Raw genomic sequence first — 57671 nt, forward strand, 5'->3', positions numbered from 1 at the left:
TCGCCACCACATCGTTTGAATCCCGATATGAAACGCCCGGTTTTTCTGCGCTGGCAGAGGCTTGGCGCGGCGCGGCGACAGCTTTTTGCTCCCTGGCGCGCGCCATTTCCGCTTCAGCTTGACGCCTCGCGTCCGCCACCTGCGCATCCAGTTCTAATTGCCGTGTGTTTTCCTGCATTTCGCCGCGCATTTTTTGGCGCAGCTCCTCTGACCTTATTGCAGCCCCCTTTTCCGGCATCGATTCATTCCTGATTGCTTGGACAGGCGCCGCAGCCTCATTTGTTATGCTGCGTTTGACCGCCGAACCGGTGACTTCAACTTTTTGCAGTCTGTCGGTGGCGGGCGGTTGGTCAATTTCGGCTGCAGATGGCTTAGGCGGTTTAGCGCTGTTTTTAGGTATGGCAGGCGCTGCGCTGCCAGCCGCCTGCTGCAGGGGTGCAACTTCTGCCGCCGCATCAGCTGCGGGGCTGGGAGTCGCTTTGGCTGCGGTTTCTGGCGCAGGCCCCATTTTTTCTGCCGCCGCGCGCTCTTGTTCAGCTTCTCTTTCCTGTTTAATGTCAATTTGCCAATATTGCCATGCCAATGGCAAAGCTAAAAACAGGCTGGCTGCAATGCCTAACCAGGCTGGCCAGGCTTTTTTACGACGCAATGGTGAGCTGATGGGCGTTTTTTCGGCCTCATCCCCGCTTTTCTTTGCCATTTGTGCATCATTTGCGGCGCTGGTCTCAGCCAGCGTTTGCTGTGGGCCGGTGACTTGGCTGTTTTCAGCGCTTTTTTGCAAATCCTGCTCCACCAGATTCATGATGGATTGCGAGATCTGCAGCGGCGGTTTTGGCTGTGGCACGGCGCGCAGCAGGCGCGATAAATCGTCCTGGCCTTGCAAGAAAGCTTGCAATTGCGCGTCATCATCCGGTTTCATTTCCAAGCCGCTCATGCTGTACTGCCTTCCTGCAGCGCTTGCCGCAATTTTTGCATTGCATACCTTAATCTGCTTTTCACTGTTTCGACTGGAACTGATGTTAATTCAGCAATTTCCTCCAGTCGCAAGCCATTGAATTGCTGCAAAACCAAGGCTTCTTTCTGCTCATTCGGCAAACGGCGTATCGCCGCATGCAATGCCTGTACTTGCTGCTTTTGCTCTAAACCCTGTTCTGGGCTTTCACATTCCTCATCAGATAAGTTGGCAAGCCAGTCCTCATCTTCGTTGACAACCTCAGTCGCCAGGCTGACAGGTTGCTGGCGCAGCAAATCGAACAGACGATTACGCGCAATCTGATACAAATAAGTGCGAAAACTCGCATCCGGTTGATATCTTTCCCGCGCTTTGTGCAAATTGATCCAGCTGTCTTGCACAATTTCTTCCGCCCAATCCTTGCGTGGCGAACGCCAGGCAATAAAACGGTACAGGCCAGCATGGTGGCGCTGATACAGTTCCTGAAATGCCGACACATCGCCATCGCGATAGCGGCACATCAAATCTTCATCTGTGAGGGAAGCGAGCATGCTGGCAGTCTACTGGAGAAGCAGACGACATGCCAGTTTCACGCTTTTCCACCTCTTATTGAAACGTTGCACAGCCTGATTCAGGGTGAAAAAAGACCGCTGTTTTCTGTGTGAATAAACTAACTTGTTGATTTATAAGTGATTTTTCTATATCCGCTGATTTCGGGGGAATTTTTTTCAGGCTTTGGCAGCGGTCTTTGTGACTTGTATATATATATTTTTTGATGATAGTAGTAAACCGGCTTTTAACTGTGGATAAGTCAATAAACTTTATAAAAATCAATGACTTATTGATTTCATAAGGGCCCGGAAAATACTTGTGTCTGCTGCTGGCAAATCTTGGACAAAAATTTGCCGGCATCAAGCGCTCTGTGTTGTCCACAAATACAGGGGGTTGATATCAAGCAAGTTATCCACAGTTGCATTCATGCAAACATCATATATGTTCAAAATACATTTCCATTCATCACAGAATTTGTCTTGAAAAACACGAATTTTTAATGGATATCTGAAAGTATGAAAAAAGGCGTAAACCTCTTTTTTTGGCGCAGCTCATCGTTTAAGTGTTAACCCTTTTATTTTTTTGATGATAGTAGTAAACCACCGTTTGCTTGTGGATAAATGCATTTTTCCTTTATTTTTCAATGGTTTAGTGGAATGATAAAGCTTGTGTTCAGGCTGTATCCGGTGAGGAGGAATCTTGGACAAATTTTTCAAATCTGTGAAGTCGTTTTTTTTGCACAAATTGTCCCTGTGGATATTAATAAAGTTATCCACAGTTGAAAGAATGACATCTGTTGCATGCACGCCGCATACACAGCCGCTATACCTGAAATATCAATGTCCAGACAAGTTCAGCCGGCTTTTCCACGTATGCTGTCAGACACTCTTCAGCTTTCAAGGCATGCCGCCGGTGTGTTGTGCGCCGGCAGCAGCAGACCTTGCTTTCTTTTCAACAGGGAATGAACATGAGTCAAACCGTAGAAACCATCATGCATTTCATCAATGGCAAACGCAGTGCAGGCAATTCGCAGCGTCAGCAGGATGTGTATAACCCCGCCACCGGCGCAGTCAGTGGCCGCGTGCTGTTGGCCAGTGACGAAGATGTGCAAGCCGCAGTGGCGGCAGCGAAACAAGCTGCTTTGTCATGGATGGAAACCGCGCCATTGAAACGTGCGCGCATCATGTTCAAATTCAAGGAACTGATCGAGAAACACCACGATGAATTAGCCGCCGCTATCACGCGCGAGCACGGCAAGGTGTTTTCTGACGCCAAGGGCGAGGTGGTGCGCGGTTTGGAAATTGTTGAGTTCGCATGTGGCGTGCCGCAATTGCTCAAGACGCAATTCACCGACAATATTGGCGGCGGGATTGATAACTGGCAGTTGCGTCAGCCTTTGGGCGTGGTGGCCGGCATCACGCCTTTCAATTTTCCGTTCATGGTGCCAATGTGGATGGCGCCCTTGGCGATTGCCTGTGGCAATGCCTTCATTCTCAAACCCTCTGAGCGGGATCCGTCTTGTTCGTTGATGATTGCCGATATGTTTCAGCAAGCCGGATTGCCGGATGGGGTTTTCAATGTGGTGCAAGGGGATAAAGTGGCGGTCGATGGTTTGCTGCAGCATCCTGATGTGCGCGCATTGTCTTTTGTCGGTTCAACCCCGATTGCAGAATATATTTACAGCGAAGCTTGTAAGCGTGGCAAACGCGCGCAAGCTCTGGGCGGCGCAAAAAATCATTTGGTGGTGATGCCGGACGCAAATCTGGAACAGGCAGTGGATGCGTTGATCGGCGCCGCTTATGGTTCGGCTGGTGAGCGTTGCATGGCGATTTCCGTGGCGGTGGCGGTCGGCGATAGCGCGGATGCCTTGGTGCAAGCCCTGGTTCCGCGTGTGAAAGCGCTGGTGGTTAAGAATGGCATGGAAGCGGATGCGGAAATGGGGCCGGTGGTGACTGCTGCGCACAAGGCGAAAATCGTGTCTTACATCGAAGATGGTGTGGCGGCCGGCGCTGAATTATTGGTGGATGGCCGTGGTTTGTCTGTGCCTGGCCATGAAAACGGCTATTTCCTTGGCGGCAGTCTGTTTGATCATGTCAAACCTGAGATGCGCATCTATCGTGAAGAAATTTTCGGCCCGGTTTTGTGTGTGGTGCGTGTGCCGGATTTTGAATCCGCTCTGGCTTTGATCAATGCGCATGAGTATGGCAACGGGGTTTCGATTTTTACAGCGGATGGCGGTGCGGCGCGTGAATTTTCGCGCCGCGTGCAAGTCGGCATGGTGGGGGTGAATGTGCCGATTCCGGTGCCAATGGCTTGGCATTCTTTTGGCGGTTGGAAACGCTCTTTGTTTGGCGATCATCATGCTTACGGCGAAGAGGCTGTGCGTTTTTATACGCAGTACAAATCAGTGATGCAACGTTGGCCAGACAGTATCGCGAAAGGCGCGCAGTTCACAATGCCGGTCGCCGGCAAGCATTGAGGCTGCAAAAACAAACCCGGCGCATGCGCCGGGTTTGTTTTGTCACTTGTCGCGTAATTCGCGCCGCAAAATTTTGCCAACCGGTGTTTTTGGCAGTTCGTTGCGGAACTCAATGTGCTTGGGCTTTTTATAGCCGGTCAGATTCTGTTTGCAGTATTCCAAGACATCTTCTTTGCTCAAATTTGGATCTTTGCGCACGATGAAGACTTTCACTGCTTCGCCGGAATCCGCATCCGGCACGCCGATACAGGCGCTTTCCATGATGCCGGGGTGGCCGGCCAGCACTGCTTCGATTTCATTCGGATAGACATTGAAGCCGGAAACCAGAATCATGTCTTTTTTGCGATCGACGATTTTGATATAACCTTCCGCGTCCATGATGCCGATGTCGCCGGTTTTGAAAAAGCCGTCGCGCGTCATGACTTTTGCGGTTTCATCCGGGCGTTGCCAATAGCCGGCCATCACTTGCGGCCCGCGAATCGCAATTTCACCGCGTTCCCCCTGGGGCACAGGTTTTTCGTCATCATCCAGAATCACGACTTCGGTGGATGGCACTGGCAATCCGACTGTATTCGTGAAACCGCTGGCGTCGGCACGGTTGCAAGTCGCCAGCGGTGAGGTTTCTGACAGTCCATAACCTTCGATGATGAAGCAGCCGGTGGCGGCTTTCCAGCGGTCATTCACCGCTTCCTGAACGGCAGTGCCGCCGCCGTTGCAGATGCGCAGATTGGAAAAATCGAGTTTGGCGAAGTCCGGTTGATTCAGCAGGCCGTTATACAGCGTGTTTACGCCGGGCAGCATATTGAATTTGTATTTGGACAGGGTTTTGACGAATTTCGGCATGTCGCGCGGATTTGGAATCAGCAGATTCACAGCGCCAATGCGCGCCGCCAGGAAAAAACAGCCGGTCAGGGCGAAGATGTGATACAGCGGCAAGGCGCAGACAATGGTGAAATTTTCTGTCCCGTTGCCTGCGCTCAGTTTTGGCGCCAGCCAGGCTTCGCCCTGCATCAGATTCGCCACAATATTCCGGTGTAACAGTGTGGCGCCTTTGGATACGCCAGTGGTGCCGCCGGTATATTGCAAAAATGCAACATCATCGCCGTTGCATTCGACCCGCTGGAAATTCATTTTTGCGCCTTGCGCCAAGACCTGGTTAAAACGCAGGGCTTTGGGTAAATCAAATTCCGGCACCTGCTTATGCACATGGCGCACCACAAAATTCACCAGCAAGCCTTTGATGCCCAGCATATCGCCGACACTGGCCAGAATCACATGTTTGACCCCGGTTTTGCCCAGCACTTGTTGCAAGGTGGTGGCGAAGTTTTCCAGAATGATGATGACTTCCGCGCCGGAATCATTCAATTGATGCTCAAGCTCGCGCGGGGTGTACAGGGGGTTGACGTTAACCACGGTCATGCCGGCGCGCAAGACAGCGCAAATTGCGACTGGATATTGCAAGAGATTCGGCATCATCAGCGCAACCCGGGCGCCGCGTTGCAAACCCTGGTTTTGCAGCCAGGCGGCAAGTTGGCGCGAATATTGATCCATCTCGCCATAGCTCATGTGTTGATCAAGGCAGATGGCGGCGTCGCGCTGCTGGTACTTCTGAAAAGATTCTTCCAGCAGATTGATGATGGAGCGGTATTGATTATGTTTGATTTCTGCCGGGACGCCGGGCGGGTAGGATTTCAGCCAGATTTTTTCCATTGCTCTCTCACTTTCTAGATGCTGCGGCGGCTTTAAAGGAATAACTGCGGATGCCTCATCTTAACGAAAAATCTTCGGTTTGCCTGATGTTTGACTGAATTTTGTAGTACGCCATACCACAGTTTTCAATACATACTTGCAGTATGAACGGTTACTCCATTTGCCTGTCAGAAAATCCCGGTTTATGCTGCTGGTTCCCGCTCTTCTTGCTGCCGGGCTGAAGGCGGATTGCATGGGACAGTGACTGGCGGCGGGGGCAGACCTGCTGTTATGCAGCAAGCCGCTTTTCCTTATGCAGAGCGTGTTTCTGTTTTTCGGGATGGGGACAGAAAACGCTTCAACAGGCGGCGCCATATTGGCGGGTTGTGCACCTGCTTGAGAAAGCGCTCGCCGTCCGTATGGTTTTTCGCTACGATGCTTTTGTGCCTTGGCGCATTTGAAATGGATGCGTGCGTGGCCGGGCAGGCGAAGCAGGGGGATGCATGTTGCAAACCGCATGTTTGGGCCGTACAGCTGCGAGTTGCGTCAAGCCTTGGCTGGCTTGGCTGCTGCTGTTTGCCTGCTGCATTTGCACCTTCTCCGCACACGCCACACGCTGGGGCGATTCGAGCGCCACAGTATTTCATCATATTGGCAGCGAACGCGGCTTACCGCACCCGATTGTGACTGCCTTGCAAGAATCAGAAGAGGGTTTTCTCTGGGTCGGCACGCAAGGCGGTTTGGCGCGTTGGGATGGCATGCGTTTCCGTACTTATCAACATTACCCGAAAGATCCCTATTCCTTGCCCGATGTCTGGGTGCAGGCTTTGCACCGTGATCGCAAAGGCCGTTTGTGGGTCGCCACTTACGAGGGCGGCGTGGCGCAGTATGACGCGATGCAAGACCGGTTTGAAAGAGTGGCGGTGGGGCCGGGCGGTTTGTCGCATCACACGGTGTGGGCGATTGCCGATGATGGCGACGGCGGCCTGTTTTTCGGTACGGACAGCGGGCTGGATCAATATATGCCGGATACCGGCGGCATGCGCCATTGGCAACATAATCCGAATGAAAGCGGGAGCTTGCCGGACAATCATGTGTATGCGATTGTGCGGGAGAAAAGCGGGGTTTTGTGGTTGGGCACCGGGCGCGGTTTGGCGCGGCGCAAGCCGGGCGCCAGCCAGTTTGAGGAAATTTTGATGCCGGGCGGGCCGGCCATGGTGCGCAGCTTGTTGCTGGCCAGCGATGGCAGCTTATGGGTAGGCACCAGACGCAACGGGATTTTTGTGCGGCCACCTGCCAGCGCCGGCAAAGAGCCGGCATTTTTGCCATTTCAGGAATATTTGCGCGGCGGTTCTGAGGCGCTGCTGAAAAAAGAATGGGCGCGTGACATCAAGGAAGTGGCGCCTGGTGAAATCTGGATAGGCAGCGATAGCGGCGGGTTGTTGCAAGTTTCTCTGAGCAGTCGCCATATGCGCCGGATTTCACATGATTTGCGCGTCCAAAGCAGTCTTTCCGATGATTCAGTGAATGCAATATTGCGTGACCGCTCCGGCTTGTTGTGGGTCGGCACGCGCGCCGGTTTGAACCGGCATGATCCGCATTCGCGCGCTTTTATCTCTATTTTTGGCGGCTCCAGTATGCCGGGCAGCATCAGCGATCCGAATTTATGGACTGTGTTTCCGGCCAGCGATGGCCGCATCTGGTTTGGCTTGGGCAGCAAGGGTGTGGATATCTTTGACCCGGAGCGTGGCTTGGTTGGCGGCATCAGACCTGATCCGGCGCGGCCTGAACGCGCATTGCCACAGGAATTGGTGCTATCACTGGCGCAAGCCGGGCCGGATCAATATTTGATTGGCACCGGCCAGGGTTTGTACATGAGCGACGCCAAGGGCGGCAATGTGCAGCGGATGGCCCTGCCCGGCTCCGGTGGGCAGGCCGAAGTGCGCAGCATGTTGCGGGTGGACGATAAAATCTGGATTGGCACCTCCAACGATGGTTTATGGCAATACGATTTGGCGCAAAACGGGAATTATCTGCAACGCATCAGCACGGATTGGCTGGCGGAACAGCGCATTAATGTGATTGAACCGGGGCCGCAGGGGCGATTGTGGCTGGCCGGACGCGACAGCCTGATTTTGTTCGATCCGGTTTCGCGCAAAGTGGAAAAGATCAAACCCAACCCGGGCGATCCGCATGCCCTTGCCTCCACCGCAATCACTTCCATGCAGACTGATCGCCAGGGGCGGCTCTGGGTCGCCACTTTCGGCGCCGGCATCAATGTGCTGGAAAAGCGCGATGCCGATGGCATTCCCTATTTCCGGCGTTTCAGCACCACCGAAGGATTGCCGCATGCAAATGTGAATCGCTTATTGATTGATGGACGGGGACGGATCTGGGCCAGCACTGACGATGGTTTGGCGATGATTGAACCGGGGGATTATTCAGTGCGCCGCTTTCAGTCCAGCGATGGGGTGCCGCTGAGCAGCTATTGGGCGCGTTCCGGCGCTGTCAGCCAGCAGGGCGAATTGCTGTTTGGCGCAAGCGGCGGTTTAACCATTGTGCGCCCCGATTTATTACAAGATTGGACTTACGAGGCCCCATTATTGCTGACTGATTTGCGGGTCGGCGGAAAACCGGTTTTGGCCAACCGTTTTAATCAAAAGCGCGCAACTGAGCCATTGCAGATTTTGCCGGAAGGCAACAGCTTGTCTGTGGAATTCGCTTCGCTGGATTTCAGTGCGCCGGAGCGTAATCGCTATGCCTATCGTTTGCGCGGCTATGAAAACGATTGGATTGAAACCGATTCCAGCCGGCGCCTTGCGGCTTACACCAATCTGCCGCCGGGCGACTATGTGCTGGAGATCCGCGCCAGCAATCGCAATGGCCACTGGCTGAAACAGCCATTTCAGTTGCCGCTTAAAGTGCTGCCGGCATGGCATCAGACCTTGTGGTTTTTGTTGCTGGAAATTTTGCTGGGGCTTGCCGCTGTGTATGCCTTGCTGCAGATCCGCACCCGATATATGCGCCAATATCAGCACCAGCTCGAATCACAGGTGAGTTTGCGCACTGCTGAAATGCAAAATTACAATCAGCACTTGCAGCAAGCGAATGCGGAATTGGCCCAATCAGCAGAAATTTTGCGTCTGCTGGGAGAAGTCGGGCGCGATATCACCGCCAATCTGGAGGCGGATGCGGTGTTTGCCGCGCTGCACCGTCATGTCGGCGGCTTGCTGGATACCTCGGTGATGGTGATTTACCGCACCAGCAGCGACGGCAGCGCGCTGGAAAGCGGATTTGGGCGTGAAGACAATCAGATCTTGCCGACTTTCCGCGTGTTGCTCGATTCTCCCAGCAGCAATGCGGCGCGCGCCGGGCGCGAACGGCGCGAGATTTTACTGGAGCGCAAAGCCGGCGAAACACAGGCTTTGCCGATTTCCGGCAGCCGTATGCTGACGTCATTGTATGCGCCCTTGATCGTTGGTCAGCGTTTGCTGGGCGTGATGTCGATTCAATCGCGCCATGAACATGCGTATGGTGAAAAAGAAAGAATGATCTTCCGCACCCTGTGTTCATATGGCGCGATTGCGCTGGCGAATGCTGAATCGTTGCAGGCTTTGCATCAAGCCCAGGCGCAATTGGTGCAACAGGAAAAACTGGCGGCCCTGGGGGGCTTGGTGGCCGGGGTGGCGCACGAAGTCAATACGCCAATAGGCAATGCGATGCTGGCTTTGTCAGGCAACAACAATGCCTGGCAAAAATTGGATGCTTCCTTGAATCATGGCAGTTTAAGCAAAACGGATTTGCTCAACGCCATCGGTGAAGGATTGGAATATACCGGCCTGGCTTTGCAAAATATCAAACGGGCGGCGGCCCTGATTACGAGTTTTCAGGGAATTGCGGTCAGTTTTGAAAGCGATCAGGCGGATGAGCTGGATTTGGCGCGCTATCTGCCCGATGTGGCCGGCTTGGTGCATGCTGATTTTGAACAGTTTGGCCATACCCTGGAAGTGGATGTTGAAGAGGGCTTGCGCATCCGTTTGGTCAGCGCTGCGCTGACTGAAGTATTGAGCCGGATTCTGGCGAATGTATTGGACCATGCCTTTGCTTCCGGGCGTCCGGGCAAGGTGGTGTTATCGGCGCAACGCAATCAGCAAAGCGGCATGATTGATATCAAGGTGGCCGATAATGGCCAGGGCATACCGGCGGAAGCCTTGCCGAAGATTTTTGATCCTTTCTATACCAGTATGAGCGGCAGCGGCGGTCATGTCGGTTTGGGTTTGCATGTGGTGTATAACCATGTCACCCACCGTCTGCATGGCCGCATCAAGGCTGAAAGCAGCCTGGGCCATGGCAGCGTGTTCACCATCAGCCTGCCGCCCCACCCTCCCGGCAGTGATTAAGTGTGGCATGGCGCGTGCTGCATATCACACTTGCCGGGGCGCAAGCTGTTAACTTTGCCTGTCGCAAACACCCCATGTTTTTATTGCCATACATAAGCAGAAGCGGGGGCGAATATGTTACGCTGCAAATACATGTCGGCGGACAAGCATTTCCCGCTTTCCTTGCAGCAGTAACCGGGCTTTCGCGTACAATAAACCGTGCTGAGCCTGTCTGAATTACCCCATGTAGTAATTTGCGTGCCGGGATTGTTATGACAAACGAGACTGATAAAGGCATGGATTTTCTGATCAATGATCAGCCGCCTTCGCGCGCCCCTGCGAGCGAGTTGCCGCCGTGGAAAATCCTGGTGGTGGATGATGATGACCAGGTGCACGCGGTGACACGACTGGTTTTGCGCAGCTACCGTTTCCGTGGCCGTGGCCTGCAATTGATGAGCGTCAGTTCAGCGCGTGAAGCGCGCGAGGTGTTGCAGCGTGAAAGCGAAGTGGCGCTGGCCCTGGTTGACGTGGTGATGGAAACCAAGACCGCCGGTCTGGATCTGGTGCGCACCATCCGCGATGAATATCGCAACCGCTCCATACGTCTGATTTTGCGCACCGGGCAGCCGGGCCATGCGCCGGAACAGGATGTGGTGGTCGATTATGAAATCGACGCCTATATGGCGAAAACCGATATTTCCGCGCAAAAACTCAGCACCGCCATCACCGCTTCCTTGCGTGCGTATGAATACATCACTGAAATCCAGGGTCTGAACACAGGTCTGGAAGCCCAGGTAGAGCAACGCACTGCCGAATTGCAGGAATCCAACCGCAGCCTGGAGCAAGCGGTGGACACCCTGCGGCAGTTGGGCGATGTGGGGCGCGATATCACCGCCAATCTGGACGCAAAAGCGATTTTCCAATCGATGCAAAAACATGTGCAGCGTTTGCTTGATGCGCCCTATTTTGTGCTGTTCCGCGCCCAGCCCGGGGTGGATTTCCTCGAAATGGTTTTTGGCTGGCGTGACGGCAGCGAGCAGGCTGCGCACAAGATTGCGCTGGATACGCAACATCCGGCCGCGCGCGCTGCGCACGATTGGCGTGAAGTGTATGACGCTGATATCAAGGATCCCGGCGACGCCTGGCCTTACTGTTCTGCGATCTGGTTCCCCCTGGTGATTGATCAGCGCCTGTTAGGCGTGATGGCGATTGCCTGTTTGCGCGCAGACGCCTACGGCGAGCGTGAAAAACTGATTTTCCGCACCTTGTGCGGCTATGCCACGATTGCGCTGGATAACGCGAATGCATATCAACGCCTGCAGCAATTACAAAACAAATTGCTGACTCAGGAAAAGAAGAGCATTGCGCAGGAAAAAATGTCCGCATTGGGCGGTTTGGTGGCTGGCGTGGCGCATGAATTGAATACGCCGCTGGGCAACAGCCTGATGCTGAATGGCGCTTTACAGGATGAGGTGGACAGCCTGTTTGCCAAATTGAATGGCGCCGCTTTGCAAAAAAGCGATCTGGTGCGATTTTTGAACCAGGCCCAGGATGCCACCAATGGCATCAGCCAGAGCTTGAACAGCGCGGTGCGCCTGTTAAACAGCTTCAAGCAAGTCGCCGCAGACCGCAGCAATGAAGAAAGAAAGATGTTTGATCTGCTGCAGTGCTGTAACGATGCGGTGGCGGGCATGATGGATCAAATCAGCTGCGCCGGGCACGAGATTCAGGTCGATGTGCCTAAGAATTTGTCTTTGAACAGTTATCCACAGCCATTGGCCCAGGTGATCAAGCAATTGATCAACAATGCGCTGACGCATGGTTTGCAGGGCCGCACACATGGCAAAATGAACTTGCGCGCCGTGCAGGAAGGCTTGGGGCGCATTATGCTCAGTTTCAGCGACAATGGCGCAGGCTTGAAAGAAACGGATGTGAAACGGATCTTTGATCCATTTTTCAAGGTCAACCCGGAAAGCGCAGGAACCGGTTTGGGCCTGGCGATTTGCAGCAATATCGTGAGCTCAGTGTTGAATGGCCATATCAGCGCCAGCAGCAGCCCGGGCCAGGGATTGACTGTCAACATTGAATTGCCTTCAGCAGCTCCGGAACAGGGGCGTTGAAAGCGGCTTGCCGCTGGCTTTGCAGCCAGGCAGGCCGGGGAAATCGAGGCAGGGAGCCGGCCCTGGAACGATATGTTCCAGGCCAGCTTCATATTTTCGCGCTCGATCTGGAATTAAACTTGCAAGACGGTGGCTGGGGCTGTCGTCAGATCCGCGATGAGTGAGCAGAATCAGTCCACGATGGGGTTTTTGCTGTTTGATGAAAAACCCGCTCAGGCAAGTCCCGCAGCCAGCAATGCGCCATGGAAAATCCTGGTGGTGGATGACGACGACCAGGTGCAGGCGGTTACGCGCATGGTATTGCGTCATGTCCAATTCCGCGACCGTTCTTTCATGCTGATTCCTGCCTTGTCCGGCCAGCAGGCGCGCGCCGTGCTGCAAAGCGAACAGGACATTGCCCTGGCCCTGATTGATGTGGTGATGGAAACCAAGACCGCCGGCCTGGATCTGGTGCGGCATATCCGCGAAGAATTGAAAGACCGCTCGATGCGCCTGATCATGCGCACCGGGCAACCGGGGCATGCGCCGGAACAGAGCGTGGTGATCGATTATGAAATCGACGCCTATATGGCGAAAACCGATCTGTCGGCGCAAAAACTGGTGACCACCATCATCGCATCTCTGCGCGCCTTTGAATACATCAGTGAAATCCGCGCCTTGAACGCCGAGCTTGAAGCCCGGGTTGCGATGCGCACTGAAGAATTGGAAAAACTGGCCATGCTGGACGCCCTGACCGGGGCCGGCAACCGTCGTCATCTTGAACAGCGCGCGCAGGCGGAAATCGCCTTTTGCGAACGTGAAGGCATGCCTTTGTCAGTGGTGATGTTTGATCTGGATCACTTTAAAAAAATCAATGACAGCTGGGGACATGCCGCCGGGGATCTGGTGCTGCAAAAAGTGGTGAATCTGGCGAAAGATCTATTGCGCCCCAGTGATTTTCTGGCCCGTATCGGCGGCGAAGAATTTGTTATTTTGCTGCCCGCCGTCAACAGTGAATCCGCCGCCGTGGTTGCGGAACGCATCCGCCAGGCATTTGAAGCCAGCCAGTTGCCCATGAACGGCAATATTTTGCGTTTTACCTCAAGCTTTGGCCTGACCATGATGACGCCGGGCGAAACCCTGGAAACAGTGCTGGCGCGCGCCGACAGCGCTTTGTATAAAGCCAAGCATGCCGGGCGCAATCAAGTCTGCCAATTGAGCTGATGGCGGCTTCTACCCTGCTGTAAACAGATTACAGCAGGGTATTTCAATCACTGTGTTTACATACATGTGTTTTTCCCCCTATCCTATAGTCAGCGCTTGGCTGGAAGGATAGGGTGATGAAAAAATTACATGAATTAATCTCTGTGCGCTGCGGATTGACCTGTCGCAGCGCATTGGTTCCAGATCCGGATGGCAATCTCTTGCTGTTGCAATTGAAGGATGCTTATCCCGGTCATGATTGGCAGGATGGCCCGCCGATCAGAGTGCGGGCGGCGGATTTGCCGCGCCCCTATCTGCTCAGTGCCGGCGATTTCATTTTCCGCGCCCGTGGCGTGCGGCATTTTCTGCTGCCGGCGCCGGTTTTCACGCTGCCCCTGGCCTGTGTTTCGCCATTGATGTCTGTGCGCATTCTCGATAGCCGCCTGTTACTGCCGGAATATCTGTTGTGGTATGTCAATACCGATTATGCCCAGAGTCAATTGATGGCTTCGCCGCATCGCACTGGCCGCCTGCAGTTGCGCACCCGCGCCTTGCTTGAGCTGGAATTACCGCTGCCCTCCCTGCCCAGGCAGGCGGAAATTGTTGAATTATTTGAACAGGCCCGCGCCTGGAGTGAGCGTGAAGTCACGCTGGCGCAGCACAGATTGCAGCAGACCACCGCATCATTGCTGCATTATGCGGGTGAAACATAATGTGGCTCACATACCAAACCCACCCGCGCGAAGCGACTGCCGGCTTGCATTCCCTGCTGTTGCAACAAGGCGTCAGCCGTATCGGCGGGCGCAGGAGCAGCAGCGTGCAGCGCGGTTTGCAAGGCGCCTGGCAATTGTTGCGTGATCAACTCGATCCACGGCTTGCATTGGATTGGTTGCAGCCGCTATTGACCTTGAAATTGATCAGCGACCAATGGCGTGCGCGCCGCATTCAGCTCATTACAGAATTTCCCCTGCAGCCGGAAAAAATCAGCGCCGGCCTCAATGCATACAGCTGGCAGATGCCGCTTGTGCGTCTGCCGGCGGGTCTGCGGCAAACCGGCAGGCCTGGCGGCGGCAGTGAATGCCTGGCCAGTTTTGACAGCCTGCTGCAAAGGCGCGATCAAGCCAGTCCGGGGCGCTTAATCAATTTGATTTTGGAGCAACTGGCGCACGCCAATCCGGCTCAGCTGCAGGGCGTTTTTGCCGGATATGACTATGACGATGCGGCATTATTCGGCGCTGATTTGCAGCGCAAATTGCTGTGGCGCGCCGTCTTGCTTGAATTGGGCCGCTGTGATTTGAGCGATGTATCCGCCTGTCTTGAAATGCAGCAATGGTGGCGCAGCAAGTTGACGCTGTCGCCACCGGTGCAACTCTGCGCCGCGCTGGCGCATCTGGCATATCGGGAATCCGATCAGCCATGTTTGATGCGTGATCCATTTTGCGGCCACGGTGAAGCCGTATTGGCCTTGTTGGCGAGCGGCAGTCCGGCCGGCAATCTGCAGGCATGCGCCAGCGAGGCCGCGCATTGGCGCCGTGCGCGTCTGAACCTGTTGTTATGGCAGGCGCAGCAAATCGCACTCTTGCGGCAAACAGATTGGAGTGAAGCGCCAGCCTTACCGCCAGCCAAGTTGCAAGTGACGAATTTGTTTGAATATCCGCCGGCCTGGGACGGCAAAAAAATGAAGCATTCCCCGCAGCAATTTCCCTGGGGCGCGCCGCCCAAAGGCAGGCCGGAATTTGCCGCCATCAGCCGGATGTTGCAACAAGCCGCCGCTGATGGGCAGATATTGGTTTTGGTGCGCACCCATTGTCTGCAGCGCAGCGGCAAGGAGCAGGCAATCCGCGCAGCGCTGGCCCCGCACCTGGCAGCGGTCATCTTGTTGCCGGCGCGCAGCGAGCGTCAGCGCTCAGCCTTGTTATGGCTGCACGCCACAGCGCGGCATGCGCCGGTCTGGTTTGCTGATTACAGCAAATGTGAAGCAGAGGTGGCGCAATTGGCGGCGCGGATGTGGGATGAGCGCCAGGCTGGCCGTGATTTACCCTGGGCGCGTCAGGTACATAGTTGGCAACTGGCTGAGAATCAGCATATTTGGCGCCCCGACTTATATTTGCAGGCCCCGGCATTGCAGCCAAAGCGGGCGCAACTGCAGCAGTTGGAACGGGAATGTGCCCTTATGCGGCGCGAAGTGGAGGGCCGTTTGCAGGCCCTCGGTTTGCTCAGTCAATGATGCTGCCTTCGTTTTTCTTGACTGCCGTGCGGTTTTGCGGGCTCATCGCCTCCAAATGTTTGCGCAGCCATTGATGCGCCGGGCTGCGCGCATCCCGCTCATGCCACAACATATCCAAATGCACTTGCGGCAATGCGAACGGAAGTTCTTTCGCAATCAGGGAGTCGCTCATACCGGTGGAGGCGATCAGATGACGCGGCAGAACGGTGATCAAATCGGAAGACGCGACGACTTTGCCGGCAGTAAAAAACTGGTTCACAGTCAAAATAATCCGGCGCTCGCGATGTAATTGCGCCAGCGCTTCATCCACCAGACCATGGGCGCGGCCTGAAAAGCTGACCAGCAGATGATTTGCCGAGCAATATTCGTCCAGCGTTAAATCAGACTTGGCGAGCGGGTGATCTTTGCGCATCACGCAGACATACTGCCCTGAATACAACCGCTCATGCCGGATTGGTGAGCTGGTTTCGCTGGATAATTGCGCCGCCACGCCGGGGAAAAAGCCGACCGCCAGATCGATATCGCCGCGCAACAGCATCGGACGCGGTTCGCGCGTGGTCAGCGGCACCATGCGCACATTCAAGCCTGGCGCTTCTTTTTCGATTGAACGCATCAAAGATGGCAGCCAGAATGCTGCGGTGGCGTCCGCCATTGCCATACGGAAGGTGGCGTGAGCTTTGGAAACATCGAAACTCTCCGGGCTGACCGCCGCTTCCAGTTCCGCCAAAGCGCGCCGCACCGCCGGCCATAAAGCTTCCGCACGCGGGGTGGGTTTGACCCCGTAAGCGGTGCGGATCAGCAATTCGTCACCCATCCTGTCGCGCAAGCGCTTGATGGCGTTGCTGACTGCCGGTTGGGTCATCGCCAGCTGATTGGCGGCGCGGGTCAGATTCTGTTCGGTCATGACGGCGTCAAAGACCCGCAGCAGATTCAAATCCAGTGTCAAAAAACTCATAAATCCATCGCATGAAAAAAGCATTAAGGTCAGGCCAGGCTATTGGCCCGCAGCGCTTTGCGCCGCCAGCGGAATCGCCTGCTGTCAAATGGATGCCGGGGTTTGCATCCTGTGCTGCTTGCGCATCCTCGTCCTGCTGGCATGCGTGGCTGGCGGGCATCGGGGTCGCGGATGCCTGCTTGGCAGCCTGTCGGACTGAGAAAAAATCTACTGCAAAAACAGTGGAGCGGGCTATCTTTGGCGCCTGTTTGCTGAATAGCCCTGCTGCTGAGCTTGCAAAGTCGGCAAATCTATCCCCGTCCGGCAGATTTTCGCTACGATTCTCTAACCTCGACTGGCTGCTGACAGGGGAAAATCCCCCTGCTGTTATAAGAATGAAATATGACAGGCTGAAAAAATCACAACGAAGTTGATATTTTAACGTTCTTAGGGCCAAAGCATAGTGAAAATTTGATAATTTTTTATGCTTCACAAGCATTTTGCCGCTTGCCGCGCTGCTGGCCTGGCTGATGGCTCAAGCGCCGCTGCCCTTGCTTGAACCCAGTAATTGCGGCTTCAAGCTGCTGTCTGCCGGGTTATCGCCCAGCCAGATTTTTAAAACCGCGTTGTAGAAGGCGATATCGGGCAGGACTTCGCCTATTTTTTTACCGTTCAGCGTGCTTTGCGTGCCGCTGCCGGGAACCCAGTCGAGGGTCAGCACATCGCCTTTTTTGATGCTTGGAATCTGTTGGAACATCTCACCAAATTTCATGGTCTGGTTGATGATCTTGGTTTTTTCCGCCTTATCGGCGTTGTTGTTCAGGCCCGTGATAAAGCTTTGTCCGAAATCATCCGAACTGACATCGCGCAACATAACCAGGGTGATGCGGCGCGGCCCATCCATGCTCAAAATGTCGGCGACCGTGGATTTTTTCTCAGGCAGATACAAGCCGGCGACATAAACTTTGAAAATCGCTTTAACCCTGACCCCGGCGCCATTGAGTTTCAAATCTTTGTTCGCCACCTTGGCGCTGTCGTCCAGTTTGACGCCGGCGACTTCGACCGCTGCCGCCTGTCCCAATGCGCAGCAAAGCGTGATTGCGGCAGCGATTGATTTCATGAAGTGCATTTTTTCATCTCCTTGTTAAATAAGGCTGGCGTTCAAAATTCTTCCCAACTGTCTTTGGCGGCAGAGCGCGCCGGTTTAACTGCGGGTAAGGCGGCTTGCGGCGCGGGCGCTTGATATGGCGTGCTCTCGCTGAGCTTGAAGACAGCGACTGATTGCGCCAGTTTTGCCGCCTGTTCCTGCATTGAGGCGGCAGAGGCGGCCGCTTCTTCCACCAGGGCGGCATTGCGCTGTGTGGTTTCATCCATATGCATAATGGCGCGGTTGATCTGCTCAATGCCGGAGCTTTGTTCTTCGCTGGCCGACATGATTTCACCCATGATATCCGTGACGCGCTTGACTGATGCCACTACCTCTTCCATAGTCACGCCGGCCTGTTCCACCAGATTGCTGCCTTCCTTGACCCGCTCCACGGAGTTGCTGATCAGGGTTTTGATTTCTTTGGCGGCTGCCGCGCTGCGTTGCGCCAGGCTGCGCACTTCGCCGGCCACCACGGCGAAGCCGCGTCCCTGCTCACCAGCGCGCGCTGCTTCCACGGCGGCATTTAAGGCCAGGATATTGGTTTGGAAGGCAATGCCGTCAATCACACTGATGATTTCCACAATCTTTTTCGAGGAGTCATTAATCGCTCCCATGGTGTGCACCACATGCTGCACCACTGAGCCGCCGCGCTCCGCCACTTCAGACGCTTTGGTCGCCAATTTATTGGCCTGTACCGCGTTTTCCGCGTTTTGCTTCACAGTGGAAGTCAGCTCACCCATGGAGGCGGCGGTTTCTTCCAGCGAGGCGGCCTGGGATTCGGTGCGGTTGGACAAATCCATATTGCCATGCGCAATTTCGGCGGAAGAGGCGGAAATTGAATCGGTGCCGCTGCGCACTTCGCGCACAATGGTTTGCAGCGATTCGCTCATATGTTGCAAAGCATCCAGCATTTGTGCGGTTTCATCGTTGCCGCGCACCTCAATTTTCGAGGACAGGTCGCCATCCGCAACCCGGCGCGCAATCGCCACGCCGTCGATCAGCGGCTTGGTAATACTGTGCGTGGCCAGCCAAGCCACCAGCAGACTCAAACCAATCGCAGCCCCGGTCAACACCAGAATTATCCATTCCGCCTGTAAAGCCTGATTGCGCGAGTCTTTGCCGGCCTGCTCCATCAGATTGTTTTGATGCTGAATGAATTTATCCAGGGCTTCAAAATATTTGCCCTGCATCGGGCGCAAGGCGAACATCAATTTGATCATTGCCTCGTCTTTTTTGTCTTCATTGACGAGTTGCACAAAGCTTTGTTGCGCCGGCGCAAAACGTTCGCGCACCGCGCCCAGGGTTTTCAGGATTTCCTTGCTTTCCGCATCGTCCACCTGCTTGCCGAGCTGGCTCAGGATTTCATTGTAGGAAGCGCTGCGCTGTTCGATGTTTTGCAGTTCTTTTTTGATCTGGCCGGGGTCGGTCATGATCAGCACAGACAGCATGTTGCGGGTGATTTCATTCAGGTCAGACTTCATGCGGTTGGCCAGCACCGTCTTCGGGTAACGTTCGGCGACCAATAGTGAGACGGCGGAATTCAAACTGTCGATACGGGTCCAGGAAAGCACAGCCAGCACCATCAGTAACGCGATCACAATGCCAAAGCCCAGTGTCAAACGCTGGCCTATGCTCAGTTTAGCGAGGTTCATCTCATTCCACCTGTGAGGAAAGATTACAGCTTGTGGCGACGAAGGCAAAAAAAGCCACGCGGCACGCTGTGCAAGCTTCATTGTGCGCACAAAATCGCTTGCTTGCCAAGGCTTGTGCAGAAAAACAGGCGGGAAAAGTAAGAGGCCGTTTGCGCCACCTGCGATGCTTCAGACAGGTGGCGCAAACGGCCTCATCACGCCGCAACCCAAGGTTGCGGAATTTCAACAGCGATTACTTGGCGCGTGCAACCAACACCGGAATTTCAGCGCTGACGCTCAGGCTTTGTTGTTGACCGGCGAAGCGGCCATAGGCGCTCTTGAGTTCCACTTTCAGGAAGTACTGACCGCCTTGCACCGGCAGGCCGGTTTCCAGATTGATCAGGTCAACCGATGCGCCAAAACGTTTGGTTTCGCCCGGAGCGATGGCAACATCGTGGAAAGCCTGGATGAAACGCTTGTTGGCGCTCCATGCATTCACCACGCGGCGTTGCGCATCCAGCAGGGTGACATCGAATTCCTGGCCGCTGGCGAAAGCCAACACCAGTTCCTGATTGCTGACGTTGCGGATGTTCAGATAGGCTTCGGCTTTCGGGGCTTCAGTGTGGAACACGAAGTTGGTCTTGGGGAAATCAGCGCTGCTGCGGATGGCGCTTTGCAGGGTGGCGAAACCGTAGTTTTTGCCTTCCACTTTGGCGCTGCTGATATTCCAATTTTGCGGGCCGACGATGCTTTGCTGCGCCCATTTCACCACGCCAACTTTCGGCGCGAACCAGGCTTCCAGCGTGCCGCCGTCAGCGCACTTGCTGTCAAAGCTCATTTTCACCACATTGGTGAAGTTGCCGGCCAGGGTATTCAGGGTCAGGCCCTTGGCTTCGATTTTGCCGCCGGTGTTGCATGCGCCCAGCTTGAAGCTGTAGGTTTTGCCAACCGGATCAGCGAAATTCACCAGCTTTTGCGCAATGCGTTGTTCTTCGTTGAAGATGTACAGGGTTTCATCCGCTGCAGTAGCGTACAGCCAGGTTGCGCCGGCGCCGATGAAGCTGTCATATTTTTTCCAATTGCCGCTGGTTTGGCTGATTTTGACTTGTGCAGCCTGACCGTTTTCGCCAACAAAATTGGCTTGATCTTGCACACCGTAATTCAGGTAGGTATTGGCCAGGGCCGAACCGGCGAACAGCAGACCAAACAGGGGAGCGAGAGTGATTTGAGTTTTCATGATGTTTTTCTTTTCGGAGAGTACACCCTTGGATATGCCATCTGTGTGGCTTTGGGTGCTTGTTGAATGAGTGATGCTGTTATGCAGCATCTCCTTTCTTGCAGTATGTCGGGTCTCGACGGAATGAATTATGTTGCGATACGGAATATTTGCCTAATTGAATCTTGGAATGGTGGATATCAAAATGATGAATAAATATTTTTTTGATAGCGGAAAATAGTACTATTTTTGCAATCTAAATGTATTTTTAGCAAACCGGTGGCGCTTGCAAAATAGAAAAAAATTCACAATTAATTGAAATATATTGAAATGAATATGCCGATACATTAGCTGTGCATATCAGAGAATTGAAAAAAGCCTGGATTTGCCTCGCCTGTTCAAGGGCGTTGCGGCGCAGGCAGGCGAAGGTTGACTGAAGCAAAGCGCCGGCCCCGGCGTTTGCGCGTTTGAATTCCCAAAGAAAAAGGAGTTGGCCCGATCCGGCCATGGCAGGCGGGCGCCTTACCCTTGCGCTGTGTTTTTCGCCAGCAGCGCTTTCAAATTCGCCAGCCGGGTTTGCGGCGTCATTTTTTCATCTTCGCCGGCTTGTATTGTGTCGAGTTGCATTTCTTTGATGAAGCGAGAGATTTCGCAGGCAATGTTTTCGCGCGCGCGGCGGCGTTTTTTGCACCAGCTGATATGCAGGGTTTTTTGTGCGCGTGTGATGCCGACATACATCAAGCGCCGTTCTTCCTCAATCCGCGCAGCCAGGGTTTCAATTGGCGCATCGCTGTCCCCTTTGTGCGGCAGCATGCCCTCTTCCACGCCGACCAGATACACATGCGGAAATTCCAGCCCTTTGGAAGCGTGCAGGGTGGACATGCGCACCGCATCCAATTCTTCTTCCTGGCCGTCTAGCATGGTCATCAAGGCCACCATTTGCGTCAATTCCATCAAATTGCGCAATTCGCCCGCGCCATCGCGGCCGCCGCAGGCGCGTTCTTTGAGCCAGTTGACAAAGTCCAGCACGTTTTCCCATTTGCTTTGTGCGGTGCGTTCTTCAAAATTATCGTAGAGATAATTTTCATAGTGCATCGCTTCCATCAGCTCGTCGAGCAATTCGGCGGCGGCTTCGCCCTGCCCTTCTTCACCCGGCAGGCTGGCGCGCTGTTCAATGCGGCAAATGAAGTCGCAGAATTGGCGCAGTGGTTGCAGCTGGCGCTCGCTCAAGACAGATTCCACACCGCCGCGATATACGGCGGCAAACAGCGAACATTGCCACTGGCCGGAAAACGCGCCCAGCGCTTCCAGTGTGGCTTGACCGATGCCGCGTCGCGGCGTGGTGACGGCGCGGATAAACGCCGGGTCGTCGTCTTGATTCGCGATTAAGCGCAGATAGCTGATGACGTCTTTGATTTCGGCGCGGTCAAAATAACTTTGGCCGCCGGAAATCGTGTAAGGAATGCGTTCGCGCCGCAATGCCTGTTCGATCACGCGCGCCTGATAATTGCCGCGATATAAAATCGCATAGTCAGAAAAGCGGTTTTGGTTTTCATAGCGGTGCGCCGAGAGCAGCATGGCGACCTGTTCCGCTTCGTGCTCGTCATTGGCCATGGCAGTGACTTTAATCGCTTCGCCTTCGCCCAATTCCGACCACAATTCTTTTTCAAATAATTTGGGATTATTGCCGATCACCGCATTTGCGGCTTTCAAAATCCGCATGGTGGAGCGGTAGTTCTGTTCCAGCTTGATCAATTCCAGATTCGGGAAATCGACTTGCAGGGTGCGCAGATTTTCCATGGTGGCGCCGCGCCAGGCGTAAATCGCCTGATCATCGTCGCCGACTGCGGTAAACATCGGTTTTTTGCCTAAACCTGTCACCAATAACTTGACCAGCTCATATTGGCAGGTATTGGTGTCTTGATATTCATCCACCAGCAAATAGCGTAATTGGCGCTGCCAGGCGTCGCGCACTTGTTCATTGCTGCGAAACAGTTCGACCGGGAGGCGGATCAAATCATCGAAATCGACTGCCTGATAGGCGCTCAGGGTGGCGCAGTAGCTGCGATAAATGCGCGCGGTTTGCGCTTCGTCTTCATCGCGCGCAGCATACAGCGCCTGCTCCGGCGTCAACAAGGCGTTTTTCCACAGCGAAATCGCATTCTGAATGCGGCGTATCAATTGCTTGTCGGTGGTGATCGCCAGGTCCTGCACGATGGAAAAACAATCGTCTGCATCCAAAATCGAAAAACGTTCTTTCAAACCCAGATTGCGTGCTTCGGCGCGCAAGATTTTCACACCCAGCGAATGGAAAGTGGAGATGGTCAGCTTGCGCGCCTGGCGCGGTTGGCGCAGCAGCTTGGCGATGCGCTCTTGCATTTCCAGCGCGGCTTTGTTGGTGAAGGTCAGGGCGGCGATATTGCGCGGATCATAGTTGCAATATTCGATCAGATGGACGATTTTTTGCGTGATCACGCGCGTTTTGCCGGAGCCGGCCCCGGCCAGCACCAGGCAGGGGCCGCCCATGTACAAAACCGCCGCATTCTGTTGCGGGTTTAAGCCATATTGCGGGGCCTGGGTCAGCATGGTTTATGCCAGCGCGCTTGGCGCCGCATCGCGCTGGCGCAGGAAAATTGCTTGCCCATCCGGGTCACGCAACAGCCAGCCGCTGGCGCCGTTGGCCAGGGTGTGCGCGTGCAAATCGCAAGCGCTGTGCAAGGTGTGCAATTCCTGCGCAGTCAGGCTCAGTTGCAAGATATCCTGCCCTCCGGTGTGCGGACTGCGCAGCAGCTGGAGGTGCAAAGCGTGGCCATGCAACAAGGCGTGTTGCGCGCCGCGCTCCAGCAAAGTAAAGCCGAGCTGGCGATATAGCGCAATACTGTCTTCCAGCGCGCTGCAGGGACGCAGCAGCATGGCCGGCATCAGGCGCTTTCCATGTCGTACACCTTGACCTGCGCGAAATGCGGCAGGTAGCGCGCCACGAATGCGTGGTGCAGCGGGTGTTCCTGATAGGCGTCGTGTGCGGCCAGGTCGGCAAAGTGCAGCATCAGCGCTTGCTCATAGCTGTGATCAATCACTTGATCGCGGGTGCTGGCCGGTGTGCCGACCCAGCCTTGAGCAATGTGGGGAATCGCCAACAGGGCGCGGCAATCGGCGGCGAATTCAGCGCGCAATGCAGCGTCAGATTCTTCTTTGAGCCAGAGATAGACTGCATGAATCAGCATACAACGTCCTTTTGTTTATCCGCGCGGCGCGCTCACGCCTTGCGCTTCCCATTCCTGTTCGAGCAGGGAAAACACATCCAGATCATGCCATTTCCCGCCCCATAAGCCGACTTCGCGGTGCACGCCTTCATAGCGGAAACCGAGTTTTTGCACCAGCTTGATCGAGGCTTGATTATCGTGATGAATTTCCGCCGCAATGCGGTGAAATTGAAATGAGGTGAAGCCGTAATGCAAGATTGCCTGCAAGGCTTCCTGCATCAAACCCTGTCCTTGCCAGGCGGGGCCGATTTCATAGCCGAGCATGGCGTTATGCCAGCCGCGATTGATGCGCGCAAAGCCGCAACTGCCGATCAGCTGACCCTCAAGCTCAATCCCCCAGCGGATCCCGGATTGCGCCTGCTGCCAGCTGCGATAGTCAGCGATCAGGCGCTCCACTTGCGCCACATCGCGCGGCATATCGGCGCCATACCAGCGCATCACCGCAGGATCAGTTTGCAGCGCATACCAGGCCGCCGCATCGCGTTGCTGCAATTCGCGCAGCAACAGACGCGGCGTGCTTAAGACTGGAAACAAATTCCAGGCCATCAGTGCGACAGCGGTTTATAGCGGATGCGTTTCGGCTTGGCGCCTTCATCGCCCAGGCGGCGTTTTTTATCCGCCTCGTATTCCTGATAGTTGCCGTCGAAGAAGGTGACTTGCGAATTGCCTTCAAACGCCAGGATATGAGTGGCGATACGATCCAGGAACCAGCGATCATGCGAAATCACCAGCACGCTGCCGGCGAATTCCAGCAAAGCGTCTTCCAGTGCGCGCAGGGTTTCCACGTCCAGGTCATTGGACGGTTCGTCCAGCAGCAGCACATTGCCGCCCATCAGCAGGGTTTTGGCCAGATGCAGGCGGCCACGCTCACCGCCGGACAGATTGCCGACCACTTTTTGCTGATCCGCGCCCTTGAAGTTGAAGCGGCCCAGATAGGCGCGCGAAGGCATCTCAAAACGGCCCACTTGCAACACATCCGCGCCATTGCTGACATCTTCAAACACAGTCTTATTGCCGTTGAGCTTGTCGCGGCTTTGATCCACCAGCGAAACCCGTGCGGTCTGGCCGATATGCACTTCGCCTGAATCCGGTTTTTCCAGGCCGGCGATCATCTTGAACAAGGTCGATTTACCGGCGCCGTTGGGGCCGATGATGCCGACAATCGCGCCGGGTGGAATTGTGAAGCTGAGATTATCGATCAGCAAACGGTCGCCAAAAGCTTTGCAGACATTTTTGAACTCGATCACATCATTGCCCAGGCGCTCGGCCACCGGAATAAAGATTTCCTGGGTCTCATTGCGCTTTTGGTAATCGTATTCACTCAATTCATTAAAGCGCGCCAGACGCGCTTTGCTCTTGGCCTGGCGGCCTTTCGGATTTTGCCGCACCCATTCCAATTCCTTGGCGATGGTTTTCTGGCGCGCCGATTCCTGCGCTTCTTCCTGCTTTAAGCGGTTGCTCTTTTGATCCAGCCAGGAGCTGTAATTGCCTTTCCAGGGAATGCCGTGGCCACGGTCGAGTTCGAGAATCCATTCGGCGGCGTTGTCGAGGAAGTAGCGGTCATGGGTGATCGCCACCACGGTGCCGGGGAAGCGCAGCAGGAATTGTTCCAGCCAATCGACTGATTCCGCGTCCAGATGGTTGGTCGGTTCGTCCAGCAACAGCATGTCCGGCTTGGACAGCAGCAAGCGGCACAGTGCGACGCGGCGTTTTTCACCGCCGGACAAGACGCCGATTTTTTGTTCCCAGGGCGGCAGGCGCAGCGCATCGGCGGCCATTTCCAATTGCAGATTCAGATTGCCGCCATCCGAACTGGCGATGATGGCTTCCAGGCGCGCCTGTTCCGCCGCCAGCGCATCGAAATCCGCATCCGGTTCAGCATAGGCGGCGTACACCGCATCCAATTTGGCTTGCGCCTCAAACGCTTCGCCCAAACCGGATTCCACTGCCTGACGCACGGTTTGTTCCGGGTCGAGTTGCGGCTCCTGCGGCAGATAACCGATTTTCAAGCCTGGCATGGGCCGGGCTTCGCCCTGAATATCGGTATCAATGCCGGCCATGATTTTCAACAGCGTGGATTTGCCCGAGCCATTCAAGCCGAGCACGCCGATTTTCGCGCCGGGGAAGAAAGACAGGGAGATATCTTTCAGAATCTGGCGTTTCGGCGGCACGATCTTGCCGACGCGGTTCATGGTATAGACGTAATTGGCCATGTTGTCTCTCAGAATGAAAATTGCGCGCGCCTGGGCTCAGACGCTCAAAGGGGGCTAGGATAACCCGGAACAGGGGCTTTGTGGGACGTGATGCAGTGTCTGAATTCAAGGATGCAACGCTGACGCGATGATCTGCGCAGATCGAATAGAGCCCGGGCCGGACTCATTTTTCATAGCGGTAACGGCATTGAATAAGCGTCAGCACATCCGCTTCATACATATACACCAGGCGGTGTTCGCGGGTAATTCTGCGCGACCAGTAGCCGCTTAAATTGCCTTTGAGCGGCTCCGGCTTGCCGCTGCCGGAAAACGGCGTTCTGCGGCACTCTTCAAGCAAGTTGTTGATTGCTTTAAGGATTTTTTGATCAGCATCTTGCCAGTATAAATAATCTTCCCAGGCAAGATCGGTAAAGCTGACTAAATCACTCTTTGCTTTTGCCTTGTTTGCCGCTTTTTGACTTTTCATCTTGAATCAGCTCCCGCTGCTTTGCCGCGCCGGCCCGGTGTTGCGCAATGGATTCCATTAAACGGCTGGCGTTGTTTGGCGAGCTGAGGAGGTAAATGGTCTCCTCCATGCTGTTGAAGTCCGCCAGCGACAACATCACCACATGTTCACCGTTGACGCGCGTGATCACCGTGGGGGTGTGGTCAGTGCAGACTTGATCCATTGCAGTTTTTAGACTGGCGCGGGCTTCACTGAAAGTTAGCACATTCATCATATATCTCCTGCAAACGGCACGTTTAATGTCATGTTAGTGACGCTTGCAATTACTGGAAAAGACTTGGCCTGACTCAGCGAAATCTATTGCTCGCTCTTCCAGTAGTATTTATCCCTGGCTTGAAAGCCAGTCAGCCATTGACATGTGATGGCGGATGTCGCTGTGGGCGCCTGAGCAGAATTTATTGTACGAAATATTGTACAGGTCGTCCTGGCGCGGATTTTGTGCCTGAGCGCCATGAGGCGCAACTTTGGCAAATGGCACTGCACAAGTGAGGAGCAATTTTTATCAGACGGGAAAAGAGAAGGAAACAAAAAAGCCACCCGAAGGTGGCTTTTTTGATTTTGGCGGAGCGGACGGGGCTCGAACCCGCGACCCCCGGCGTGACAGGCCGGTATTCTAACCAACTGAACTACCGCTCCAAAACCTTGGCAAATTTTTCTGGTGGGCGCTGAGAGGCTCGAACTCCCGACCTAAGCCTTGTAAGGGCTCCGCTCTACCAACTGAGCTAAGCGCCCAATTCAGGGCAACTCAGAAAAATTTCCGTTGTGTGCTGCGTAGAAATGAAACTATACGGCATTAAATTGAAATGTGCAAGCGATTCGCGAAAAAATCTGCAAATTTCTTGAAAAAAGTCGATATGCGTATTTTTTCAAGCCTAAGCGCAATCAAAGCGACATAAAGCTTGTTGAATCCGCGCGGCGTGTTCCACCGTCACCATGCGGCCCAGCACCTGGCTGAAATGGATGTCCTGCACTCCGGCCACAATGTATTGCCAGCGGTAGGCTTTCAGCACACAGTTTTGCAAGGCGTTGATTTCCTTCTGATCGAAGTGGCGTTCGCTGATGCGGATGAAAAAATCGACATCGGCCTGGGTTTGCAGCTGCACCAGATCATTCACCACATGCATCAGGTAGATCAGATCGTCCACCGCCTGTTCACGCTGGGCTGCGCTCAAGCGGCTGTTTTCGCGCTGCCATTCGAGTTCATCAATCAGCGCATGCTGCATTTCGTCGCGCCAATGGTAGAGAAACACATCTTTGTACAGCGGGCAGATTTGCTGGCCGGATTCCACGCTCTCGCGGTAATGCGCTTGGGTGAATAATTCGAGTTGGCAGGCCAGCGCCAGCACCGCCCAGGTGGATTTGCCCAGCATCGACAGCGCCACATCCACCACCGGCAGCACGAAACGGTAGCCGGGCGGCATCACTTGCGTCGCCATCTGTTCGATGCGGGCAAACATTTCCTGGTGTTTTAATTCCTCATCGACGAAGCAGATCAACGCTTGCAGGGCGATTTGATCCGATAAGGCATAGCGCCGGCACAGTTCAAGCGCTTTGATGCCGATGAAACGCTCAAACATGCCGAACATATGGGCGTAAGTGCGCCCCTGCACCTGACTGAGGCGGATTTTTTCGGATTCAGTCAAAAAATCCAGCGCGCCCACGCGTGAAATGCCATCCGGCAGGAAGCGCATATCAGAGGACAGCGTGCGGCCCCGGATCACATCCCGTTCCAAATCCCATTGACGATGGCGTGAGTTTTCCACGCAGCGCGCATATGCTGCGCTGTCATCGGCGGCCTGAGCCGTATCTTCTGCCATATTGGACGCCCTCCCCCCTGCTGCGTCATGCCTTGTCAAATATACACGAATTTACCTGCAGAGGCACAGCCGCAGCACAACGCGCTTTCGCTTATAATAACGGTGAATGTCATGCGCCGATTTGAGTCACAGCTTGCGGGCGCTGCAGTATGCAACAAGCCGATCAGGTTTGCCAAACTGCTAAACACGGCTAAAGCGGCACTCAGACCCGGCCCGCTTTGCATAATTGCACCGCCCCGGGTCTTATGTTTTCTGGAACCAGTATGAAATCAAGCGAAAACAGTGCCGCATCCATGTACAGCGAAACCGAAATCCATTTGCGCCGCCTGCTGCAAGCGCGCATCCTGATTCTGGATGGCGCGATGGGCACCATGATTCAACAATGCCATTTGACCGAAGCCGATTATCGCGGCCAACGTTTTGCCGATTTTGGCGCCGGCGCCACGCGCCAATTGCATCTCAAGGGCAATAATGAATTGCTCACGCTGACGCGGCCCGACGTGATCAGCCGGATTCATGAAGACTATCTGGCCGCCGGCGCCGACATCATCGAAACCAATACCTTTGGCGCCACCAGCATCGCGCAAGATGATTATCAGATGGCGCATCTGGCCTATGAAATGAATCTCGAAGCGGCGCGCCTGGCCAGGCAAGCCTGTGTCAAATACAGCACTCCGGAGAAACCGCGCTTTGTCGCCGGCGCACTCGGACCGACCCCGAAAACCGCTTCGATTTCGCCGGATGTCAACGATCCCGGCGCGCGCAATGTCACGTTTGATGAATTGGTTGCGGCTTATCATGAGCAAACCCGTGGTCTGGTCGATGGCGGGGCCGATATTTTGCTGGTGGAAACCATTTTCGACACGCTCAACTGCAAAGCCGCCTTATTTGCGATTGACCAGTATTTTGAAGAAAGCGGACGCCGCCTGCCGCTGATGATTTCCGGCACGGTGACCGATGCCTCGGGCCGTATTCTGTCCGGGCAAACCGTGTCCGCTTTCTGGGCCTCGGTGCGCCATGCCCGTCCCTTGTCGGTGGGTTTGAATTGCGCTCTTGGCGCCGCCTTGATGCGTCCGTATGCCGAAGAGCTGTCCGATCTGGCCGACACCTTTGTCAGTATTTATCCAAATGCCGGCCTGCCCAATCCGATGTCAGACACCGGCTTTGATGAGTTGCCGGCGGACACCTCGCGCCTCTTGCGAGAATTCGCCGAAGCCGGCTTTTTGAATATCGCCGGCGGCTGTTGCGGCACCACGCCGGCCCATATCAAGGCGATTGCCGAATTATTGCAAGACGCCAAGCCGCGCCAGCTGCGCGCTGCCAGCCACGCCATGCTTTTATCCGGCCTGGAGCCATTCCGCATTGATGAACAATCGCTGTTTGTGAATGTGGGCGAGCGCACCAATGTCACCGGCTCAAAAGCCTTCGCGCGCCTGATTTTGAATGAGGAATTCGATAAAGCGCTGGATGTCGCCCGTCAGCAGGTGGAAAACGGCGCCCAGGTAATCGACATCAATATGGATGAAGCGATGCTCGATTCACAAGCGGCCATGACGCGCTTTTTGAATTTGATCGCATCAGAACCCGACATCTCGCGTGTGCCGGTGATGATTGATTCCTCCAAATGGAGCGTTATCGAAGCCGGCTTGAAATGCGTGCAAGGCAAGGCCATCGTCAACTCGATTTCCCTGAAAGAAGGCGAAGCCGAATTTTTGCGCCAGGCGCGCTTGTGCCGCCGTTACGGCGCGGCGGTGATCGTGATGGCGTTTGATGAAACCGGGCAGGCCGACACCTATGCGCGCAAGATCGAAATTTGCGAGCGCGCATACAAGCTGCTGACCGCCACCGGCTTCCCGCCGGAAGACATTATTTTCGATCCGAATGTGTTCGCAGTGGCCACCGGCATCGAAGAGCACAATAACTACGCCGTCGATTTCATCGAAGCCACACGCTGGATTCATCAAAACCTGCCTTACGCCAAGATCAGCGGCGGCATCTCGAATGTCAGCTTCAGCTTCCGTGGCAATGACCCGGCGCGCGAAGCGATTCACACCGTGTTTTTATATCACGCGATCAAAGCCGGTCTGACCATGGGCATTGTCAATGCCGGCATGGTTGGCGTGTATGACGAGCTGAACCCGGAGTTGCGTGAGCGGGTGGAAGATGTGGTCTTGAACCGGCGCGCCGACGCCACCGAGCGCATGATTGAATTCGCCGCCTCCTTGAAAGCCGGCGGCAAGAAAGAGGAAGCCAGCCTGGAGTGGCGCACAGGGCCAGTCGAAAAACGTCTGGCGCATGCCCTGGTGCACGGCATCACGCAATGGATTGTGGAAGACACCGAAGAATTGCGGCAAAAAGTGGCGGACAGCGGCGGCCGCCCTATTCATGTCATCGAAGGCCCCTTGATGGATGGCATGAATATCGTCGGCGACCTGTTTGGCCAGGGCAAGATGTTTTTGCCGCAGGTGGTCAAATCGGCGCGCGTGATGAAACAGGCGGTGGCGCATCTGGTGCCCTTCATCGAAGAAGAAAAACGCCAGGAAGAATTGAAAACCGGGGTGGCCGCCAAACCCAAGGGCAAAATTGTGATCGCCACCGTCAAAGGCGATGTGCACGACATCGGCAAAAACATTGTTTCCGTGGTCTTGCAATGCAATAACTTTGAAGTGGTGAATATGGGCGTGATGGTGCCCTGTTCGGAAATTCTGGCGCGCGCCAAACTGGAAAACGCCGACATCATCGGCCTCTCCGGCTTGATCACGCCTTCGCTGGAAGAAATGGCGCATGTGGCGAAAGAAATGCAGCGCGATGAGCATTTCCGCATGATGAAAATCCCGCTGCTGATCGGCGGCGCCACCACCAGCCGCGCGCACACCGCCGTGAAGATCGCGCAAAACTACGAAGGCCCGGTGATTTATGTGCCGGACGCCTCGCGCTCGGTGTCGGTGGCGCAAGCCCTGCTCACCCCAGAGCAGCGCGACGGCTATGTGCAGGAACTGGCGGCGGATTACGAACGCATCCGGGTGCAGCACGCGAATAAAAAACAGCAGGTCTTGTTAAGCCTGGAAGCGGCGCGCGCAAACAAAGCCAAGCCCGGTTTTGAGGGTGAAAACACGCCCTTGCGGCCAAAATTCATTGGCCGCCGCGTGTTCAAAAATATCGATCTGGCCAGCCTGTGCGATTACATCGACTGGGGCCCCTTCTTCCAAACCTGGGATCTGGCCGGCCCCTTCCCCGCCATTTTGCATGATGAAGTGGTGGGCGAAGCGGCGCGCAAAGTGTATGAAGAGGGACAGTCTCTGTTGAAAAAAATCTGCGAGGGGCGCTGGTTGACGGCGAATGCGGTAATCGCGCTGTTGCCGGCCAACAGCGTGCATGATGACGACATCGAGATTTACACCGATGACAGCCGCAGCAAGGTCGCGCTGACCTGGCGCGGGGTGCGGCAACAGACTGAAAAACCGATTATTGATGGCGTGCAAAGGCCGAATCAATGCTTAGCCGACTTCATCGCGCCCAAAGGCGTGCCGGATTACATTGGCATGTTCGCGGTGACCGCCGGCATCGGCATTGAGAAGCATGAACAGCGGTTTGAAGATGCGCATGACGATTACAGCAGCATCATGCTCAAAGCCCTGGCCGACCGCCTGGCCGAGGCGCTGGCGGAGCAAATGCATGAGCGCGTGCGGCGCGATTTGTGGGGTTATGCCGCGCATGAAACCTTGGATAACGCCGCCCTGATCCGCGAAGAATATCGCGGCATCCGCCCTGCCCCCGGCTACCCCGCCTGCCCGGAACATACCGTCAAAGCCGATATGTTCCAGTATCTGCAATGCGAAGAAATCGGCATGCGCTTAACCGAATCCTACGCCATGTATCCCGGCGCGGCGGTATGCGGTTTTTACATGGCGCACCCGGAATCAAAGTATTTCAGCGTCGGCAAAATCGGCCCCGACCAGGCGCAAGACCATGCGGCGCGGCGCGGCGAAGAACTGCAACAGATTGAACGCTGGTTATCCAGCAATCTGTAAGCTGACATGAGGGCGGCGTTGGTTCCGCCCTCATTTTTTGGTGATCTTATCCACCACCTGCTCGACAAAATCGCCATCCGGCTCGCGCAGCCGGATTTGCACCGGATACCACTCCTGCTCCGGGGCCAGCCAGATATCCACCTGCTGTTCCTGTACTGAAGGCGGCGGCGCTTTCACCAAGTGCAAAGCGTTGAGCGCGCCCAAGCCGGTTTGTATGGTTTCGCGGCCCTGCACCGTAAAGCGCCACTGATCCGTATCGCGCCGCCCGGCCACCACGAAATTCCAATGGCTGTTGGGCGTGAATTTTTCCGGTTGCGCGCGCGCCAGCGCGGCGATTTGCCAAATCACGCTGGCGCGGTCTTGCGTGCCGGGGCGTAAGGTCAGCGAGGGCGCGCCTTCAGAAAAACTGATCTTTTTTTGCGCATGATCAAGCAGCGTCACCGTGGTGTCTTTGCGGAAGCGGCGCTCGGTGAAGCGGGTCGGGGCCAGGCCATTGTCAGCCCAGTCCCCCTCGCTGCCGGTTTCCTGCAACACACCGAAAAAGCTGGCGCGCGCAATGTTTTGCAAGGTAAAAGTCTTTTCCTGCAGCCGCCAAACGGTTTGCGCCACCCCGTTCAAGCTCATAAAACCGCGTTTAGCCCGCACTTTGTAGGAAATTTCGACTGAAGGCGGCGGATTCACCGCCGCCTGCGCCAGCGTTTCGCCGCCATACAGACAGGCAGCGCACAACAAGCCCAGGCGTAAGGGAGCATAGGAAATAGTCATGGTTCAGGCTTCCGGGTGAAAGTTGCGGAGTCAGGCGTCCGGGTGGCGGCAGGCAAGTTGCGCATATCCATTTGCATCAAATCGCCATTGGCTTCCGTGTATTGGATGCGCAAGGGCAACCAGCCTTGCGCCGGGGCCAGCCATAAATCCAATTGCTGTTCATAACTGCCGGGGCGCGGCGTGCGGCGTAAATGCCAGGCCGGGTATTCCTGCTCCGCCAGCCGCACATTCTCCAGCCCCAGCACTTGCAAACGCCAGATATCGGCATCGCGCACCCCGGCTACGTAAAACGAAAACTCGGCGCCAGTCTGAAACAGCGCAGGCTGGGCGCGCCCGATGCCGGCCAATTGCCACAGCAGGCTGATGCGGTCTTGCGCCCCGGCCAGACGCGGATAAATGGCGCTGCTGGCGGAAAAGCTGATCGTATTGCCATTCGTGGGATGCGGCGGCAGATCTGGCTTGGGGCGGTTGAAATGGGTCTGGGTGAGCGGCCTGCGCATGCGCTTTTCCGTATATTCCAGCGGGGCCAGACCGTTTTCATCAATCTCCCCGCTCGACTCAAATAAACCGATGCTGATAAACAGCATACTGGTCTCGGCGCGCAGCTGATAACGCGTGCCTTCCAGGCGCCAGTCGAATTCCGCCTTGCCTTGCATTTCCCGGCCACGCCGCAGCGCCAGCACGGTATATTCCGCCTTGCCGCTGGGCGGCGCGGCGACGGTATAGCGCGGCAAAGGCGGGGCTTGCGTATCCGCCGGCGGCGCGCCCGGCTCGGCTGGCTGCGGCATCGGCGTTGGCGTCGGCGTCGGACTGGGTGTGGGCGTCGGGCTGGGTACTGGCGGCGGCGCCTCTTCCTGCGCCGCATCGGGTAAGGCGGATGGCGTCGGGGCCGGCTCAGGCTGCGCGGGGGCGCTGCGCGGGCGCGCCTGCGCAGTCACGGGCGCGGCGGACTTGAGCGCAGCGGGCGGGGGCGGCGGCGCGAGCGGAGCGGAGGCGGGCGGCGCCTCATCCATCTCCGCCAGCAAGACTTGCACATCGCCCGCCGGCATAGCCGGGGTTTGCAAGCGCGGCCACAGCCAACCGGCAGCCAGCAGATGCAGGAAAAGCGAAAGTCCCAGCGCCTGCGTCACACGGCGCAGGCCGCGCCCCTGCGCGGAAGAGAAAAAAGAAGTGAAACTGGCAAGCATAATCGCGATAGTGTACCCTGTCCGCGCCTGCCGCTGTGCGGCCATGTATTCAAGTATCGCGCGCTAACGCTATGAAAACCAAGATCCACGCTATTGTATTCAGCCTTGCTGCAGCCCTGTCGGCGCAGGCGAGTGAGCTGCCCCCGATTCCACTGGCTTTGATTGAAGCCACCTCCGGCCCGTTTGCCAATGCGGGCGACGCGGTGCAACGCAATTTGCAATGGAGCATCGAAAAAATCAACGCCGGCGGCGGCGTGAAATTGCCGGACGGCAAGCGCTTATTGCAATTGAAAGTGTTTGACAACAAAGGCCAGGTTGACGAGAGCCTGCAGCAGTTGCGCCGCGCGCTGGATCAAAAAATCCCCTTCATCTTGCAAGGCAACAGTTCCGCCGTGGCGCTGGCGCTGTCCGATGCCCTGAATAAACATAATGCGCGGCATGAACAGCGCGCCCTGTTTTTGAATTATTCCGCAGTCGATCCGGCGTTGACAGAAGAGCAATGCAGTTTTTGGCACTTCCGCTTTGACGCCCATGCCGGCATGCGCATGCATGCCCTGACCGAAGTGATACGGCAGGAAAAGCGGGTGCAAAAAGTGTATTTGATCGGTCAGGATTACAGTTTCGGGCGGCAAGTGGCGACGGCTGCGCGTGCGCAATTGGCGGCCAAACGGCCAGATATCCAGATCGTCGGCGAAGAATTGCACCCGATCGGCAAAATCAAGGATTTCGCGCCGTATATCGCCAAAATCCGCGAATCCGGGGCCGATAGTGTGATTACCGGCAACTGGGGCAATGATTTAAGCCTGCTGGTGAAAGCGGCGCGCGAAGCCGGCTTGCGTCTGCGCTTTTTCACCTTCTACGGCAACGGTCTGGGCGCGCCGGCGGCGCTGGGCGAGGCCGGGGTGGGGCAGGTGAGGGCGGTGGCGGAATGGCATCCGAATGTGGGCGGCAAGGAAAGCGATGCCTTTTATCAAGCCTTCCGTCAACGTTATCCACAGCCCAAGGATGATTATTTGCACTTGCGCATGCAAATCATGCTGGAGATGCTGGCCGCCGCGATTGAGCGCGCCGGCAGCGTGGACGCCAAGGCGGTTGCGCTGGCGCTGGAAAACGCCAGCTATAAAAACGCATTTCACCAAGCCGGCATGCGCAAGCAGGATCACCAGCTGTTGCAGCCTTTATACGTCTCGGTGATGCAAAAACAGGCGGATGGCGCGATCCGCTTTGATAATGAAGGCAGCGGTTACGGCTTTAAAACCGAGTTGTATCTGGACAGCGGGCAAACCGCGCTGCCGTCTAAATGCCAAATGCAGCGCCCATAAGGCCAAACCGTGATGCGCCCGGGTGTTTGTCAACCAGGCTTTTCCGCTTGTCGCAGTGCTTGCTCTGCAATCACCGCGCGTAAGCAATCGGCACAATAACAACCGGCGCCGGCGTCCGCCGCCGGCACTGGCAAGCTGGCGGGAAAGGCGGTGCACCAGCATGGTTTGCCGCTCGGGTCATGCATGCCGCAGGCGACTGCTTGCCCGCAGCGGGGGCAGGGTTGGGCGTCACTCATCGTTTGGCTCCGCTTTGACTTGGGCTTGCATCATATCCGGCCAGCGCTGCATGGCGCCGCGCAACAGCTGCATCTGGCTGGAGAAGGTGCGGCAAGCGGCGCAGATTGATAAATGCATGCGCAAGCGGGTTTGTTCGTGCAAATGCAGCTTGCGATCCATGCCTTGCGACACCAATTCCTGCGCTTGCTGGCAGGTCAACAAAATCCGGTATTTCATGTTTTCCCCTGTGCCTGTCCAAACCAATGCAAATCCAGGCATTCGCGCAGACGCAAGCGGGCGCGATGCAGTAAGACCCACAGATTAGCCGGGGTAATCTGCAATTCCTTACAAATTTCTTCGCTTTCCAGCTCCAGCCATTCGCGCATCATGAATACGCGCGCATTTTTGGCCGGCAGTTTTTCCAGACAGCTTTCCAGCACACGGAAAAAATCTTTTTGCGCATACGCCGCTTCCGGCTCGCCCCAATGGCTGGCATTCTCGCGCACATGGCCTTGCTGATCGAATAATTGTTCTAACAAGGCCTGGTCTTCATCATCCTCTTTGTAATCGGGTTTTACTTCGCGCCGGTTGGCGCGCAAGCAATCGATCAACTTGAATTTTAAAATTCCGGTGACATAAGTGCGCAGGGAGGACTGTCCGGCAAAGCGCTCCGGATGCTCCAAAACCGCCAGCAGCGCCTCTTGCACCGCATCTTCCGCCTGGGCGCTGTCGCGCAATTGCAGCAGGGCGAAACGCAGCAGCGCAGGGCGTAATGCTTGTAACTGTTGATGTAAGGCTGTGTCCATGTCCGGTTTTCCCGAGTTGTGCCGGTTTGCGCTGTATCAGTCTGTGCATGGGGCCGGGTTCCTAGTAAAATCGCTGCATTTTTCAGCCACCCGCATTCCACCAGGAACCGCCATGCCCGACTTGACCGATCCAATTTCTCCGCTGAACGACCTGAGCAAAGTAGAACCCCAGATCAAGGCGCAAATTCTAGCCGAAGCGCTGCCTTACATCCGCAAATTTCATGGCAAAACCATCGTGATCAAATACGGCGGCAATGCGATGACGGAAGAAAAGCTGAAACACGGCTTTGCGCGCGATGTGATTTTGCTCAAGCTGGTCGGCATGAATCCGGTGGTGGTGCACGGCGGCGGCCCGCAAATTGACAGCGCCTTGAAAAAAATCGGCAAGCAGGGCACGTTTGTGCAAGGCATGCGGATTACCGACGAAGAAACCATGGAAGTGGTGGAATGGGTCTTGGGCGGCGAAGTGCAGCAAGATATCGTGATGCTGATCAATCACTATGGCGGCCAGGCAGTCGGCCTGACCGGCAAGGATGGCGGCTTGATCCGCGCGCGCAAAATGCAAATGGCTGACCGCGAAAAGCCGGGCGAATATCTGGACATCGGTTTTGTCGGCGAAATCACGGCGATCAATCCGGCGGTGGTCAAGGCGCTGCAGGATGACGCCTTCATTCCGATTATTTCCCCGATCGGCTTTGGCGAGGACGGCCAGGCTTACAACATCAATGCCGACCTGGTGGCGGGCAAGATTGCGGAAATTCTGAAAGCCGAAAAACTGATCATGATGACCAATATCGCCGGGGTGCAAGATAAAAACGGCAATCTGGTGACAGATCTGTCGGCGCGCGAAATTGATCAGATGTTTGAAGACGGCACGATTTCCGGCGGCATGCTGCCGAAAATCTCTTCCGCGCTGGACGCCGCCAAATCCGGCGTGAACTGCGTCCACATTATCGATGGCCGGATTGAACACTCCCTGTTGCTGGAAATCTTGACAGAACAGGCTTTTGGTACTATGATTCGATCCCATTGATTGCGAACGCCTGTGCAAGCAGGCGTTTTTGTTTGTCAGAGACGGCTGATTTGGTATTAACACAGATTAAGTCGTCTTTCTGCGACAATGCCCTTGTAGCTCAGTGGTAGAGCACTCCCTTGGTAAGGGAGAGGCCACGTGTTCAATCCACGTCAAGGGCACCACCTCCCTTTTTTCTTTCCGCCATGCGCAGCGCGTTCCGTCATCCGCACACGCCACAACGACGCAAAACAGCACGCCGCCAACTTTGGCTATTCGATCTCGACAACACCCTGCATGACGCCGGCTGGCGCATTTTCGACGCTATCGAGCAGAATATGAATCATTTCATCGCTGCCAGATTGGGACAGAATCTGGAGCAGGTCAGCGCATTGCGTGCGAATTATTGGCGGCGTTACGGCGCCACCGTGCTGGGCCTGATCCGGCATCACAATATCAGCGCGGAAGAATTTCTGCACCCGGTGCATGCGCTCCCTGATTTGCGCCAAATGATGCGTTATGAAGCCGGTCTGGCGCGCCTGCTGCGCCGTTTGCCTGGCCGTAAAGTCCTGCTCACAAATGCCCCCGCCGGCTATGCCAAGCGGGTGCTGCATCAACTCGCCCTGACCCGCAGTTTTGCGCGGCATGTCCCGATTGAGGCGATGCGCGTCAACCGCCGCTTACGTCCCAAGCCGGATAAGCAAATGTTGCGTCACTTATTGCGGCAGGAAGGTTTTCGCGCGCGCGATTGTATTTTGGTGGAAGACAGCGCCAAAAATCTGCAAAGCGCCAAAGCGCTCGGCATGCGCACGGTGTGGATCACCGGCTATCTGACGCAGCACAGCCGCACCCCGCATTGGGTGGATGTGAAGTTGCCATCGGTGCATGCGCTGCTGCGGCAGCATGGCAGCGTGCGCTCCAGATAAATTTTGCCTTATTGCCAAAATTACCTTGGCAGCCATGTCCGCAGTCACGCTTTGCGACATATCCACAGTACCGGCAATGGATTGCATAAAGTGCTTGGTTTTGCCGCCATGCTTGGCTACTATTTGCGATACAGGTTTGCCTGCGGGCAAGCCGGGCCGGCTGGGCGCATGCGCCGGCAATGTGGTTGAAAGTGGTATCCGATTCACTTAGACGGAACACATCATGCCTGCATCCAAAAAATTTCCTCTGTTAGCGTTCAGCATTTTGTTGCTTGGGGGGGTGGCAACCGGTTTTAACGGTATTTTCATGCGCCTGTCTGATGTCAGTCCCTTAGCATCCGCCTTTTGGCGCTTCGCCCTGGCGCTACCGTTTCTGTGGGCGTGGGCGCTCTGGGTGCAAGAGCGGGATATCCGCGAACGGCGTCGTATTAAACTGAGTAAAGGTTTGCTGCTGACGGGCTTTTATTTCGCCACCAACGTCGGCTTTTTCCATATGTCTCTGAAGTACACCACGGTCTCAGATTCTTCTTTGCTGCTAAATTTCTCCCCGGTATTCATTGCTCTTTGGATGTGGAAAATCCACCATACCCGGTTTGCCCCTATTTTCCTGGTTGGCATGGGCATGGCCTTATTTGGCGCGACCCTGTTAATCGGCCCGAATGCTGCTGTCAGCATGTCCCGTTTGTTGGGTGACTGCCTGGCTTTATGCGCGGCCGTGTTGTACGGAGCGTATCAATTACTGGTCAAAGCTTCGCGCGTGCGTTACTCAAGCGCACGTTTGATGGCATGGGCGACAACGGTAAGCGCGCTCACCATTTTGCCGATGGCGCTCCTGGCGCCTGGGAAATTCTGGCCGGAAGAATTGCTGAATTGGGCCCCATTGCTGGGGCTGACTTTGATTGTGCAAATTTTGGGACAAGCTACGATTGCCTGGGCTTCTGCGCATCTGCCGGCAGCTTTGTCGTCCGTGAGTTTGGCGGTCATGCCATTAACCGCCACCATCGCTGCCTGGTGGTTATTTGATGAGCGCCTGGGGCCTTTGCAGCTGATTGGGGGATTTTTGCTGTTGCTGGGCATCTTTCTTTCAACCCGAGGTTATCACCACCACAATCCGCCTGGATGATCCATCTGTGAACTGCGACTTTGCAGCTTGGCCATGTGGATTCCTGCCGATGCGGCGCTTGTGGCGCGTCTGATACGCGCCAGCCTTGCCGCTGCGCGTACAATCGGCCTTTCCCATCTTGGAGGCGCCTCATGTCTAAAAATCTGCTCGCTGTCTTATTGGTATTTGTGGTGAATATGCTGCTCAGCTTTGTGCAACACGGGATTGTGCTGCATGAGGACTATGGCGCACTGCCGCAGGTGATGCGCAGCGAACAGGAATCGCAAGCGTATTTCGGCTGGCTGCTGGCCGGGCAGTTTTTGCTTTCCGTCTCCTTCGTCTGGCTGTACCGCAGCTTTGGCAAGGAATTGCCCTGGCCACGGCGCGGGGTGCGTTTTGGCATCGCCGCCACCCTGCTGGCCTGGTGGCCGAATCATATGATTTACCATGCGGTGGCCAAATTTCCGCAGGAATTGATGTTCAAGCAATTGGCGCTGGACGCCTTTGTCATGCTGGCCATGGGCTTGAGTCTGGCCTGGTTTTTGCGTAAAGAATAAACCAGGCGCCTGCTTCAGCGGCCCGGCTGCAAATAACGCCAGTTGGTGAAGTGCACCGGATGCCGCACATAGTTTTGCAAGTCTGGCTGCAGCAGATCGAGTGAGAGCGGATACATGCGCAAGACCCAGGGGTTGTAAGCCTGCACCAGCCATTCCATTTCACGCAATAAGGCGGCGCGCCGGGCCGGCTCGCTGCTGCGCTGCAAGCCGGCATACGCCGCATCATACGCCGCCAGCTTAAAGCCGGTGTAATTGCCGCTGCTGTCGCCGGCCAGCAATTGCAGGAAATTCGCGGCGTCCGGGTAATCGCCGATCCAATTGTTTTCCGCCATCTGCACCTGTCCCGCGCGTGCGGCTTTGCGGATCTCGCCCGGCTTGTCGATGATAAAGCGCAGGCGCAGGCCGAGCGCCTGAAATTCTTTTTGCCAGTTTTCGCTTTGCGCACGCGCCTTGGACGTGCCCAGGGTGTGCATGCGCAGTTCGAGCGGCTGGCCGTTGGGCAGTGTGCGCCAGCCATCCGCGCCGCGCTTGTAGCCGAAGCGATCCAGCAAGGCATTCGCCAATTTCGGATCGTAGCGCAGGCTGCCGCGCCACTGCGGATCGTGTCCCGGCACGCCGGGCGGCAGCGGCGAAGCGGCGGGCTGGCCCAAGCCATGCTCCAAGATACGCAAATCCTGAGCCTGATCATGTCCCAGCGCAATGGCGCGGCGCAGCGCGATTTTTTCCGGGCTGTAGCCGCCGATGACCGGGTCGCGCAGATTGAACCACAGAAAATACACTTGCATCGGCACAAAGGTGCTGAGCTTGATGCCGCGCTTTTGCCATTCCGGGCGTAAGCGCCAGCTTGTCCCTTCCAATTGCGCCACGCTGCCGGCCAGATCCGGCGGCACTTGTTCGAGCAGATCGAATTCGCGATTGGCGAAACCGAGCAGGCGTGCCTGTCCCTCTTCCACGATGCGGATATCGACCGCCTGATTGCGCGGCAAGGTTTGTTGTTGCAAGCTGCGCTGCAAATCGCGCCATGCCGCCGGCACTTGTTGCGCCGGCGCCAGTTGGCGGCGGTAATCCGGGTTGGCGCGCAGCAGCAGGCGGTGGCTGGGTTTCCACTCCGCCAGGCGATACGGGCCAACTCCGCGCGGCCAGCTGTTTTTGCCGACAGTTTCATGCGCCACCGCCGCCGCCGCCGGCAGCGTCAGGAAATAGCGGAATTCGGGGTCCGGCGCGCGCAGCCGCACTTGCAAACGGTAGCGTGACAAGACTTGCAAGCCGCTGATGTTTTGTTTGGCGTCAAAGCGGCCGGCGCGCGCCGCTTCACGCAAGACTTCATCGCCCTCCAGCTTGCCCTCCAGCATGAACAGCCAGGCCGATTTCAGCGCCGGATCGTATAAGCGCTTCCAGCTGTAGGCATAGTCTTCTGCGGTCAATTCGCGCGCTTTGCCGCCAAACGCCGGGTCAGGATCAAACATTTGCCCGGGACGCACGTCCAGCAGCCAGGTTTTGCCATCTGCTGAAATTTGCGGCAGTGCGCTCAGGGTTTGCGCCTGCAATTCGAGCGGGCGCGCCAGATAAGCCCAGGCCAGCGGCGCATCGTACAGGTTTTCCAAAATCGACAGGCTTGCCAGATCGGTGGCGCTGGCCGGGTCAAGACTGACTTCCGGCCCGGTGAGGAAGACGCGCAACACGCCTTGCGCCTGTGCAGGCAGACAGCAGAGAAGAAGAGAAAAACAAAAGGCGCGGATCATGGCGGGCGGCGAGGATGGAAAACCCATATTGTGCCGCAAAAAACGCGCGCCGCCGCCACTGGCCAGCGAGGGGGGCGCACAAGGCGCCCCGGACTGAGATCAACCCTGCTTAAACGCCAGCAAAGGCGCGCCTTCCGCCACTTGATCGCCGACGCCGTACAGAATTTCTTCAATCACGCCATCATGCGGGGCGGCGATGGTGTGTTCCATCTTCATCGCTTCCATGATCAAAATCGGCTCACCCTTGCTGACGCTCTGGCCGTTTTGCGCCATCACCGCCACCACCTTGCCCGGCATCGGCGCGGTCAGGCGGCCGCCTTCGGCTTCCGTTTCGCCGGCGTGCTGCATCGGATCATCGAACTCCAGCTGCCAATGGCCGCCGCCTGAGAACACATGAAACTGCTGCGCTGCGCGCACCACGCTGCCATGGCGCGTGCTGTCGCCCAATTTCAAATACAGATCGGCGCCGTATTCGTCCGCCAGCTCCACGTCCGTGCTTTGCGCGCCGTAGTGCAGGCGCCAGCCCTGTCCCTGATATTCGAGCTGCAACACGCAGTCTTCCTGTTCAGTTTTGAAGCGCAGGGTGCGGCGCAGCGCGCCATTCATGCGCCAGCCGCTGGTTTGGCTCCATGGGTCGGCAGTGTGACCGGCGCGGCGGCGCTCTTCCAGCAGCAGCGAAACGGCGGCCAGCGCCAGCGCATGCAGCGGAACCGGGGCCGCCGGCGGGAACAAGCTGTCGTGATTGCGCGCAATCAGACCGGTATCCAGATCGGCCTGGCTGAAGGCTTCGCCGGCGCATAAGCGCTGCAAAAAGCCGATATTGCAAGACAGCCCGACAATTTGATATTGCGCCAGGGCCTGACGCATGCGCGCCAAGGCGATTTTGCGATCTTCGCCCCACACAATCAGCTTGGCGATCATCGGATCGTAATATGGCGAAATGCTGTCGCCCTGACGCACGCCGGCGTCGATGCGCACCGCAGCCGGTTGGCCGGCTTGCATGCCAAGTTCAAATTCGACTGCCGCCGGAGTGCGCAGGTGGTGCAGGCGGCCGGTGGCCGGCAAAAAGCCTTTTTCCGGGTTTTCCGCGTAGATGCGCGCCTCAATCGCGTGGCCGTGCATCTGAATTTCACTTTGCTGCAGCGGCAGGTGTTCGCCGGCGGCCACGCGCAACTGCCATTCCACCAGATCTTGCGCGGTGATCATTTCTGTCACCGGGTGCTCCACCTGCAGGCGGGTGTTCATTTCCATGAAATAAAAACTGCCATCCTGGTTGGCGATGAATTCCACGGTGCCGGCGCCGACATAACCGACCGCCTTCGCGGCGGCGACTGCCGCCTGTCCCATGGCATTGCGCCGTTCATGCGTCATGCCGGGCGCGGGCGCCTCTTCCAACACTTTTTGATGACGCCGCTGCACCGAGCAATCGCGCTCAAACAGGAACACGCATTGGCCGTGGCTGTCGGCGAACACCTGGATTTCAATATGGCGCGGGCGCTGCAGATATTTTTCCACCAGCACATGGTCGTCGCCAAAGGCATTGATCGCTTCGCGTTTGCAGGAAGCCAGGGCGGCGGCGAAATCTTCTTCTTTTTCGACAATCCGCATGCCTTTGCCGCCGCCGCCGGCGGAGGCTTTCAAGAGCACCGGATAACCGATTTTGCCGGCTTGCTGCTGCAAAAACGCCACTTCCTGCTGCTCGCCATGGTAGCCCGGCACCAGCGGCACATGGGCTTGCTCCATCAATTGCTTGGCGGCGGCCTTGCTGCCCATGGCGCGGATGGCGTCACCCGGCGGGCCGATGAAAACCAGGCCATGTTTGGCGCAATTGTCGGCGAAGTCTGCGTTTTCCGAGAGAAAACCATAGCCGGGATGAATCGCCTGGGCGCCGCTCTGCAGGGCGACTTGAATGATTTTATCGGCCAGCAAATAGCTGTGGCGCGCTTCCGCCTCGCCGATCAAAATCGCTTCATCGCATACCGCGACATGTTTGGCGTGCGCATCCGCGCTGGAATATACGGCGACCGTCTTGATGCCCAGCCGGCGCGCAGTGGCGGCCACGCGGCAGGCGATTTCCCCACGATTGGCGATCAGGATTTTATTGAACATGGCAGTCCTTTGATTGGTGTGTTCAGTCGCAGCAGCCTTCGGTTTCCGCCATCTGCACATGGCGCACCGGCAGGCCGAGTTTGGCTAACAGGGCTTGGTCATCATTGGCTTCCGGGTTGCCGGTGGTGAGCAGCTTGTCGCCATAGAAAATCGAATTCGCGCCAGCCAGGAAGCACAGCGCTTGCACCGCTTCGCCCATTTCGCGCCGGCCCGCCGACAGACGCACGCGCGCGCGCGGCATGATGATGCGGGCGACGGCGATGGTGCGCACAAATTCGAGCGGATCGAGTTTGTCCTGGCCGTGCAGCGGCGTGCCTTCGACCTGCACCAGATGATTAATGGGGACGGATTCGGGATAGGGATCGAGATTCGCCAACTGCGCCAGCAGGCCGGCGCGTTGCAAGCGGCTTTCACCCATGCCGACGATGCCGCCGCAGCATACTTTCAGGCCGGCCCCGCGCACCCTTTCCAGCGTGTTCAGGCGGTCTTCATAGTCGCGCGTGGTGATCACTTTGCCGTAAAACTCCGGCGCGGTGTCCAGATTGTGATTGTAATAATCCAGTCCGGCTTGTTGCAGGCGCTCTGCCTGTCCCTCTTCCAGCATGCCGAGCGTGGCGCAGGTTTCCAGGCCGAGCGCCTTGACGCCGCGCACCATGGCTTCGACTTTTTCCAGATCGCGTTCTTTCGGTGAGCGCCAGGCGGCGCCCATGCAAAAACGGGTGGCGCCGCTGGCTTTGGCGCTTTGCGCGGCTTGCAGCACTTCATCCAAGCCCAGAATTTTCTTGGCTTCAACCCCGGTGTCATAGCGCGCGGCTTGCGGGCAATAGCCGCAATCTTCTTCACAGCCGCCGGTTTTGATCGACAGCAGGGTGGCCAGCTCGACATCTTGCGCCGGGAAATTTTCGCGCTGCACTTGCTGGGCGCGCCACAGCAATTCATTGAAAGGCAGGTCAAACAGATCAAGCACGCTTTGCAGCGAGCAGCGCGCATCGGCGGCCACGGCGCGCTTGTGCAGGGTGATGGGTTGCGTCACGGTGTCAGGCATCTTGCTTCCTTTGCTGAATCAATGGGGCCAGCTGCTTAGGCTGGCGAAGTCGAGGTAACGCACGGCCTGCCCGGCTTGCTGCGGCGTGCTGCAAGTCAGGCGCGGAATAATCCCCAGGCAGGGTGCGTGCAATTTTTGTTTCAAGGTGGCGATGTTTTCATCCGGGTAGGCCATGTGCGGATCAATCAGATTGCCGACCCAGCCCAACAGCTGCAAACCGCGCGCGCGCACCGCTTCTTGCGTCAGCAGGGCGTGATTGATGCAACCCAGGCGCAGGCCGACCACCAGCAGCACCGGCGCGTTCAAACGCTGGGCCAGATCGGCGGTGTCGTATTGCGCTGAGAGCGGCACGCAAAACCCGCCCACGCCTTCGATAATGATGGCGTCGGCCAGGGTTTGCAGGGCGTGATATTGCTGCACGATGGGGGCCAGTTCGATTTGCACGCCATTGCGCGCGGCGGCGATATGCGGCGCGCAAAACGGATCAAATAAATATTGGCAGCGCATTTCCAGCGGCGTCTCAATGCTGGAAGCTTGCTGCAATTGTTCGATATCGGCATTGCTGCGCTGACCTTGCTGCAGCACGCAGCCGGCGGCCACCGGTTTCATGCCGACCGTGCGCAAGCCTTGCCGCTTGAGCTGGTGCAAGAGGGTGGCGCTGACCAGGGTTTTGCCGATATCGGTATCGGTGCCGGTGACGAAGCAGGAAAAAACGCTCATAGTCCCTCGCGGTGAATTGCCTGCAAGGCGTGTTGCAAGCGCTGTAAATCAGCCAGGCTGTGCGCGGCGGACAGGGTGATGCGCAGGCGCGCTGTGCCTGCCGGCACGGTGGGCGGGCGGATCGCCGGAACCCACACGCCGCGCCGCCATAAGGCATGGCTTAAATCCAGCGCGGCCTGGTTTTCTCCCAGCAGCAGGGCTTGAATCGCGGTCGGCGAGGTCAGCCTTGGCCAGCAATCCGGCAGCGCCATGCTTTGCCAGCTTGTGCGCAAGTCTTGCAAGTGGGCGCGCGCCGTCCGGCCTTCTGTCCCTTCAATCAAATCCAGCGCCGCCAGCAAGGCGCAGGCCAGGGCCGGCGCGCTGGCGGTGGTGAAAATATAGCTGCGCATTTTCTGGCGCAGCCATTCGATCAGATCGGCATGTGCGGCGATAAAGGCGCCGCCGACGCCGGCGGCTTTGCCCAGGGTGCCCAGATAAATCAGGCGCTCGCTGTGCAAAGCGGCGTGTTCGAGCGCGCCATGGCCCTGCGCGCCGAGCACGCCAAAACCATGCGCATCGTCCAGCACCAGCCAGGCATCATATTCCTCGCATAAGGCGAGCAGCGCAGCCAGCGGCGCGATCACGCCATCCATCGAAAACACAGCGTCTGTCACCACGATTTTTTGCTGCGCGCGGCTGGCTTGCAATTGCGCCGCCAGTTGCGCCAGATCCTGATGCGGCCAGACTTGCGCCGGGCAGCGCGCCAGCCGGCAGCCGTCAATAATCGAGGCGTGGTTTAAATCCGCTGAAAAAATCTCACTCGGAGCCAGCGCCGCCAAGGCCGGCAGCAAACCGCTATTGGCCAGATAACCGCTGCCCAGATACAGCGCGCCGGCTTGTGGAATATGCGCCGCCTGACTGGCCGCCAGGCGCGCTTCGAGCGCCTCATGCACGGCGTAATGGCCGCTGATCAGGTGCGAGGCGCCGCTGCCGACGCCCCATTCCTGCACGCCTTCAATCAAGGCCGCGCGCAGGGCCGGGTGCCCCGCCAGGCCCAGATAATCATTGCTGGCGAAGGCCAGCATAGGGCTGGCGTCCTGTCCCGCCATGCTGACCGTGAGTTGCGGCGCGCAGGCGCTGTGACAGGTGCGCAGGGTGCGGCGCAGGCCGGCTTGTTGCAAGCCGTGCAGCGCTTGACGCACCTGCGCCAGCCCAGTCATGCGGCGGCCTCGGCAGCGCTTTGCTGCGCGCGTGCGGCGTCATATGCGCCATCCGCCTCGCGCAACACGGCGCGCAAACTGTCTTCGGTGGCTTGCAGCAGGTGCGCGGTTTCCGCCGGGTTCAGCACATAGGGCGGCATCAAATACACGGTGTTGCCGATCGGGCGCAGCAATAATTCATTTTTGGCGGCGGCGGCGAAGATGCGCCGCGCAAAGCTGGGGCCATGCTGGAAGCTGGCGTCCACATCAAAGGCGAATATCATGCCGCATTGGCGCAGGTGACGCACTTGCGGCAGCGCGGCGATGCTTTGCAGGCCCTCCATGATGCGCTGCGCCTGCGCCTGATTGCGCGCCAACACATCGTCTTGCGCAAAAATATCCAAGGTGGCCAGGGCCGCGCGGCAAGCCAGCGGATTGCCGGTGTAGGAGTGCGAATGCAAAAAACCGCGCCGTATATCGGCGTCGTAAAACGCCTGATACACCGCCTCCGTGCTGAGCACCACCGAAAGCGGCAGATAGCCGCCGCTGATGCCTTTCGAGAGGCAGAGAAAATCCGGCCAGATGTGCGCCTGTTCGCAGGCGAAGAATGTGCCGGTGCGGCCACAGCCGACCGCGATTTCATCCGCAATTAAATGCACTTGATGCGCATCGCACAGCGCGCGCAGTTTTTGCAGATACAGCGGGTGGTGCATCTGCATGCCGCTGGCGCATTGCACCAGCGGTTCGACGATGATGGCGGCGATCTGGCCGGCGCGGCGGTGCAATACGTTTTCCACTTCGGCGGCGGCGCGCAGGGCCACGGCTTGCGCGTCTTCACCCGCGCCGGCCTGGCGCGCGTCCGGGCTGGCGACCAGGTGCGCGGGACGGATCAACGCCCCGTAAGCCTCGCGGAACAGGGCCACATCGGTGACGCCGAGCGCGCCCACGGTTTCGCCATGGTAAGAGCCGCGCAGGCAGATGTATTCCTGTTTTTCCTTCTGTCCCTGATTTTGCCAGTAGTGAAAACTCATTTTCAGCGCGATTTCAATCGCGGATGCGCCATCGGAAGCATAAAACGCATGGCCCAGGGCATGCCCGGTCAGCGCGCTCAGGCGTTCTGAGAGTTCGATCACCGGCGCATGCGTGAAGCCGGCCAGCATCGCGTGTTCCAGGGTTTCCAGCTGTTTGATGACAGCGGCATTGATGCGCGGATTGGCGTGCCCGAATAAATTCACCCACCAGGAGCTGATCGCGTCCAGATAGCGCCAGCCGTCCTGATCATACAGCCAGGGGCCGGCCCCGCGCGCCAAGGGAATCAGCGGGGTTTGCTCATGGTGCTGCATTTGGGTGCAGGGATGCCAGACGCTGGCCAGACTGCGTTGCACCATTTCCGCGCTGCTGATCATTGCTGCGGCTCCACCCAGGCCGGTTTGCGCTTGGCCAGGAAGGCCGATAAACCTTCTTTGGCTTCCGGCGTGGCGCGGATATCGGCGATGCGCTGCGCGGTGTCGGCGATCAGTGCCGCGTTGATGGCCTGGCCGCCGATATCGCGCACCAGCCGCTTGGCCTGTTGCATCGCTTGCGGCCCATTCGCGCTCAGTTCGGCTAACAGGGCTTGCACCGCCGCCGCGCTTTCGCCGCTGGCGCAGACGCGGTGCGCCAGGCCGAGTTCGCGCGCGCGCGGCGCGTTAAAGCGCTCGCCGGTGATGAACAGACAGCGCGCTTGCTGCATGCCCAAGGCCCGGATCACATAGGGAGAAATGGTGGCCGGAATCAGGCCGAGTTTGACTTCGCTCAGGGCAAAGCGGGCTTGCTCTTCCGCCACCACGATATCGCACACCGCCACCAGGCCGACGCCGCCGCCCATGGCGTCGCCATTGACTTGCGCCACCACCGGCTTGCGGCAGCTGTCGATGCGGTTCAGCATATCGGCCAGGCCTTGCGCATCGGCGCGGTTTTGCTCGGGCGTGTAATCGGCCATTTTGCGCATCCAGTTGGCGTCCGCGCCGGCGCAGAAGAAGCGCCCGGCCCCGCTCAGCACAATCACATGCACATCCGGCTCGGCGTCCAGCGCGGCAAAGGCCGCCGCCAGTTCGGCGATCACGGTTTCATTCAGCGCATTCGCCACTTCCGGGCGGTTGATGGTGAGGCGCGCGACATGCGCCTCACGTTGCAGCAACAGGGTTTGAAATTCCATGTCAGCCTTCCTTTACATGCGGAATACAGAGAAACGCGGTTCCGGGATAGGCGCATTCAGCGCTGCCGACAGGCCCAGGCCCAGCACGGTGCGGGTGTCCGCCGGGTCGATGATGCCATCGTCCCACAGGCGCGCGGTGGCGTAGTAGGGGTGGCCCTGTTCTTCGTATTGCTGGCGGATCGGTTGCTTGAATTTTTCCTCTTCTTCCGCGCTCCAGGCCCCGCCTTTGGCTTCAATCCCGTCGCGCTTGACGGTGGCCAGCACCGAGGCGGCTTGCTCGCCGCCCATCACCGAGATACGCGCATTCGGCCACATCCACATAAAGCGCGGCGAATACGCGCGCCCGCACATGCCGTAATTGCCGGCGCCGAAGCTGCCGCCGATGATCACGGTGAATTTCGGCACGCTGGCGGTGGCCACTGCCGTCACCATCTTGGCGCCATTGCGCGCGATGCCTTCATTTTCATATTTGCGCCCGACCATGAAGCCGGTGATGTTTTGCAAAAACACCAGCGGAATCTTGCGCTGGCAGCACAGCTCGATAAAGTGCGCGCCTTTCAAGGCTGATTCGGAGAACAGAATGCCGTTATTGGCGATGATGCCGACCGGCATGCCGTGAATGTGGGCGAAACCGCACACCAGGGTGGCGCCGTAGCGCGCTTTGAATTCGTCGAATTCGCTGCCATCGACAATCCGCGCGATCACTTCGCGCACATCAAACGGTTTGCGCGTATCGACCGGAATCACGCCATACAATTCAGACGCCGGGAAGAGCGGCTCGCGCACTTCGCGCAGCGGAATATTCGGCAGTTTTTGCCGGTTTAAGCGCGATACCGATTGGCGCGCCAGCGCCAGCGCATGCAAATCGTTTTGCGCCAGATGATCGGCCACGCCGGACAGGCGGGTGTGCACATCGCCGCCGCCCAGGTCTTCGGCGGAGACCACTTCGCCGGTGGCGGCTTTCACCAGCGGCGGGCCGCCCAGAAAGATGGTGCCCTGGTTTTTGACGATGATGGATTCATCGCTCATCGCCGGCACATATGCGCCGCCGGCGGTGCAGGAACCCATAACCACCGCGATTTGCGCGATGCCTTTGGAAGACAGATTGGCTTGATTGTAGAAAATGCGGCCAAAGTGGTCGCGGTCGGGGAAGACTTCATCCTGATTCGGCAGATTCGCGCCGCCCGAGTCCACCAGATACACGCAGGGCAGATTGTTTTGCTCGGCGATTTCCTGCGCGCGCAAATGTTTTTTCACCGTCATCGGGTAATACGTGCCGCCTTTGACGGTGGCGTCATTGCAGACAATCACGCATTCGATGCCGGCGATGCGGCCAATTCCTGTGATGATGCCGGCGGCAGGCGCCGCCGCCACGCCTTTCTCATCCTGGTACATATCCCAGGCCGCCATTTGCGAGAATTCCAGGAAAGGGGCGCCGGGATCGAGCAGCATTTGCACCCGCTCACGCGGCAAAAGCTTGCCGCGCGCCACATGTTTGGCGCGCGCCTGCTCGCCGCCGCCCTGTTCGATCAAGGCGATTTTTTGCCGCAGATCATCGACCACGCTTTGCATGGCTTGCGCATTGGCTTTGAAGTCTTCGCTGCGGCTGTTCAGTTTTGATTCAAGAATCATTTGCTATCCCCAGTAGCGCCATCCACGTAGTACCAGCGCGCACCATCGCCCTGGTCTTCCAATACGAAACGGCTGATTTCATGCAAGCGGTGCGCGCGTCCATCGCGTTGCCGGTAGCGCGCCACAAATTCCACGGTATCCCATTGTTGCGCCTGCGGCGCCAGCTGGCGCAAATCCGGCGGCACATCGCTGCTTGCTTCTTTACGTTTACGTAAACGTAAATCAGATTTTACCTCAAGACCCAGCCACAGCGGCGTCTCTTCCTGGTCAAAAAGTGGCGCTGGCGGGCGGGTTGCGGGATGCCAGGTGGCCAGCAGGTAAGCTTCATCGCGCCGGGTGAATGCGGTATAGCGCGAGCGCATCAGCTGCCCGGCCCAGCCGGCGTGCGCGGCGCCTTGCAGCAAAGGCCCGCAGCAGGCGGCGTAATTGGCGCCGCCGCAAGGGCAGGCGGCAGATTTGGCTTTGCTCATGATGTTTTCCGATGGAGGTAATGCCGGCCTAATGCTAGCACTGTTGGTGGCGTTTGGGCGCGGAAAATTGGCTGTGAAGCGGGCCGGGGCGGGAGTGCTCAGGCGCGGTTTTTCGGGCCCATGTCTTGTTTGACAGCGGCCAGCGCAATGTTTTCGATCACGCCGGGCAACAGCAGTTTGAGCCAGCGCCCCAGCTTGCCCTTGAAGGTCATCACCACATCGCGCTGGCGCGCTTGCATGCCGCGCAAAATCAGGCGCGCGCATTCTTCCACACGCATCGCGTTTTCTTCTTTCAAGCCGCTCACGCCAGCCGGCTGGCCCTGCGCATTGTAGCCGTGGTAGCGGATGCGCGTGGCGACCACGCCGGGATAGGCCAGGGTGACGCTGACGCCGGCGGGTTTGAGTTCGATGCGCAAGGCTTCAAAAAAGCCATTCATGGCGAATTTGCTGGCGGAATAGGCGGTGCGCCCGGGCACGCCGACCAGGCCGGCAAGTGAGGACACGGCGACGATGCGGCCCCGGCTGGCTTTCAGATGCGGCAGCGCGGCGTGCGTACACCAGACGCTGCCCCACAGATTGACCCGCATCACGTCTTGATACCACTGCAAGTCATGCACGTCTTCCAGCAGGGCATGGGCGGAAACGCCGGCGTTATTGATCAGGATGTCGAGCCGGCCAAAGCGCGTGATGCAGGCGTCGATCAGGGCGCGGCAGGCGCTTTCCTCACCGACATCGCAAATTTGCACCAGAACGGTGCATGCAAAGGTTTCGCATTCCTGCGCCACGGCTTGCAAGGCGTCCTGGCGGCGCGCCGCCAGCACCAGGGCCAAGTCTGCGCCATGCTGACGCGCCATCTGGCGCGCCAGCTCCGCGCCTATGCCTTCAGAGGCGCCGGTGATGATAGCGACTTGGCGCATGGCGTCGCGTCAGGCGGTTTTTGCCGGGCGCAGTTTTTGCGCCACGCTGACCAGGCCCAACACCAGCAAACCGGCCACCACACCAACAACGATTTCACACAGCATGCTTAACAGACCGGAGAAAAAGCCGCCGCCCAGCGGTTGCAAGATGTGTTCGACCCAGTGGTGCAAAGGCCCGATGCCGTGCATCAAAATCGAACCGCCGACGGTGAACATGGCGATGGTGCCGACCACGCCCAGCAATTTCATCAGCTTGGGCGCGCCGGCCACCAGCCAGCCGCCTACTTTATGATTCAAGGCGCCGGGTTTTTTGCGCATATACAGGCCGATATCGTCCAGCTTCACAATCAGGGCCACCAGACCATATACGCCAACCGTCATCGCGATTGCAATCAGCGACAGGACGCCAAATTGCTTGATGAATGAGGATTGCTGCACCACGCCCAGCGCAATCACGATAATTTCCGCCGACAAAATAAAGTCCGTGCGGATCGCGCCCTTGATTTTGTCTTTTTCCAGCGCCACCAGATCGCCATGCGGATCGATCAGGGCGGCGTGGATTTTCTGTTCCTGTTCCTGCTCTTCTTTTTTGTGCAGCAAGGGATGCAAGACTTTTTCCACGCCTTCAAAACACAGATAGGCGCCGCCCAGCATCAAGAGGAAGGTGACCAGCGGCGGGGCGAAATAATTGATCGCCAGCGCCAGCGGCACCAAAATCAATTTATTGATCATGGAGCCTTTGAAGACGGCCCAAACCACCGGCAATTCGCGTTCAGCGGCGACGCCGGCCACCTGTTCGGCATTCAGCGCCAGATCGTCGCCCAGCACACCGGTGGTTTTTTTGGCCGCCACTTTCGCCATCACAGCCACGTCGTCCAGGGTGGTGGCGATATCGTCCAACAATAATAGTAAGCTGCTGCCAGCCATTGATTTGCTCCAAAATTGAAAGGGTTGAGTATAAGCAAAGACTGCATAAATACTGAGCACGGCGCGCCGCAGTGTTCCTCAGCTTTTTCTATATATCCATGGCATCGGCCTGTTCGCACCAGGCTTGCGGTTGCGCCAGAATCAAATCCAGCAGGGCCGGATCAAAATGTGTGCCGCGCCCTTCCTGCAAAATGCGTAAAGCCTGTTCGTGAGCATACGCCGGTTTATAGCTGCGCGGCGAAATCAGCGCGTCATACACATCCGCCAGAGCCACCAGGCGCGCCACAAAAGGAATATGTTCACCGGCGCGCCCTTCCGGATAACCTTTGCCATCCCAGCGCTCATGATGCGAGGCGGCGATTTGCGCCGCGCAATGCAAATATTCCGCCGCCAGCGGATATTCATTCGCCAGACTGCTCAGCGCCTGTGCGCCATGGCTGGTATGCAGGCGCACCGCAGCGAATTCGGCTTCGTCGAGTTTGCCGGGTTTTTGCAAAATGCCATCGGGTGCGGCCAGCATGCCGATATCGTGCAGCGCTGCGGCGCGCGACAGATGTTCGATTTGCAGCGGGCTTAAATCAGTCAGCGCGGCTTGCACCGCCTGCTGCGCCAGCCATTGCGTAAGGCGTTGCACGCGGCGGATATTGCCCTGGTTTTCCTGCACCCGGCTGCCGGCCAATTGCGCCAGCGCCATCAGTGTCGCTTGTTGCATTTGCAATAGTTGGCGGGTGCGTTGCTGCACCAGTATTTCGAGGTGCTGTTCTTGCTGCTCCAGCAGGCGGCGCGCATTGCTCAGACTGAGTTGGTTGGCCACGCGCGCGAACACAATCGGCGGGCTGATCGGCTTGGCGATGTAATCGACCGCGCCCAGGTTCAAGCCGGTTTCCTCGTCCTCCACCTGGCTTTTCGCGGTTAAAAAGATGACCGGAATAGGCGCCGTGTCCGGATTGGCTTTGAGCCGGCGGCAGGTTTCATGGCCATCCATTTCCGGCATCATCACATCCAGCAAAATCAAATCAGGGTAGGGCGGATGGGAGACGATTTGCAGCGCTTTCAAGCCATTGGTGGCGATTTTGATTTTGTACTTGCCTTTGAGCAGCGCTGCCAGCAGGGAAATATTATCCGGCGTGTCATCCACGATCAGAATAGTTTGCTTTTCCTGCAAGTCGATAAAAGCGCTCATTGCATCAAGTCTCATGAATGGGAAATCAGTCTAACACGGCTGGTGCGCTGAATTCCGCCGCCACCGCGCCCTTTTCCAATGCATCCAGGGCCAGGTCAAAGTCAAATTGGCGGGTCGCACGCATGATGCGCCGGTGTGCATCCGGGCCCAGCGCTTGCGCCAGCAGCTGATTATGCTCGGCTAAAAAGTCAATCGCATCGCCGTCATTTTGTTGCAACAGGCGGGCGAATTGATTGATCGCCTCTTGCGCCTGGGTGCGTTCAAAACCTTCGCACACCGTTTCCTGCGCCCCCGGACGTTGCGCCAGCGCTTGCTCAATGCCTTGCAACACTTCTTGCATGGCGCCGTCCAGATCGGCCAGGCGGGTTTGTAACACCTGACTGGCGGCCCCTTGTTTGCAAGCCTGCTCCAGCACGCTGGCGCAATCTTTGACCTTGGCGGCGCCGATCATGCCGGCCACCCCTTTCAGGGTATGGGCGAAGCGTTCCGCCAGCACCAGATCATCCGAGACCAGGGCATGGGCGAGCTTTGCCGCAACATCGTGTTGGCCATCGCGGAAGCGCGATAATAATTCCAGATACATGGCTTGATCGCCCAGCATGCGCGAGAGGCCGTCGGCCACATCAATGCCGGGGATTTGCAGCGGCGCATCCGGCGCCGCCGGCGCGCTTTCGGTTTGCGGGGCCGCGCCCAGATGCACGATTTCATGCAGATCCAGCAGCGGTTGGGCGTTGCCGGCGGCCAGATATTGGCTGCACCAGCTGCTCAGCATATGGTAAAACTCGCCCGGATTGATCGGCTTGGCGATGTGGTCATTCATACCCGATTCCAGGCAGCGCTCACGCTCTTCCACCATGGCGTGCGCGGTCATGGCGATCACCGGCAGATTGGCGAACCGGGCATCGCTGCGAATCGCGCGGGTGGCTTGATGGCCATCCATTTCCGGCATTTGCACATCCATGAACACCAGGCCGAAGTAATCCGGCCCCAGTTTTTGCAAGGTTTCCACCGCCAGCCGCCCATTCGCCGCGACTTCGACCTTGATGCCGACCGCCTGCATCAATTCCGTTGCAATCATTTGATTGATTTCATTGTCTTCCACCAGCAGCACGGTGAGTTCGGCGAACATCGGAGTTTCCTGGCGTTGATGCGGTGTATGTTGCGACGCATCAAATAAATCCACCAGGCAGTCATTCACATCCGCCGCTTGCACCGGCTTGTGCAACAGGGCGTCCGGAATCGTGATATCGCCCTGCTGCTGCAGCGTCTCGCGCGCTTGATCTGACAGCAAAATCAATTTCGGCTTGTGCTTGATCTCGGCGTGCTGAATATCGTGCGCCAGCTTCAAACCAGATACGCCGGGCATTTCATGGGTGATGAAAATCAAGCCATACGGCCAGTTTTCATCGCAGGCGCGGATCGCCGCCAGCGCTTCCCCGCCGCCAAAGGCGAAATCGACTTCCACCGGCAGGTGCGACAGAATTTCCGCCAGCGCCAAGCGCGCTCCCGGATTGTCATCCACCACCAGCACACGCATGCCATCCACCGCGCCGGGCAGGTGGTGGCTCTGGGCCTGCATCGCCGGCAAGCCGAACCAGGCGGTGAAATGCATATTGGTGCCGACGCCGGGCGTGCTTTCCAGCCAGATGCGGCCATCCATCAATTCCACCATGCCCTTGGCGATCGACAGCCCAAGGCCGGTGCCGCCATATTTACGGGTGGTCGATTCATCAGCCTGGGAAAAGGCGTGAAACAGCTTGGCCACCTGATCCGGCTGCATGCCGATGCCGGTGTCGCGCACATTGAATTCGAGTAAAACGCGCTGACCTTCCACCATTTCACGCACCTGGCAATTCAGGTACACGCCGCCGCTTTCGGTGAATTTGATCGCATTGTTGACCAGATTGATTAAAACCTGGCCCAGCCGCAAAGGGTCGCCGATCAGCGTGCGCGGCACCCGCGCAGGAATCTGGAACACATATTGCAGCTCTTTTTCGCGCGCCTTGTCGCTGGTCACGGTGGACAGGTTGGAGAGCACTTTATCGAGATTGAATTCGACCCGTTCAATCAAGAGTTTGCCGGCCTCGATGCGTGAAAAGTCCAAAATATCATTGATGATGCCCAGCAGGGAAATGCCGGCGCTGTGGATTTTTTCCAGATAATCGCGCTGCTTGGGCGAGAGTTCGGTGCACAAGGCCAGATGCGCCATGCCGATAATCGCGTTCATCGGCGTGCGGATTTCATGGCTCATATTCGCCAGGAACATGGATTTGGCGCGCGTGGTTTCTTCCGCATGGCGGCGCGCCATTTCCGCTTCGCGCAATTCATGCTGGAATTGCAGGGTTTGCAAATGCACCCGTTCGGCATGGCTTTGGCGCAAGCTTTCTTCCAGATTGCGCCGGTTGGTGATGTCATTCAGGAAGGAGAGCGAAGCCGGCTTGCCTTCCCACTCAATCGGCACTGCAGAAATCTCGATCCAGCTGATTTCTCCGCTTTGATGATTGCGGATGCGGAAGGCGAAGTATTTTTCCGCCGGTTCATTGCGCAGCCGTTTTTCATACTGGGTTTTGACCATCTCCAGATCGTCCGGATGGACATCGGCAAACACCGGCATGCTGAACAATTCCTGCTGACTGCGGCCACTGATTTGCTGTACGCGCGGATTGGCGAACACGATGCGCCCTTCCTGCACCACCATAATGCCTTCGGTCACATTATCGACCACGGCGCGGTGATGTTCTTCGGACTTGGCCAATTCCGCTTCCAGCTTGCGCCGCCGGTCAATATCCAGCACCGCCCACACCGTGCCCTGCTCCAGATCGGTGGTGTGCACCGCGCGCCCGGACAAGCTGGCCCAGAATAATTCGCCGTTGCCGCGCCGCATCTGCAGCTCTGTGGAAAACGCTTCGCCGCGCCGCACCGCCTGCGCCGCCATGGCCCCGGTTTCCAGATAGGCTTCGCGCGAAGGGTACATCGGCTCCAGCGATGTGCCCAGATATTGCTCCAGCCTGCCGCCGAAAATCTGCAGCATGGCGTGATTGGCCCATTTCACCCGTCCTTGCGCATTCAAAAAGGCGATGCCGACCAGGGAATGTTCGAGAATGGTCTCGCGCTCGGCCAGCGAGGCGCGCAAATTGTCTTCCAGCCGTTTGCGCTCTGTAATGTCGTTGACAAACACCACCGAAGCCAGACTGCCTTCCCATTCGATGGCGACGGCGGACGATTCAACCCAGCGCAATTGCTGGCCCGCCAGGGCCGAGGTGCGATACGTGATGTAGCGATCCACCATTTGCCCGGCCATGCGGTTTTGATGGTGGCGCA

Annotated in this window: 46 protein-coding genes and 3 tRNA genes (2 of these 49 cut by a window edge); 13 read left to right on the forward strand and 36 right to left on the reverse strand. The window is 57.2% G+C overall.

Annotated features, from left to right (window positions below; all coding sequences use genetic code 11):
- Both V8J88_RS22285 and V8J88_RS22290 read right to left on the reverse strand, forming a co-directional pair.
- A protein-coding gene (locus tag V8J88_RS22285; protein WP_338846463.1) for a hypothetical protein crosses the window boundary here: on the reverse strand, positions 1-934 show its 5' portion. Its footprint begins 218 nt before the window's first position; 934 of the gene's 1152 nt are visible here — the first part of the coding sequence; the start codon lies at positions 932-934; the stop codon falls past the left edge of the window.
- Positions 931-1503 carry an RNA polymerase sigma factor gene (locus V8J88_RS22290; RefSeq protein ID WP_338846464.1) on the reverse strand — a complete coding sequence of 191 codons (573 nt, stop codon included), beginning with the start codon at positions 1501-1503 and terminating at the stop codon, positions 931-933. The genes V8J88_RS22285 and V8J88_RS22290 overlap by 4 nt, the downstream gene beginning before the upstream one ends.
- A gap of 962 nt (positions 1504-2465) precedes the next feature.
- Between V8J88_RS22290 and V8J88_RS22295 the strand changes: the two genes are divergently transcribed.
- Positions 2466-3983, forward strand: coding sequence for a CoA-acylating methylmalonate-semialdehyde dehydrogenase (locus V8J88_RS22295; RefSeq protein ID WP_338846465.1), 1518 nt, complete (start codon positions 2466-2468; stop codon positions 3981-3983).
- Positions 3984-4025: 42 nt separating this feature from the next.
- On the opposite strand, the gene V8J88_RS22300 is transcribed toward V8J88_RS22295, so the two are convergent.
- On the reverse strand, positions 4026-5693 hold the full coding sequence (locus V8J88_RS22300) for a long-chain-fatty-acid--CoA ligase (protein ID WP_338846466.1): 1668 nt from the start codon (positions 5691-5693) through the stop codon (positions 4026-4028).
- 482 nt (positions 5694-6175) lie between these two features.
- Between V8J88_RS22300 and V8J88_RS22305 the strand changes: the two genes are divergently transcribed.
- The 5 genes from V8J88_RS22305 to V8J88_RS22325 all read left to right on the forward strand — a co-directional run bounded on the left by V8J88_RS22305 (position 6176) and on the right by V8J88_RS22325 (position 15580).
- A complete protein-coding gene (locus V8J88_RS22305) occupies positions 6176-10072 on the forward strand; it encodes a two-component regulator propeller domain-containing protein (RefSeq protein ID WP_338846467.1) in 3897 nt (1298 codons plus the stop codon).
- A gap of 251 nt (positions 10073-10323) precedes the next feature.
- Positions 10324-12171, forward strand: a complete 1848-nt coding sequence (locus V8J88_RS22310; RefSeq protein ID WP_338846468.1) for an ATP-binding protein — start codon at positions 10324-10326, stop codon at positions 12169-12171.
- Positions 12172-12327: 156 nt separating this feature from the next.
- Entirely contained in the window at positions 12328-13374 is a 1047-nt protein-coding gene (locus V8J88_RS22315) for a diguanylate cyclase (protein ID WP_338846469.1), read from the forward strand.
- Between the two features lie 116 nt (positions 13375-13490).
- Entirely contained in the window at positions 13491-14066 is a 576-nt protein-coding gene (locus V8J88_RS22320; protein ID WP_338846470.1) for a hypothetical protein, read from the forward strand.
- Positions 14066-15580, forward strand: a complete 1515-nt coding sequence (locus V8J88_RS22325) for an N-6 DNA methylase (RefSeq protein ID WP_338846471.1) — start codon at positions 14066-14068, stop codon at positions 15578-15580. Before V8J88_RS22320 ends, V8J88_RS22325 begins: the two co-directional genes overlap by 1 nt.
- Here V8J88_RS22325 and V8J88_RS22330 read toward each other — a convergent pair.
- The 15 genes from V8J88_RS22330 to V8J88_RS22400 all read right to left on the reverse strand — a co-directional run bounded on the left by V8J88_RS22330 (position 15570) and on the right by V8J88_RS22400 (position 28306).
- On the reverse strand, positions 15570-16535 hold the full coding sequence (locus V8J88_RS22330) for a LysR family transcriptional regulator (RefSeq protein WP_338846472.1): 966 nt from the start codon (positions 16533-16535) through the stop codon (positions 15570-15572). The genes V8J88_RS22325 and V8J88_RS22330 overlap by 11 nt on opposite strands.
- The gene (locus V8J88_RS22335; protein WP_338846473.1) at positions 16492-17007 is read right to left on the reverse strand and encodes a hypothetical protein; all 516 of its coding nucleotides are present in this window, start codon (positions 17005-17007) and stop codon (positions 16492-16494) included. Before V8J88_RS22335 ends, V8J88_RS22330 begins: the two co-directional genes overlap by 44 nt.
- A gap of 42 nt (positions 17008-17049) precedes the next feature.
- Positions 17050-17643: a chalcone isomerase family protein gene (locus V8J88_RS22340; protein ID WP_338846474.1), complete on the reverse strand. Its 594-nt coding sequence runs from the start codon at positions 17641-17643 to the stop codon at positions 17050-17052.
- 32 nt (positions 17644-17675) lie between these two features.
- The gene (locus V8J88_RS22345; RefSeq protein ID WP_338846475.1) at positions 17676-19313 is read right to left on the reverse strand and encodes a methyl-accepting chemotaxis protein; all 1638 of its coding nucleotides are present in this window, start codon (positions 19311-19313) and stop codon (positions 17676-17678) included.
- Positions 19314-19545: 232 nt separating this feature from the next.
- The gene (locus V8J88_RS22350) at positions 19546-20529 is read right to left on the reverse strand and encodes a BsuPI-related putative proteinase inhibitor (protein ID WP_338846476.1); all 984 of its coding nucleotides are present in this window, start codon (positions 20527-20529) and stop codon (positions 19546-19548) included.
- Positions 20530-21030: 501 nt separating this feature from the next.
- A complete protein-coding gene (locus V8J88_RS22355; RefSeq protein WP_338846477.1) occupies positions 21031-23094 on the reverse strand; it encodes a UvrD-helicase domain-containing protein in 2064 nt (687 codons plus the stop codon).
- Positions 23095-23097: 3 nt separating this feature from the next.
- Positions 23098-23430 carry a hypothetical protein gene (locus V8J88_RS22360; RefSeq protein WP_338846478.1) on the reverse strand — a complete coding sequence of 111 codons (333 nt, stop codon included), beginning with the start codon at positions 23428-23430 and terminating at the stop codon, positions 23098-23100.
- The gene (locus tag V8J88_RS22365; RefSeq protein ID WP_338846479.1) at positions 23430-23732 is read right to left on the reverse strand and encodes a Dabb family protein; all 303 of its coding nucleotides are present in this window, start codon (positions 23730-23732) and stop codon (positions 23430-23432) included. Before V8J88_RS22365 ends, V8J88_RS22360 begins: the two co-directional genes overlap by 1 nt.
- A gap of 15 nt (positions 23733-23747) precedes the next feature.
- Positions 23748-24317, reverse strand: coding sequence for a GNAT family protein (locus V8J88_RS22370; protein ID WP_338846480.1), 570 nt, complete (start codon positions 24315-24317; stop codon positions 23748-23750).
- Entirely contained in the window at positions 24317-25984 is a 1668-nt protein-coding gene (ettA, locus tag V8J88_RS22375; protein WP_338846481.1) for an energy-dependent translational throttle protein EttA, read from the reverse strand. The genes V8J88_RS22370 and ettA overlap by 1 nt, the downstream gene beginning before the upstream one ends.
- Positions 25985-26147: 163 nt before the next feature.
- On the reverse strand, positions 26148-26450 hold the full coding sequence (locus V8J88_RS22380) for a Txe/YoeB family addiction module toxin (protein ID WP_338846482.1): 303 nt from the start codon (positions 26448-26450) through the stop codon (positions 26148-26150).
- Positions 26407-26700, reverse strand: a complete 294-nt coding sequence (locus tag V8J88_RS22385; RefSeq protein ID WP_338849957.1) for a type II toxin-antitoxin system prevent-host-death family antitoxin — start codon at positions 26698-26700, stop codon at positions 26407-26409. Before V8J88_RS22385 ends, V8J88_RS22380 begins: the two co-directional genes overlap by 44 nt.
- 348 nt (positions 26701-27048) lie before the next feature.
- Positions 27049-27125, reverse strand: a tRNA-Asp gene (locus tag V8J88_RS22390).
- A gap of 20 nt (positions 27126-27145) precedes the next feature.
- Positions 27146-27221 (reverse strand) — tRNA-Val (locus tag V8J88_RS22395).
- Between the two features lie 140 nt (positions 27222-27361).
- The gene (locus V8J88_RS22400) at positions 27362-28306 is read right to left on the reverse strand and encodes a hypothetical protein (protein ID WP_338846483.1); all 945 of its coding nucleotides are present in this window, start codon (positions 28304-28306) and stop codon (positions 27362-27364) included.
- Between the two features lie 263 nt (positions 28307-28569).
- Between V8J88_RS22400 and metH the strand changes: the two genes are divergently transcribed.
- Positions 28570-32337, forward strand: coding sequence for a methionine synthase (metH, locus tag V8J88_RS22405; RefSeq protein ID WP_338846484.1), 3768 nt, complete (start codon positions 28570-28572; stop codon positions 32335-32337).
- Positions 32338-32367: 30 nt separating this feature from the next.
- Here the strand turns inward: metH and V8J88_RS22410 are convergent, their stop codons facing one another.
- Both V8J88_RS22410 and V8J88_RS22415 read right to left on the reverse strand, forming a co-directional pair.
- On the reverse strand, positions 32368-33102 hold the full coding sequence (locus V8J88_RS22410; RefSeq protein ID WP_338846485.1) for a DUF3108 domain-containing protein: 735 nt from the start codon (positions 33100-33102) through the stop codon (positions 32368-32370).
- Complete coding sequence (locus V8J88_RS22415; protein ID WP_338846486.1) at positions 33099-34289, reverse strand: DUF3108 domain-containing protein; 1191 nt, start codon at positions 34287-34289, stop codon at positions 33099-33101. Before V8J88_RS22415 ends, V8J88_RS22410 begins: the two co-directional genes overlap by 4 nt.
- Before the next feature lie 71 nt (positions 34290-34360).
- Between V8J88_RS22415 and V8J88_RS22420 the strand changes: the two genes are divergently transcribed.
- On the forward strand, positions 34361-35611 hold the full coding sequence (locus tag V8J88_RS22420; protein WP_338846487.1) for a branched-chain amino acid ABC transporter substrate-binding protein: 1251 nt from the start codon (positions 34361-34363) through the stop codon (positions 35609-35611).
- Between the two features lie 29 nt (positions 35612-35640).
- On the opposite strand, the gene V8J88_RS22425 is transcribed toward V8J88_RS22420, so the two are convergent.
- The 3 genes from V8J88_RS22425 to V8J88_RS22435 are packed head-to-tail and all read right to left on the reverse strand — an operon-like array spanning position 35641 to position 36633.
- Complete coding sequence (locus tag V8J88_RS22425; protein WP_338846488.1) at positions 35641-35847, reverse strand: cysteine-rich CWC family protein; 207 nt, start codon at positions 35845-35847, stop codon at positions 35641-35643.
- Positions 35840-36064, reverse strand: coding sequence for a zf-HC2 domain-containing protein (locus V8J88_RS22430; RefSeq protein ID WP_338846489.1), 225 nt, complete (start codon positions 36062-36064; stop codon positions 35840-35842). The genes V8J88_RS22425 and V8J88_RS22430 overlap by 8 nt, the downstream gene beginning before the upstream one ends.
- Entirely contained in the window at positions 36061-36633 is a 573-nt protein-coding gene (locus V8J88_RS22435; RefSeq protein WP_338846490.1) for a sigma-70 family RNA polymerase sigma factor, read from the reverse strand. The genes V8J88_RS22430 and V8J88_RS22435 overlap by 4 nt, the downstream gene beginning before the upstream one ends.
- Before the next feature lie 142 nt (positions 36634-36775).
- Here V8J88_RS22435 and argB point away from each other — a divergent pair, with 142 nt between their 5' ends.
- From argB to V8J88_RS22460, 5 genes are all read left to right on the forward strand, one after another.
- Positions 36776-37666: an acetylglutamate kinase gene (argB, locus tag V8J88_RS22440; protein WP_338849958.1), complete on the forward strand. Its 891-nt coding sequence runs from the start codon at positions 36776-36778 to the stop codon at positions 37664-37666.
- Positions 37667-37755: 89 nt separating this feature from the next.
- Positions 37756-37830: transfer RNA gene (locus V8J88_RS22445), tRNA-Thr, on the forward strand.
- A gap of 21 nt (positions 37831-37851) precedes the next feature.
- Positions 37852-38571, forward strand: coding sequence for a pyrimidine 5'-nucleotidase (locus V8J88_RS22450; protein WP_338846491.1), 720 nt, complete (start codon positions 37852-37854; stop codon positions 38569-38571).
- Between the two features lie 223 nt (positions 38572-38794).
- On the forward strand, positions 38795-39694 hold the full coding sequence (locus V8J88_RS22455) for a DMT family transporter (RefSeq protein WP_338846492.1): 900 nt from the start codon (positions 38795-38797) through the stop codon (positions 39692-39694).
- 131 nt (positions 39695-39825) lie between these two features.
- Positions 39826-40230, forward strand: coding sequence for a hypothetical protein (locus V8J88_RS22460; RefSeq protein ID WP_338846493.1), 405 nt, complete (start codon positions 39826-39828; stop codon positions 40228-40230).
- A gap of 14 nt (positions 40231-40244) precedes the next feature.
- Here V8J88_RS22460 and V8J88_RS22465 read toward each other — a convergent pair whose 3' ends face one another.
- The 13 genes from V8J88_RS22465 to V8J88_RS22525 all read right to left on the reverse strand — a co-directional run.
- Positions 40245-41999: an ABC transporter substrate-binding protein gene (locus V8J88_RS22465; RefSeq protein ID WP_338846494.1), complete on the reverse strand. Its 1755-nt coding sequence runs from the start codon at positions 41997-41999 to the stop codon at positions 40245-40247.
- Positions 42000-42071: 72 nt separating this feature from the next.
- A complete protein-coding gene (locus tag V8J88_RS22470; RefSeq protein WP_338846495.1) occupies positions 42072-44081 on the reverse strand; it encodes an acetyl/propionyl/methylcrotonyl-CoA carboxylase subunit alpha in 2010 nt (669 codons plus the stop codon).
- Positions 44082-44103: 22 nt separating this feature from the next.
- Positions 44104-45126 carry a biotin synthase BioB gene (bioB, locus tag V8J88_RS22475; RefSeq protein WP_338846496.1) on the reverse strand — a complete coding sequence of 341 codons (1023 nt, stop codon included), beginning with the start codon at positions 45124-45126 and terminating at the stop codon, positions 44104-44106.
- An 18-nt stretch (positions 45127-45144) separates the two neighbouring features.
- Positions 45145-45846 carry a dethiobiotin synthase gene (bioD, locus tag V8J88_RS22480; RefSeq protein ID WP_338846497.1) on the reverse strand — a complete coding sequence of 234 codons (702 nt, stop codon included), beginning with the start codon at positions 45844-45846 and terminating at the stop codon, positions 45145-45147.
- Entirely contained in the window at positions 45843-47045 is a 1203-nt protein-coding gene (locus tag V8J88_RS22485) for an 8-amino-7-oxononanoate synthase (protein WP_338846498.1), read from the reverse strand. Before V8J88_RS22485 ends, bioD begins: the two co-directional genes overlap by 4 nt.
- Entirely contained in the window at positions 47042-48430 is a 1389-nt protein-coding gene (gene bioA, locus V8J88_RS22490) for an adenosylmethionine--8-amino-7-oxononanoate transaminase (RefSeq protein ID WP_338846499.1), read from the reverse strand. The genes V8J88_RS22485 and bioA overlap by 4 nt, the downstream gene beginning before the upstream one ends.
- Entirely contained in the window at positions 48427-49221 is a 795-nt protein-coding gene (locus tag V8J88_RS22495) for an enoyl-CoA hydratase/isomerase family protein (RefSeq protein ID WP_338846501.1), read from the reverse strand. Before V8J88_RS22495 ends, bioA begins: the two co-directional genes overlap by 4 nt.
- Positions 49222-49233: 12 nt before the next feature.
- Positions 49234-50853, reverse strand: a complete 1620-nt coding sequence (locus V8J88_RS22500; protein ID WP_338846502.1) for a carboxyl transferase domain-containing protein — start codon at positions 50851-50853, stop codon at positions 49234-49236.
- Entirely contained in the window at positions 50850-51323 is a 474-nt protein-coding gene (locus V8J88_RS22505; RefSeq protein WP_338846503.1) for a YchJ family metal-binding protein, read from the reverse strand. Before V8J88_RS22505 ends, V8J88_RS22500 begins: the two co-directional genes overlap by 4 nt.
- A 98-nt stretch (positions 51324-51421) precedes the next feature.
- Positions 51422-52240 (reverse strand): SDR family oxidoreductase, encoded by an 819-nt coding sequence (locus tag V8J88_RS22510; RefSeq protein WP_338846504.1) that lies wholly within the window; start codon positions 52238-52240, stop codon positions 51422-51424.
- A 9-nt stretch (positions 52241-52249) separates the two neighbouring features.
- Positions 52250-53167, reverse strand: coding sequence for a DUF808 domain-containing protein (locus V8J88_RS22515; RefSeq protein WP_338846505.1), 918 nt, complete (start codon positions 53165-53167; stop codon positions 52250-52252).
- Positions 53168-53255: 88 nt separating this feature from the next.
- Positions 53256-54350, reverse strand: a complete 1095-nt coding sequence (locus V8J88_RS22520; RefSeq protein WP_338846506.1) for an HD domain-containing phosphohydrolase — start codon at positions 54348-54350, stop codon at positions 53256-53258.
- Positions 54351-54375: 25 nt separating this feature from the next.
- Positions 54376-57671, reverse strand: partial view of a PAS domain S-box protein gene (locus tag V8J88_RS22525; protein ID WP_338846507.1) — the 3' portion only. 1780 nt of this gene lie beyond the right edge of the window; 3296 of the gene's 5076 nt are visible here — the last part of the coding sequence; the start codon falls outside the window, past its right edge; its stop codon occupies positions 54376-54378.

Source organism: Massilia sp. W12 (genome assembly GCF_037300705.1).
Classification (GTDB): Bacteria; Pseudomonadota; Gammaproteobacteria; order Burkholderiales; family Burkholderiaceae_D; genus JACPVY01.

What these genes read in the sequence shown, in the direction of transcription:
- V8J88_RS22305 (WP_338846467.1), top strand. Translation starts at nt 6,176, where the DNA reads ATGTTGCAAACCGCATGTTTGGGCCGTACAGCTGCGAGTTGCGTCAAG.
- V8J88_RS22360 (WP_338846478.1), bottom strand. Translation starts at nt 23,430, where the DNA reads ATGCCGGCCATGCTGCTGCGTCCCTGCAGCGCGCTGGAAGACAGTATT.
- V8J88_RS22325 (WP_338846471.1), top strand. Translation starts at nt 14,066, where the DNA reads ATGTGGCTCACATACCAAACCCACCCGCGCGAAGCGACTGCCGGCTTG.
- V8J88_RS22330 (WP_338846472.1), bottom strand. Translation starts at nt 16,535, where the DNA reads ATGAGTTTTTTGACACTGGATTTGAATCTGCTGCGGGTCTTTGACGCC.
- V8J88_RS22460 (WP_338846493.1), top strand. Translation starts at nt 39,826, where the DNA reads ATGTCTAAAAATCTGCTCGCTGTCTTATTGGTATTTGTGGTGAATATG.
- V8J88_RS22300 (WP_338846466.1), bottom strand. Translation starts at nt 5,693, where the DNA reads ATGGAAAAAATCTGGCTGAAATCCTACCCGCCCGGCGTCCCGGCAGAA.
- V8J88_RS22385 (WP_338849957.1), bottom strand. Translation starts at nt 26,700, where the DNA reads ATGAATGTGCTAACTTTCAGTGAAGCCCGCGCCAGTCTAAAAACTGCA.
- V8J88_RS22365 (WP_338846479.1), bottom strand. Translation starts at nt 23,732, where the DNA reads ATGCTGATTCATGCAGTCTATCTCTGGCTCAAAGAAGAATCTGACGCT.
- V8J88_RS22515 (WP_338846505.1), bottom strand. Translation starts at nt 53,167, where the DNA reads ATGGCTGGCAGCAGCTTACTATTATTGTTGGACGATATCGCCACCACC.
- V8J88_RS22310 (WP_338846468.1), top strand. Translation starts at nt 10,324, where the DNA reads ATGACAAACGAGACTGATAAAGGCATGGATTTTCTGATCAATGATCAG.
- V8J88_RS22400 (WP_338846483.1), bottom strand. Translation starts at nt 28,306, where the DNA reads ATGGCAGAAGATACGGCTCAGGCCGCCGATGACAGCGCAGCATATGCG.
- V8J88_RS22470 (WP_338846495.1), bottom strand. Translation starts at nt 44,081, where the DNA reads ATGTTCAATAAAATCCTGATCGCCAATCGTGGGGAAATCGCCTGCCGC.
- V8J88_RS22495 (WP_338846501.1), bottom strand. Translation starts at nt 49,221, where the DNA reads ATGGAATTTCAAACCCTGTTGCTGCAACGTGAGGCGCATGTCGCGCGC.
- V8J88_RS22425 (WP_338846488.1), bottom strand. Translation starts at nt 35,847, where the DNA reads ATGAGTGACGCCCAACCCTGCCCCCGCTGCGGGCAAGCAGTCGCCTGC.
- V8J88_RS22315 (WP_338846469.1), top strand. Translation starts at nt 12,328, where the DNA reads ATGAGTGAGCAGAATCAGTCCACGATGGGGTTTTTGCTGTTTGATGAA.
- V8J88_RS22370 (WP_338846480.1), bottom strand. Translation starts at nt 24,317, where the DNA reads ATGGCCTGGAATTTGTTTCCAGTCTTAAGCACGCCGCGTCTGTTGCTG.
- V8J88_RS22500 (WP_338846502.1), bottom strand. Translation starts at nt 50,853, where the DNA reads ATGATTCTTGAATCAAAACTGAACAGCCGCAGCGAAGACTTCAAAGCC.
- V8J88_RS22450 (WP_338846491.1), top strand. Translation starts at nt 37,852, where the DNA reads ATGCGCAGCGCGTTCCGTCATCCGCACACGCCACAACGACGCAAAACA.
- V8J88_RS22505 (WP_338846503.1), bottom strand. Translation starts at nt 51,323, where the DNA reads ATGAGCAAAGCCAAATCTGCCGCCTGCCCTTGCGGCGGCGCCAATTAC.
- V8J88_RS22380 (WP_338846482.1), bottom strand. Translation starts at nt 26,450, where the DNA reads ATGAAAAGTCAAAAAGCGGCAAACAAGGCAAAAGCAAAGAGTGATTTA.
- V8J88_RS22295 (WP_338846465.1), top strand. Translation starts at nt 2,466, where the DNA reads ATGAACATGAGTCAAACCGTAGAAACCATCATGCATTTCATCAATGGC.
- V8J88_RS22520 (WP_338846506.1), bottom strand. Translation starts at nt 54,350, where the DNA reads ATGAGCGCTTTTATCGACTTGCAGGAAAAGCAAACTATTCTGATCGTG.
- V8J88_RS22355 (WP_338846477.1), bottom strand. Translation starts at nt 23,094, where the DNA reads ATGCTGACCCAGGCCCCGCAATATGGCTTAAACCCGCAACAGAATGCG.
- bioB (WP_338846496.1), bottom strand. Translation starts at nt 45,126, where the DNA reads ATGCCTGACACCGTGACGCAACCCATCACCCTGCACAAGCGCGCCGTG.
- V8J88_RS22345 (WP_338846475.1), bottom strand. Translation starts at nt 19,313, where the DNA reads ATGAACCTCGCTAAACTGAGCATAGGCCAGCGTTTGACACTGGGCTTT.
- metH (WP_338846484.1), top strand. Translation starts at nt 28,570, where the DNA reads ATGAAATCAAGCGAAAACAGTGCCGCATCCATGTACAGCGAAACCGAA.
- V8J88_RS22410 (WP_338846485.1), bottom strand. Translation starts at nt 33,102, where the DNA reads ATGACTATTTCCTATGCTCCCTTACGCCTGGGCTTGTTGTGCGCTGCC.
- V8J88_RS22485 (WP_338846498.1), bottom strand. Translation starts at nt 47,045, where the DNA reads ATGACTGGGCTGGCGCAGGTGCGTCAAGCGCTGCACGGCTTGCAACAA.
- V8J88_RS22415 (WP_338846486.1), bottom strand. Translation starts at nt 34,289, where the DNA reads ATGCTTGCCAGTTTCACTTCTTTTTTCTCTTCCGCGCAGGGGCGCGGC.
- bioA (WP_338846499.1), bottom strand. Translation starts at nt 48,430, where the DNA reads ATGATCAGCAGCGCGGAAATGGTGCAACGCAGTCTGGCCAGCGTCTGG.
- V8J88_RS22465 (WP_338846494.1), bottom strand. Translation starts at nt 41,999, where the DNA reads ATGGGTTTTCCATCCTCGCCGCCCGCCATGATCCGCGCCTTTTGTTTT.
- V8J88_RS22290 (WP_338846464.1), bottom strand. Translation starts at nt 1,503, where the DNA reads ATGCTCGCTTCCCTCACAGATGAAGATTTGATGTGCCGCTATCGCGAT.
- bioD (WP_338846497.1), bottom strand. Translation starts at nt 45,846, where the DNA reads ATGAGCGTTTTTTCCTGCTTCGTCACCGGCACCGATACCGATATCGGC.
- V8J88_RS22350 (WP_338846476.1), bottom strand. Translation starts at nt 20,529, where the DNA reads ATGAAAACTCAAATCACTCTCGCTCCCCTGTTTGGTCTGCTGTTCGCC.
- V8J88_RS22340 (WP_338846474.1), bottom strand. Translation starts at nt 17,643, where the DNA reads ATGCACTTCATGAAATCAATCGCTGCCGCAATCACGCTTTGCTGCGCA.
- V8J88_RS22510 (WP_338846504.1), bottom strand. Translation starts at nt 52,240, where the DNA reads ATGCGCCAAGTCGCTATCATCACCGGCGCCTCTGAAGGCATAGGCGCG.
- V8J88_RS22435 (WP_338846490.1), bottom strand. Translation starts at nt 36,633, where the DNA reads ATGGACACAGCCTTACATCAACAGTTACAAGCATTACGCCCTGCGCTG.
- V8J88_RS22420 (WP_338846487.1), top strand. Translation starts at nt 34,361, where the DNA reads ATGAAAACCAAGATCCACGCTATTGTATTCAGCCTTGCTGCAGCCCTG.
- ettA (WP_338846481.1), bottom strand. Translation starts at nt 25,984, where the DNA reads ATGGCCAATTACGTCTATACCATGAACCGCGTCGGCAAGATCGTGCCG.
- V8J88_RS22430 (WP_338846489.1), bottom strand. Translation starts at nt 36,064, where the DNA reads ATGAAATACCGGATTTTGTTGACCTGCCAGCAAGCGCAGGAATTGGTG.
- V8J88_RS22320 (WP_338846470.1), top strand. Translation starts at nt 13,491, where the DNA reads ATGAAAAAATTACATGAATTAATCTCTGTGCGCTGCGGATTGACCTGT.
- V8J88_RS22455 (WP_338846492.1), top strand. Translation starts at nt 38,795, where the DNA reads ATGCCTGCATCCAAAAAATTTCCTCTGTTAGCGTTCAGCATTTTGTTG.